Below are 56,284 nucleotides of genomic sequence, written 5' to 3'. Positions count from 1 at the left end.
CCTCGCCGGTGCTGAGCCCGACGACATCGGGAACGACCGACGCGGGCGTCGGCCGCGCACTCGCCTCCCGCCCCGTGCTGGGACGGATCGTGATGCGCGCACCTCGGACGGCGGAGACGGCGCTCTGCTCGGCGATCACGCCCGCGGCGCGGCTGGAATCGATCGACGATCCGATCACATATCCGTATCCGGCGCGCAGCAGGGCGTCGATCGCGTCGCCGGTGGTCATGCCGACGACGTTCGGAACGGATGCGTACCCGCCGTCGCCGTTGCTGGGGTGAAGCGTGATCACGGCACCGGGCCGCGCAGCGCGCGCGCTCTGCTGGGCAATGGCGCCCGCAGCCAGCCCGGAGCTGACCGCGAAGCCGATCTGCGCGTCGAATCCGGCATCCCGGAGCGTCTTCGTCGCGGCCGCCTGCGACATGCCCACGACGTTCGGAACGGGCTTCTGAGGCGTCTTGTCGTAGATGCTCGCGGGCACGTGGAACTTCCCGCCCTTGTACCACCCGTCGATCGCGCCCTGGATGTCGCGGGCGAGCGGGTAGCGGATGTTCCACAGCTGACGGCCCTTGTGCCAGGAGTTGACGAGGTCGCCGAACCCGATGGCATTGCCCACCCAGTTGGCCGTGGTGACCTTCGTGCTCGAGGTGATCAGCCACGTCTGGAGGTTGTCGTGCGTGCCGGTCTTGCCGATGAGTTCGGTGCCGTCGTTCGGGTTGCCGGTCACCGCCGTGCCGCCGGCGCCCATCGGGCCCTTGAGCGCATGGGCGGCCGCGGCGGCGACCTTCGGCTCGAGTACCTTCTCGCACGTCCGATCGGGGGTCGCGATCTGCTTCCCGTCGGCGCCGATGACCTTGTCGATGACCTTCGGCTGGCAGAAGATCCCGCCGTTCGCCACCGCGGCGTACGCCGCGGCCATGGCCAACGGCGAGACGTTGTCGGAGCCGAGGATCTCGTACGGGGCGGGATTGTTCGCCGGGTTCGAGCTGCCGCCCTTCGCGGCGAGCGGGATCGGTGTGCCGTCACCGCGCGTCACGCCGAGGGATGCGGCGGTCTTGCCGATGTCGCAGAGATCCAGCTGACTCGCCATGCCCCAGAAGCCCGAGTTCAGCGACACCTTGGTGAAGAACGCCGGGGTGCCGTAGACCGCCGCCTCGTTCTGGAAGTTGCGCGCATAGCTGCCATCCGTGTGGACGTATCCGCCCTCGACGCAGGAGTCCTTCCACTTCGTGATCCGCTGGTAGGTCCCGTTGACCTGGTCGTAGATCGAGTAGCCCTTCTTCAGCCAGGCGAGCAGGGTGAACAGCTTGAAGGTCGAGCCCGCGTTGAAGCCGCCGGAGGCGCCGTTCTTCGAATCGCCGGCGTAGATGATGCCGGTCTTGCCGTTCTTGTCGGTCGTGTCGCTGTACGTGGTGTTCTGCGCGATCGCGAGCACGCGCCCCGTGCCCACCTCGACGCTGACCGACGTGGAACCGAATCTGCCCGCGAACCCCGTGCCCGACATCGTCTTCGGGTTGTACGTGTTCTGGGCGGTCTGGGCTGCTTTCTGCACGCGCGGGTCGAGGGTGGTGTAGATCTTCAGCCCGCCCTTCTGCAGCATCCGGCCGCGGTCGGACGCGGTGGCGCCGAACGCCTTGTCGGTGAGGATCGTGTTGCGCACGTACGCGCAGTAGTACGGTGCGGTGGACTTCGCGCAGCCCACGGTGGGCTGGGTGATGTTCGGCACGATCGGGGCGGTCGCGGCCTGGTCGTACTGCTTCTGGGTGATCTTCCCGTTCTTCAGCATCCGGCCCAGCACGTACAGCTGCCGTTCCTTGGTGACCGAGTAGCCGGTGATCTTCACGGCATCCTTCGGGGCGGATGCCGGATCGACCATGTCGTAGTAGTCGCCGTTCTTGACCAGCGCGATCTTGTCCTTCGCGGTGTTCGCGGCCTTGCCCTTGATTCGCGTGGACCCGGCGGGCAGGTCGATGCGGTACAGGTTCGGGTCCTGCACCATGCCGGCCAGGGTCGCCGCCTGCGCGACACTGAGCTTGGAGGCGGGGATGCCGAAGTAGTACCGGGACGCGGCATCCACCCCGTAGTTCGTGCCGCCGAACAGGGCGATGTTCAAGTAGCCGAGCAGGATCTCGTTCTTCGAGTACTTCTGCTCCAGCGCGATCGCGTACCGCATCTCCTGGATCTTGCGCTTGATGCCGTCCGGGCCCTTGCTCCCCGCTGCCTGCCGCCAGCACTCCTCCGCTGCATCGACGCTGTTGCCCTTCGCGTTCCAGTCGCACTGCTGGATGAGCACGTTCTTCACGTACTGCTGGCTGATCGAGGAGCCGCCGCGCGAGGACTGGCCCTTCAGGTTGGACAGCACCGCGCTGGTCGTGCCGACCAGGTCGACCCCGCCGTGCTCGTAGTAGCGGGCATCCTCACTGGAGAGGATCGCGTCGTACATCACGGGCGCGATCTGCTTCCACGTCACCGGCGACCGGTTCTGGTCGTAGAACTTCGCCAGCACGGCGTCCTTCTTCGTCTTCGGGTCCTTGTAGTACAAGGTCGACGGAAGGCTGATCTTGTCGATCGTCAGCACGCTCGGCAGGTTGTCGAACATGGTGATCGCGTTCGTCGCCGCGGAGCTCGTCACAGCCACGGCCGGGGTGACCGCCGCCGCGACCAGAACACCGGCCAGCGCACTCAAACCGACAAGGCCCGCGAGGGCGCCGAACACGCCGCTGCGTTTGCTTTCAGACATAGGACGATCCAGATCGTGTGTGCAGGCGCGACCGCCGGCTCGATAGCCTCGGCCGGCTGCGAGCCCCGTCTGCGGGTGATCGAGCGCGAGCTCGAGGGACTGTCTCCGGGTCACCCCCTGTGGTCCCGGACGCACCGTGCGCAGAGGCGCACGAGCACCGAAACGCTAACCGGGCGCACATGGCCGAACCGGCGGTTGCGTGGAAATTGAGTGGTCCCAGCCCCGGATTGAGTGGTGATTCGGGGATATTGAGTAGTCCGCGCGCTTTTCTGTGCAACGCACCCCGTGACGGGGGCCTGGGGCTCAGCGTGGCGTCTGCGCGGTCCGGCTCTCCACTGCGCGCGAGCGCAGCCAGGCGAAGGTCGCGGCCGCCAGGACCCACGCCACCAGGGTGCAGAGCGCGACGACCGACGGGAGCTGTGCCGTCCCGGGCTCGTCGGCGAACACGACGTTCTTCGCGACCGCGAGCGGCAGAACGGCGGTGAGGTCGTAGATCCACTGCTGCCTGGCCGCCAGCAGGTACCCGAGGTCGACCGTCAGCGGCAGCACGAACAGGAGCCCCACGGTCGTGATGACGGCCGTGCGCCGTGACGGGAGGACGCTGCCGATCGCTCGTCCGAGGACGCCGAGGAGCGCGGTCGACAGCGCGGCCGCGAACACCGGAAGCCACGTCGCGCCGAAACTGCCCGCGTCGAGTCCGATGCCCTTGTCGGTGAGGATCGGCGAGACCACGAGAACGGAGCCCGCGTAGGTCGCCGCGGAAAGGACGAACACGGCGGTGCCGAACGCGGCGCCGGCGGCGACGTGGGCGCCCGGCCGCGAGGAGGGCGATCCGACCGCGAGAGCGCCCGGGGTGCGCCCGACCGAGATCGCCCCGCAGATCCCGGCACCGATCATCGCGGGCTTCACCAGCGCGAACACCACCTGCATCGCGGGAACCGCCGCCCCCGTGACGGCCTGCGCCACGACGACGGCGAGCCCGATCGTGATGGCGGCGATGATTCCTGCTGCCACCCAGGTGGAGCCGGCCCGTGCCGACCGCACCAGCTCGGCGCGGAAGACGACGGCGTCCTCCTGCATCGACCGCTGCGGACCGCGATCGTGGGATGCATCGTTCATGGGCGTCCTCCGGGATCGAATCGGCCGCACCGACCGAGGAGTCGAGCGTAGGCATCGGGGTGGCGCCCGGATCGGCGAATCCCGGTCGTTGAGTGCAGATCTTCGCGTTTTGAGTAGCACCCCTCTCCTTTTCGTGGTGCGTCCCCTCCTGCACAAGAAATCCGAACCAGCACTCAAAAAGCGGCCGAACGCACTCAAAGACCTGGATGCAGGAGGTTCCGCCTTTCCCTCCTGGGAGGGTGAGGGGGCGGCCGACGCTGCTCGCGTCCCGCTTCACCCTCATTCGGAGCAAAGAAATGCACATGACACTCGCGCTCGGCGTCACCGGCCTCGTCATCGGGCTCGGCGCGCTCGGCATCGTCCTCGCCGCGGTCGGCACCGCCGCCGCCATCGTCACCGTCCGCCGACGCCGGCGCGGCACGTCCTGGGCGTTCGTCATCCTCGCCACGTCCGCGGCGCTCGTCAGCGCCCCGCTCCCCCTGCAGATCTACTGGCCCGCCTGGACGGCGCTCGGCGTCGCCTGCGCGGTCGCGGCCGTCTTCGTGACGGGGCGTCCGCGCCGCGACGGGCTCCGTGCACCGCGCACGGCCTCGAGCGTCACGACCACCGTGCCGACCACCCGGACGACGCCCGTGCTGACGCTCCCGCTCACGACGGTGGGCGGCGCGGAATGAAGATCCTCCGAGACAAGGTGCTCATCCCGATCGACCCGCATCGACTCCTCGCGCCGCCCTCGACACGGCGCCCCGCGCGACCCGGGTACGCAACCGCGCTCGGGATCGGCGATGACGACCGGATGCCGGCCGACGTGGAGGCGCCCCGCTACAGGCCGAGGACCCGGCGCGTGTAGTCGTTGCGGAACGTTCCGTCAGGATCGAGCTCGCGCACCAGGGCCGCGGCATCCTCGAACCGCGGGTAGAGCCCGCCGAGCTCGCTCATCGCGAACCACTTGCCCCAGTGCGGCCGCGGCGCGAACGGCGCGAGCGCCGCTTCGATCTCGGGCAACAGGGCCTTCACCTCGGGCGCCTCGCGCCGGAACGTGAAGTGGATGCCGAGGGACGTGCGACCGGCCGCGGTGCTCAGCCACAGGTCGTCCGCCGCGACGGTGCGCAGCTCCGTGATCAGCAGCAGCGGGTCGATCCGGTCGGACAGTGCGCGCACGGCCGACAGGGCGGCCGTCGCGTCGGCGAAGTCCACGAAGTACTCGGACTGGATCTCCTCGCCCTGCGCCGACGGCTGCCGGTCGAACCGGAAGTGCGGCAGCCGGGCGTGCCACGGACCGGGCTCGCCCTGCACCGTCACGTTGTCGGTGTCGTCGCCGACGATCGGCATCTGCACGCGGGCACGATCACCGCCCCAGCGGGTGTCGGGCACCTCGTCGCCGGGGAGCCTGGTCTTCACCCAGACCTGGACGGCATCGGTCCCCCAGTGGCCGAACACGCTGACGCTGTAGCCTGCACCGAACACCGCGGCGGGATCATCGAGCACCGCCTGCCACGGAACGTCGAGGTAGACATCCTGACGCACCTCGTAGCCGGGCTGCACGGCGAGGGTCACGTGGGTCACGACGCCGAGCATCCCGAGGTGCACGACCGCACCGGCGAAGCGCGGGTCGGAGCGGTCGAGGTGAAGCAGGCCGCCGTCGGCGGTCACCAGGTCGAGGCCGGTCACCGAGGTCGACAGGTTGCCGTTGGCGAGGCCGGATCCGTGCGTGGCCGTGGCCGTCGCTCCCCCGACGGAGATGTGCGGCAGCGACCCCATGTTCGCGAGCGCCCACCCGCGCGCATCGATCGCGGCGGCGATCCGGGCGAACGGCAGCTGTGCGGGCACCCGGACGGTCGCGGCATCCTCGTCGAGCTCGATGTCGTCCGGCATGTCGGCCAGCGAGATCAGCGTGCGACCCTCAGCGAGGTCGTTGAACGAGTGGAACGTGCCCACTGCCCGGACACCGCCGCCGGATTCGGCGACCAGCCGCTGCACCTCGCCGACGCTGCGGGGATGGTCGGCCAAGGCCGCCGCGAACGTCCATGTCCCCGCCCAGTTGGTGAGTGTCACCTGTTCCTCCTCGAAATCTCGCGGGCGCCGGCACCGGCCCCGCCTCGAACTCTACGACGTGGCCGTCACGCCAGCGACAGCGCCGTCCAGGACACGGGCGGCAGCACCACGGTCACCACGCCGTCGGCGATCTCCGCCGACGCGTTCGGCGCGAGACCCACGCGGTTCTGGTCGGCGAGCGTGTTCTTGGCGTACGGGTCGGCGTCGGCCAGCGTCACCGCCTCGGCGATGCGGGATGCCCCGAGACTGCGGGCATCCACGGTGACCGTCTGCGACTCGGTCGTCGAGCGGTTCACGAGGAACACCGCCCCGGTGCCGGTCTCGTCGTCGAAGGTGCCGAGCGCGTCCAGCAGGGCCGCCTCGCCGTGCACGGCGGTCTCGTACGTCTCGGAGGTGACGCGGGTCTGCAGCGCCGCGCCCCGAGCGAGGCGGCTCGTGACGGAGAACGGGAAGAAGGTGGTCTGACGCCAGGCATCCCCACCCGGCTCCGTCATGATCGGCGCGATGACGTTCACGAGCTGAGCGAGGGATGCCGCGGTGACGCGGTCGCAGTTGCGCAGCAGGGTCATGAGCAGGTCGCCGAGCACCACGGCATCCGCGACCGAGTAGACGTCCTCCAGCTGACGCGGGGCGACGCGCCACTGGTCGCCTACCTCGTCCGAGGCCTGGTGCTCATCCAGGTACCAGATGTTCCACTCGTCGAACGAGAGCATGATGCGCTTCTTGGACTTGCGCCTGTCGCCGACGTGGTCGGCGGTGGCGACCACCGTGTCGATGAAGTACTGCATGTCCAGCGCGGAGGCCAGGAACGACCCCAGGTCGCCGCCGCGCTCCTGGTAATAGGCGTGGCACGACACGTAATCGACGTTGTCGTACGCGTGCTCGAGGACGACGCGCTCCCACTCGCCGAAGGTCGGCATCCCCGACCCGCTCGACCCGCACACGACCAGCTCGAGGTCCTTGTCGGCCATCTTCATGGCGGCCGCCGTGCGCGCGGCGAGCTTGCCGTAGTCGTCGGCCGTCATGTACCCGGTCTGCCAGGGGCCGTCCATCTCGTTGCCCAGGCACCACATGCGGATATCGTGCGGCTCGGGCGTCCCGTTCGCGATGCGCTCGTCGCTGAGCGCGGTGCCGGACGGGTGGTTGGCGTATTCGAGCAGGTCGAGGGCGGCCTCGATGCCGCGCGTGCCGAGGTTCACGGCGAGCATCAGCTCGGAGCCGGTGAGCTTCAGCCAGCGCGCGAACTCGTCGAGGCCCACCTGGTTGGTCTCGAGCGAGTGCCAGGCGAGGTCGCGGCGCACCGGGCGCTTGTCGCGCGGGCCGACGCTGTCCTCCCACCGGAACCCGGAGACGAAGTTGCCGCCGGGGTAGCGGATCGTGGTCGATCCCAGCTCTTTGACGAGGTCGACCACGTCGCGGCGGAAGCCGTCGGCATCCGCCGTGGGATGCCCCGGCTCGTAGATGCCGTCGTAGACGCAGCGACCCAGGTGCTCGACGAACGAGCCGAACAGGCGGCGGTTGATCGGGGCGATGACGGATCGGCGGTCGAGCTCGACGTGGGCGGTGGGCATGGTGTTCCTCGGAGGTGTGCGGATGGAATCGGGAGGCGGGATGCCCCGGGGGCGTCAGACCAGGCGGGTCCTGGGCGAGACGCCGTCGGTCAGCGAGCCGTCGCGCTCCGGGACGTCGCCGAGCGCCTCGTCGATCGCGGCCATCGTGTCGGCGTCGAGCTTCACTCCGGATGCCGCGACGTTCGATGCGATCTGCTCGGGGCGGGATGCCCCCACGAGCGCCGTCGCGACGTTCGGGTTCTGCAGCACCCACGCGACCGCCAGCTGCGGCATCGTGAGCCCCGCCTCGTCGGCGATCGGCTTGAGCCGCTGGACGGCAGTGAGCACGTCGTCACGCAGGAACGACTTGATGAACTCCGCGCCGCTCTTGTCGTCGGTGGCGCGGGATCCCGCAGGAACCGGCTGCCCGGGCAGGTACTTGCCCGACAGCACCCCCTGCGCCATCGGCGACCAGACCACCTGCGACAGGCCGAGCTCCTCGCTGGCCGGCACCACCCGCTCCTCGATCACGCGCCACAGCATCGAGTACTGCGGCTGGTTCGAGACGAACGGGACGTGCAGCTCCCGGGCGAGCTCGGCGCCGGCGCGCAGCTGGTCGGCCGTCCACTCCGAGACGCCGATGTACAGCGCCTTGCCCTGGCGGACGATGTCCGCGAAGGCCTGGAACGTCTCCTCCAGCGGGGTCTCGTAGTCGAACCGGTGCGCCTGGTAGAGGTCGACGTAGTCGAGGCCGAGCCGCGTCAGCGAGCCGTTGATCGACTCCAGGATGTGCTTGCGGCTCAGCCCGGTGTCGTTCGGCCCCTTCGGGCCGGTCGGGAAGTAGACCTTCGTGAAGATCTCCAGCGACTCGCGGCGCTGACCGGCCAGCGCCTTGCCGAGCACGACCTCTGCGGCCGTGTTCGCATACGTGTCGGCGGTGTCGAACGTCGTGATCCCGGCATCCAGCGCGGCGTGCACGGTCGCGATCGCGGCGCTGTCGTCGACCTGCGAGGCGTGGGTCACCCAGTTGCCGTAGGTGATCTCCGAGATCTTCAGTCCGCTGTTGCCGAGGTACCTGTATTCCATGAGTGGTTTCTCTCCGGGTCGGTGTGATGTCGGGATTCTGGTGTGTGGGTCAGTGGATCGCGAGGATGCGCCAGCCGGCCGATGAGGATGCCCCCGGCGCGATGTGCCGCAGGCCGGCGTCGTACGGGTACTCCCCCGCGTTGAAGGCGTCCGGCGCACATGTCATCGGCTCGACGGCGAGCCCGGCGCGATGACCGGGAGCGCCCGGCATCAGGTCGGCGGTGTGCACCTGCACCCACGGGCAGGCGGCATCCCACGTGATCGCCACACCGCGGCCGTCCGCGTCCGTGAGGCGCACGGTGGCGTTGCCGGCGGCATCCCGCTGCAGGCCGGTATAGGCGTGATCGATCTCGGCCGGGCCGATCCGCCGGGGCGAGAGGTAGTCGAAGCGGTCCGCGTCGACAGTGGCCGCGGGCGCGAGCGAGATCGGGACGAGCCGGTCGGGCGTCACCTGCAGGAGGTCGGCGGCGGGCAGCTCCAGCGTCCAGTCGTCCACGGTCCCGTCCCCGGCGACCAGGTACGGGTGCGGCCCGGTCCCGTACGGCGCGGGCGTGTCGGACTCGTTCACGGCGGTCACCGTCTGGGTGAGTCCCCCGTCGGCATCCAGTGTGAACTCCGTGCGCACGAGCAGCCGCCACGGGTACCCCGTCTGCGGCTGGACGACCGTCTCGAGCACGACGTGCGACGGGCCGGAAGCCACCGTCGCCCAGTCCAGCCAGACCCCGAGGCCGTGCAGCGCGTGGCCTCGTTCCGGTTCGGTGAGGGGCAGCTGGTACTGCGTGCCCGCGTCGGTGTACCGGCCGTCGACGACCCGGTTCGGCCACGGCACGAGGGTCACCCCGCGGTAGGCGGGGCGCACCTGGTCGGCCCGGAACGGGACCACCAGGTCGCGGCCGGCGTGGGTGAGCGAGCGCAGGGATGCCCCCACGCTCGCGACCACGGCCTCGTAATCGCCGGATCGCAGCGTGTGCTGCGTGCCGGATGCGGGAACGTCTGCCATCTCAGAACCCCTGTGCAAGTCGGTAGTACGCCTGGTTCCAGCGGAGTTCGCGCTGGAATCCGCGCACCGTGGTCTCGTCGTCGATGACGACCAGTTCGGTGCCGGCGATCTCGGCGAAGTCGCGGAACACCTCGATGCCCACATTATTGGTCATCACGGTGTGGTGGGCCGCGCCGGCGGCCAGCCAGCAGGCGGCGGAAGTCGGGAAGTCGGGTTGCGGCTTCCAGACCGCGCGGCCGACCGGGAGCTTCGGCAGATCGGGGGCCTCCACGTTGTCGACGAGGTTCGCCACGAGCCGGAACCGATCTCGCAGGTCGCTCATCGCCACGACGAGCGCCGGCCCGGGGTCGGCGGTGAAGACGAGGCGCACCGGGTCGTCCTTGCCGCCGATGCCGAGCGGGTGGATCTCCAGGCGCGGCTTCTGCGAGGTCAGCACCGGCGACACCTCGAGCATGTGCGCGCCGAGGATCTTCTCGTCGCCGGGCACCAAGTCGTACGTGTAGTCCTCCATGAGGGATGCCCCGCCCGGACGCCCGGCACCCATGACGTTCGCGATGCGCACCAGGATCGCGGTCTTCCAGTCGCCCTCGGCGCCGAAGCCGTATCCCTCGGCCATGAGCCGCTGCACCGCGAGGCCGGGCAGCTGCGTCAGGGCGCCGAGATCCTCGAACGACGTGGTGAACGCCCCGAACCCGCCCGCTTCGAGGAAGGAGCGCAGGCCCACCTCGATCGCCGCGCCGTCGCGCAGCGACCGGTGCCGGTCCCCGCCCCCGCGAAGCTCCGGCGCGACGTCGTAGCACTCCTCGTACTCGGCGACGAGGGCGTCGACCTGCGCGTCGGAGGCGGCCGCGACCGCCTCGGCGAGCTCGTTCACACCCCACGTGTTCACCTGCACGCCGAACCGCAGCTCGGCCTCGGTCTTGTCGCCCTCGGTCACCGCGACGTAGCGCATGTTGTCGCCGAAGCGGGCGAGCTTGAGGGCGCGGGATGCCGCCCAGCCGGCGGCCGCCCGCTGCCAGTCCTCGATCTGCGTCCGCACCGCGGGGTGCGACACGTGCCCGACGACTGTCTTGCGCGCGACGCCGAGCCGGGTCTGGATGTACCCGAACTCACGGTCGCCGTGCGCGGCCTGGTTGAGGTTCATGAAGTCGAAGTCGATCTCGGCCCAGGGCAGCTCGACGTTCGCCTGGGTGTGCAGGTGCAGCAGCGGCTTGCGCAGCGCGTCGAGTCCGGCGATCCACATCTTGGCCGGGCTGAACGTGTGCATCCACGCGATCACGCCGATCACGTCGTCCCGCGCGTTCGCCTCCAGTGCGAGGCGACGGATGCCGTCCGGCTCGATGAGCACGGGCTTCCAGACCACGCGCACGGGCAGCCCGGCGAGCCCGGCCGCGACCGCCTGCGACTGCTCCGCGACCTGGCGGAGAGTGTCGTCGCCGTACAGCGACTGGCTGCCGGTGACGAACCAGACCTCGGAGGAGTCGAGGGTCGTGGAGAGCGGCATGGCTGGGTCCTTTCAGGGATTCACCGGTCGTTGAGCGAGCCGTCAGGCGAGACGAAACGCGCTGAACTCGTGAGCACATCGCGTTTCGTCTCGGGCCGCTTCGCGGGCCTCGCTCAACGACCGGAGGGGAAGGCGGCGACGGCGGCGGCTTCGACGGCGAGGCCGGCGCGGTAGCGGTCGAGGTAGGCGGCGAAGCCGGCGACGTCGGGCGGATCGGGGTCGGCGACGACGATGTCCGCGCCCGCGAACACGCACCCGTCGAGATATTCTCCGAGCGGCATATGCGCGTGCGAGAGATAGTCGGCGAGCACGGCGATGCCCCATGCCCCGCCCTCGGACGCCGTCGTGCCGACGGCGACCGGGGCATCCAGCGCGGCCGCGAGCAGACGCTGCGCGACCCCGGTGGTGCGGAACATGCCCCCGTGCGCGAACATCCGATCCAGGCGCACCCCCTCGTCGGTCAGCACCCGCATGCCGAGCGCGAGCGTGCCGAACGCGCCGAAGAGCTGGGCGCGCATGAGGTTCGCGAGGGTGAACGTGCTGTCCGGGCGCCGCACCAGCAGCGGACGGCCGTCGGCGAGCCCGGCGATCGGCTCGCCGGCGAGGTGGTTGTACGCGACGAGGCCGCCGGCATCCGTATCCCCCGCGAGCGCCTCGCGGAGCAGCACGTCGTACACGGCGTCCGGGTCGGCGGCCGCTCCGGACGCGGTGGCGAACCGGGTGAACAGCCCGGCCCAGACCGCCAGCTCGCTGCCACCGTTGTTGCAGTGCACCATCGCGACCGGGGACCCGTCGGGGGTGGCGACGAGGTCCAGCTCCTCGTGCACCGCGGCGAGCGGATGCTCGAGCACGACCATCGCGAAGATGCTCGTGCCCGCACTGACGTTGCCGGTGCGCGGGGCCACGGCGTTCGTGGCGACCATGCCGGTGCCGGCATCCCCCTCCGGCGGGCAGAAGGGGATGCCCGGCTGCAGCACACCGGTCGGGTCCAGCAGCAGCGCTCCGGCCTCGGTCAGCTCGCCGGCGGGCGTGCCGGCCGGAAGGGATGCAGGCAGCAGGGTGCGCAGCGGCGGGATCCGGCCCGCGGCCACCCGGTCGTAGCGCTCCAGCATCCCGGCGTCGTAGTCGCGGGTGCCTGCGTCGACGGGGAACATCCCGGAGGCCTCCCCGAAGCCGACGACCCGGCGACCGGTGAGCCGCCAGTGCACGTACCCGGCGAGGGTCGTCACGAAGGCGACGTCGGCGACGTGCGGCTCGGCATCCCGGACCGCCTGATGCAGGTGCGCGACCGACCACCGCAGCGGGATGTTGACGCGCAGCAGCTCGGTGAGCTCGGCCGCCGCCGCGCCCGTGCTCGTGTTGCGCCAGGTGCGGAACGGCACCAGCAGCTCCTCCGCCGCATCGAAGGCGAGGTAGCCGTGCATCATGCCCGACACTCCCGCAGCGCGGAGCGTCTGCAGGGGGATGCCGTAGCGGGCGCGCACGTCGGCGGCCAGCCGGGCGTAGGCGTCCTGCACGCCCGCCCACACGTCCTCGAGCGCATACGTCCAGCGCCCGTCGACCAGGCGGTTCTCCCATTCGTGGGCTCCGACCGCGAGGATGTCGGCTGGGGTGTCGCCGATCAGGCACGCCTTGATGCGCGTCGATCCGAGCTCGATGCCGAGCACTGCGCGACCGGCGGCGATCGCCTCGGCGGCCGCAGACGCGGCCATCATGCGTCCCGCCGCGCGTCGGCGGCCTGGCCGTACACGTTCTGGTAGCGGTGGTAGAGGGCGTCGACCGCTTCGCTCGGAATCGGCACGAGCGGACCCGCCTCGCGCGACAGGTGCACGGTGCGCGCGACGTCTTCGAGCATGACGGCGGCCTTCACGGCATCCCTCGCGTCCGTGCCGACGGTGAACGGGCCGTGGTTCTGCATCAGCACGGCGCGGCTGCGGTGCCCCCGCAGGGTCTGCACGATGCCGCGGCCGATCGAGTCGTCGCCGATGATCGCGAACGGCCCCACCGGGATCGGACCGCCGAACTCGTCGGCCATCGCGGTGATCACGCACGGGATCTCCTCGCCGCGCGCCGCCCACGCGACCGCGTAGGTCGAATGGGTGTGCACGACACCGCCGACCTCGGGCATGTGCCGGTACACGTACGCGTGTGCGGCGGTGTCGCTCGAGGGGGCCCGGTCGCTGCCCGGGGTTCCCGGGACGACGTTGCCGTCGAGGTCGCACAGGATCATGTTCGAGGCATCGAGGGCGTCGTACGAGACACCGGACGGCTTGATCACGAAAAGGTCGGCCCCGGGCACACGCCCGGACACGTTGCCGCCGGTCCACACCACCAGGCCGTATCGGACCAGCTCGCCGTGCAGCCGGGCGACGTCCTCTCGCACGCGGGCGATCGTCGCCTGCAGATCCTCGTCGGTCACAGACGGGATGTTACCGGTAACATTTCGGCGTTGGCAAGTCCAGGCGCGCTGAGCCTGTCGAAGCGCAATCGCCCGGGGTCGTGCCCTTCGACAAGCTCAGGGCGCGGGGGCGGGGGCTCAGGGCGCAGGGAGCGGCGGGGCGGTGGAGGCGCGGACGACGAGTTCCGGGCGGGCGGGCGGCGGAGGCGCGGAAAGACCCAGCACCTCGGCGACGCAGCGGCGCGCCTCCCCGGCCAGATCGAGCCGGATCGTCGTCAGCGCCGGGCGGTAGAACGCGGCATCCGGCGTGTCGTCGAACCCGACGATGCTCACCTCCCCCGGCAGGTCGAGTCCGGCGGATGCCAGACCCGCCATCAGCCCGAGCGCCATCTGGTCGTTGGCGACCACGACCGCCGTCGGCCCGGCGGATCCGCGCACCGCGGCGGCGACCCCGGCGGCGACCGCCGATCCGGAGGCGGCCGACCAGTCGCCCGACCAGCCCGGCCCGGCCCGGAGCCCCCGCACCGCCAGCGCATTTGCGAACCCGGCGGCGCGGGCACCCTCCTCGAGCCAGTCCGCCGGCCCGGCGATGCGCACGATGCGCCGGTGACCGAGGGCCGCGAGGTGCTCCACGGCGAGGGCGGCGCCCGCGGCCTGCTGCTCGGCGCCCGGCCCGGTGTGCAGCGCCGCGACCGGCACCCCCGGCGTGCGGGCGGCCAGGGCGGCGACCGTGCGTTCGTGCGCGGCGATCAGGATGACGCCGTCCACGCCCTGGGCCAGCAGATGCTCCAGCGCCGCGTCGACGGATGCCTCGTCGGCGGCATCCGCATAGGCTGTCGCCACCCACCGGCCCTCGCGACGAGCGGCCGTCTCGAGGGCGGCGATCCCCATCGAGGGCCCGTAGAGGGTGGCATCCGACGCGATCACCCCGAGGGTGCGGCTGCGGCTCGTGCCGAGCGCCCGGGCGGCGTTGTTCACGCGGTAGCCGAGCGCATCCATCGCCTCGCGAACGCGCTCGCGGGTCTCTGCGCGGATGCTCGGGTGATCGTTGATGACCCGCGACACGGTCTGCGTGGAGACGCCGGCGAGCGCCGCGACCTCCCGCACTCCGACGCGTCCGCTCGATCGCCCCGACGTCGTCTGTTCCATCAAACCCACGCTAGGCGAGGGGGATGCCGCTACTCGGTCTCGCGGACCGGGGCGACGGGGTCGCTGTCGGACGGGTCGAAGTGGTACTCCACCCGGGTCTCGCCGTCGAGCTCGCGGCGCTCCCCGGCCAGGTACCAGAACGTGGACTCCAGGCCCTGGACCGCCGCGAACGCCGCGATCCGGGGTTCGATCTCGCCGTCCACCAGGATCCGGCGGTCGTCGGTGCCCGCGAGGGGCCCGTCGACGTACTCGACGATGTACTCCGGCTCGTTCGGTGTCGTGTCAGTCACGCCGACTCCTTCGTTCGCGAAGCGGTGCTCCGCACGGTTGGGGGACTACGAGGCATTCTGGCACGGGCATCCACCCCCGGGCGGCGAGTCATGAACTGAAACATCGCGAAAGGCCCCGACACATCCCGGCGACGCGTCGCCGGGACCCCGTAGCGTCGCCCCATGATCACCACGCAGCGACCGGAATCCGCCCGCACCGAGCCGGCCTGGGAGTCGGCGTCGCTTCCGGCCGAGGACTTCAAGCTCCTCTTCCGCGGGCACCCGGGCGGGGTCGCGGTGATCACCGCCGAAGGGCCTGACGGCCCGGTCGCGCTGACGGCGACGTCCGTGTCGTCGGTGAGCGTGGACCCGCCGCTGCTGATCTTCTCGCTGTCGACGTTCTCGTCGGCCGCGCCCGCGATCGCCACCGCGCAGACCGTGGTCGTGCACCTGCTGGATGCCGACGACCTCGAGATCGCCCGGCTCGCCTCCACCAGCGGCGCCGACCGGTTCGCCGACCCGCTGCTGTGGACGCGGCTGATCAGCGGCGAACCCGTCTACCACGGGGTGCGCGCCTGGGTGCGCTGCGCCGTCACCGAGCGGATGAGCGCCGGAAGTTCCACCGTGATCGCGGCGCACGCGCTGCAGTCGAACATCGCCCGCAGCGCCGGATCGGAGGATGCCGGCGCCCCCCTCGTCTACCACGACCGCGGCTGGCACCGGCTCGGGGAGCACTCCCGCATCCGGTGAGGTCGCGCCGGGTGTTCCGCTGTCCTGCACGGCAGGATCGCCCGTCATTCAGGACAGTCGAACACCGCACCGGGCCGAGACGAGGGAGTTCCGCTGTCCTGGATGGCAGCGTTCGCTGCAATCCAGGACAGCGGAACAGGCTGCGAAGAGCCCGGGGCGCGCGGCGGACCGGCCGCCACCCGGGGGGGTCAGACCGAGGCCCGGGCGGATCAGACCGAGTAGCTCCAGCGGGGGCGGCTGAGCAGGTCGTAGACGAACTCGGGCGGCAGCGGCACCTCGCCGGGGCGGCCGCCGCGGGCCGCATGCGCGCCGAGGGCCCGCGCGACGGCGGCGTTCAACGGCGCGGTCAGACCGTGCTCGCGGGCGATCAGCACCACCTCGCCGCTGAGGAAGTCGACCTCGTTGGTGGTGCCGCGCGCGAAGCTCTGCCACGTCGACAGATGCCCGGGCACGTGACCGGCGACGTTCCCGATCTGCAGCGGCACGACACCCACCGGCGGCGGGGCGATCGGCAGCTTCGCCCGGGCGAACACGAACCGGGCCTCCTCGACGAGGGCGGCCTCGGCATCCTCCGCCTGCTCCAGCTCGGCGGCGAACACGTCGACCATGTTGTGCATGCTGGCCAGGAGCTTGCGGCGCTTGGCGGCGGCGATGTCGGGCTCGATCGCGGCGGCGAAACCGGCCGCGGCGAACGCGACCCGGTGCCGCTCCTCCTCACCCGGGAGGGACTTGGGGTATCCGCCCAGCCATGCCGCGCCGACCGTGGGATACGCCGGCGACACGACGACACCGGGCTCCAGATGACTGGAGGGGATGCCGACCGACACGCCGATCACCGTCGCGAACCGCCGCAGCGCGACGGCCTCGGTCGCGAGCCCGTTCTGCACTGTGAGGATCGGCAGGTCGGCGACGAGCCCCTCCCCGTCGGCCAGAGGCTGCCAGGCGATCGCGGCGATCGCGGACTCGGCATCCTGCGACTTCACCGCCAGCACGAGCGCGTCCGAGGAGGTCGGCAGCGCCTCGCCGATCGAATCGACGACGTGCACCCGCACGACCTCGTCGCCGTGCGGACGCCGGATGCGGATGCCGTCGCGGGCGATCGCGTCGTACTGCGCCCCGCGCGCCACCAGCGTCACCGGCACGTCGGCCAGGATCCACTGCGCCGCGAGGAGGCCGCCGAGCGCTCCCGCTCCGATGACGATGTACCGACTCATGATCCGCTCTCCCCGGTTCTCCGACGTTCTCCGCCCAGGATGACGCTCCTCTCAATGCAGCGGCGATCCCGATGTCAGCGAATTGCGAAATGCGACGGAATATGTCGCCGGAAACGTGATCCGGGGCCATTCGGTTACCGCATGTTTCCGGGCCGGATCCCGCGGCGGCCGAATAGCGGTGGAGTGGACCGCATGTCCCATTACCTCGACAGCGACGACAAGGCCTACAACCGCGTCTACAAGCAGGAGACCCCCGACATCCTGCGCGCCTTCAACGACTTCAACACGGCCGTGTTCGCCGCCGAAGGCCGGGAGCTGCCCCTCAAGTACCGGGAATTGATCGCCGTGGCCGTCGCGTTCACCACACAGTGCGTGTACTGCATCGACGGGCACAGCAAGAACGCGGTCGCCGCCGGCGCCACCGACGCGGAGCTCGCCGAGACGGCGTGGGTCGCCGCGGCCCTGCGCGCCGGAGCGTCGTACACGCACGGACGACTCGCGTTCAAGTTCACCGAGCACGAACGCCGGCACGAGCACACCTACGCCTGAAAGGATCAGCGGATGCCCTCCCTCGACACCCCCGACGCACTCCCGCTCACGTTCGTCCACGTCTCGCCGACCGACGAGCGCGCGGCCGTGCTGCTGGCCGACCTGGAGCGCGAATACGACGAGCGCTACAGCGACCTGCGCGTCGACGACGAGACCGCCGAAGCCGAGATCAACCGGTATCCGGCATCCCGGTTCCTGCCGCCGGACGGCGCGTTCCTGCTACTGCTCGAGGGCGACGAGGTCATCGCGGGCGGAGCGTTCATGCGGTTCGTCGCCGACGAGGAGACCCACGCCTTCCCGAGCGCGGACCCCGAGGCGGATGCCTCGACCGTGGAGTTCAAGCGCATCTGGACGCACCGCGACCACCGCCGGCGCGGACTCAGCCGCCGCGTGCTGCGCGAACTCGAAGCGGAGGCATCCCGGCGTGGCTACACGCGCGTGTTCCTCACCACCGGGCCCCGCCAGCCCGAGGCGCAGAACCTCTACCGGGTCGAGGGCTACACCGCGCTGCCGCTCGCCGAGGTGTACGAGGGCTTCGTCGTGCACCCGTTCGAGAAGCGCCTCCCGGCCGCTGAATAGCGGCGCCTACCGCCCTCCGAAAGGCCTCCGGAATCGTCATTCCGGAGGCCTTTTCGCGCGCATCCGGCATTCCGCGCGAATTGTGTTTCGCAATATGGCGTTCCGGTGACGCAGCGTGTCGGAATTCCTTTGACCGGCATCCGGCCCGGCCCGTAACTTCGCCCCATGACAAGCGTGCTGAACCGAGTCCGGGAGACCCCCGTCGGCTCCGCGCGTCCCACCGCGGACGCGCTCACCGCGTCGGAGCTGCAGGCGCTCGCTTCGCGCGGCGTCCGCGGGCTCCGGCATCCCTGGCAGTGGATCGCCACCGCCCTCGTCCTCGTGCTCGGCCTCAACTTCGCCCAGACGCTGTTCTCGAACCCGGCGTGGGCGTGGGACCGCGTCGCGCACTGGCTGTTCGCGCCGGCCATCCTCGACGGCCTCGTGCTGACGCTGCAGGCGACGGCTCTCGCCGCCGTGGTGAGCTTCGCGGGCGGCATCGTGCTCGCCCTGATGAGGCTGTCGCACAGCCCCGTACTGAAGGGCGCGGCGTGGTTCTACATCTGGGTGTTCCGCTCCGTGCCGCTGATCCTCATCCTGATCTTCCTGTACAACCTGGGCAACCTGTACCCGTCCATCGGGGTCGGCATCCCGTTCGGGCCGCAGCTGCAGGTCCCGACGACGGTGGCCCTCAGCGACCTCGCGCTCGGCGTCATCGGGCTGAGCCTGGCGGAGACCGCCTATGCCGCCGAGATCGTCCGCTCGGGGCTGCTCTCGGTCGACCGCGGACAGCACGAGGCCGCGAAGGCCCTCGGCATCCCGCGCGGTCGGCAGTTCACCCGCATCGTGCTCCCCCAGGCGCTGCGGTCGATCGTGCCGTCCTACGTGAACCAGATCGTCGGTCTGCTGAAGGCCAGCTCGCTGCTGTTCTACGTGTCGCTGCTCGACCTGTTCGGGGTCGTGCAGAACCTGCAGTCGACCTACCCGAGCGACATCATCCCGCTGCTGGTGGTCGCCTCGATCTGGTACCTCGTGCTGACGAGCGCGATCTCGGTCGTGCAGTACTTCGTCGAGCGCTACTACGGGCGCGGACTGCGGGGTGCGCGATGAGCACGACGATTCCCGGACTCGTCGACGGGCAGGATGCCGCGGCCTCCCAGACCGCGGTCGAGATCCGCAACGCGCACAAGTCGTTCGGCGGCAAGACCGTGCTGCACGGCATCGACCTGACCATCCCGCGCGGCAGCGTCACCGTGATCCTCGGCCCGTCCGGCTCGGGCAAGTCCACGCTGCTGCGCGCGATCAACCACCTCGAGAAGCTCGACGAGGGCTACGTGCGAATCGACGGCGAGCTGATCGGCGTGCGCGTCGACGGCGACCGGCTGCGCGAACTCCCCGAGAAGCAGATCCTGCGGCAGCGGCTGCGGATCGGGTTCGTGTTCCAGAACTTCAACCTGTTCCCGCACCTCACCGTCACCGAGAACGTCGTCGAAGCACCCGTCTCGGCGGGCGTCCTCGGCAAGGCGGACGCCCGGCAGCGCGCCGCGGACCTCCTCGCCAAGGTGGGGCTCGCCGACAAGGCGGACGCCTACCCGCGCCAGCTCTCCGGCGGGCAGCAGCAGCGGGTCGCGATCGCCCGGGCCCTCGCCCTCGACCCCGACATCGTGCTGTTCGACGAACCCACCTCGGCCCTCGACCCCGAACTGGTCGGCGAGGTGCTGAACACCATCCGCACCCTCGCCGGCGGCGGTCGCACCCTGATCGTCGTGACCCACGAGATCGCCTTCGCCCGCGAGATCGCCGACCACGTCGTGTTCCTGTCCGACGGCGTGCTCGTCGAGCAGGGACCACCCAGCCGCGTCCTCGACGACCCGCAGCACCAGCGCACGCGGGACTTCCTGAGCCGAGTGCTCTGACACCCCCGACCCCCACCCTCACCACAGCACCCAAGGAGAAACCATGGCAACCCTCACCCGCACCCGACTCCGACGTCTCGGCGCCGCCACCCTCGCTGCGGCATCCCTCGCCGCCCTGCTGACCGCGTGCTCGGCCGCCGACGCGGCCACCGACAGCCCGGCATCCGGCAAGGTCACCGTCGGCGCGCACGCGAACGGCGCCGCCAAGGAGGTCACCCTCAGCGTCCCGGTCGACTCGAAGATCCGCGCCGAGCTGCCGGCATCCGTCCGCGACTCCGGACAGCTGCGCATCGGCGTCGGCGCGCTCCCCGCCGGCTACCCGCCCCTGGCGTTCACCGGCGACGACGCGAAGACCCTCACCGGCTCCGAGCCCGACCTCGGCCGGCTCGTCGCGGCCGTGCTCGGCCTGTCGCCGGTCGTCTCGAACGCCACGTGGGACAACCTGTTCGTCGGCATCGACACCGGCAAGACCGACATCGGGTTCTCGAACATCACCGACACCGAGCAGCGCAAGCAGAAGTACGACTTCGCGTCGTACCGCGACGACAACCTCGCCTTCGAGGTGCTGAAGTCCAACAACTGGGAGTTCGGCGGCGACTACAAGAACCTCGCCGGACTCACCGTCGCCGTCGGCGCCGGCACCAACCAGGAGAAGATCCTCCTGGAGTGGCAGAAGAAGCTGAAGGACGAGGGCAAGACGCTCACCGTCAAGTACTACCCCGACCAGAACTCGGTCAACCTGGCGCTGAACTCCGGCAAGATCGACGCCTACTTCGGCCCCAACCCGGGCATCGCCTACCACGAGAAGCAGACGGCCGGCACGGCGAACCCGACGCGCACCGCCGGCACCGTCTCGGGTGCGGGCGAGACCCTGCAGGGCCTCATCGCGGCGACCGTGAAGAAGGACAGCGGGCTGGCCAAGCCCGTCGCGGACGCCATCAACAAGCTCATCGCCGACGGCACCTACGCCAAGTGGCTGGCGGCGTACAACCTGTCCAACGAGGCCGTGGACAAGTCCCTGGTCAACCCCCCGGGCCTGCCCCTGGACAACCAGTAATACAGGTCGAAACGGCCGCCGCCCCCCGGGCTGCGGCCGTTTCGTCGTGCCCCGGCATCCGGACCACGTGCCTCGAGACCAGCAATCGCCGCCGAGACAAGTGGTTCAGCCACGGTCTCGGCGGCGAAACTTGTTTCGGCGACGGGACGCCGGAGCAGGGGGGTCCGGGGCGGGATGCCACCGGCATCCAGACCCGCGTACGGGTGGCCGCACGGCCGCACACCGGGCACACGAAAGAGGTCCGGATGCCGTGCGGCATCCGGACCTCTGGGGGGGGTCAGACCAGGTCGAACGACCTCGACACCGCGTCCGGGGCGAGCGCGCGGCGGGTGAGCGGCGCCCGCAGGCCGAGGTGCTCGCGCAGGGTGCGGCCGCGGTACTCCGTCGGGTAGACGCCGCGTTCCTGCAGCTCGGGCACGAGGTGATTCACGATGTCGTCGATGCCCGACGGGATGAGCCACGGCACGATGTTGAAGCCGTCGACCACGCGCTCCTGCGCATAGCGCACCAGGAGGTCGGCGACGGTCTGGTACCCGCCGACGATTCCGCCCTGGCGCCTGCTCGCCTCGATCACGAACTCGCGGATCGACAGCCCCTTCTCGGATGCCTGCGCCCGCCACGCGGCCGCGGTGTCGCGCGCCTTCTGGCCGGCGAAGGCGGTGCCGCGCGTGGAACCCGTGACCTCCACGACGGGATCGATGTCCGGCAGGGGTCCGTCCGGGTCGTAGTCCTGCAGCGAGGTGCCCCACACGTTCTCCAAGAACGCGAGGGCGGTCGCGGGAGTCACCTGGTGCTCGGCCACCCAGCGGGCCTTCTCGGCGGCTTCGGCATCCGTCTCGGCGAGCACGAACTGCTGCCCGGGGAAGATCTTCACGTCGTCGTCGGGGCGTCCGGCGGCCACGACGCGGCGCCGGATGTCGGCTGCGAAGGCACGGGCATCCTCGAATCCGCCGTGGGCGCTGAAGATCACGTCCGCCGACCGTGCCGCGAAGTCGCGGCCTTCGTCGCTGTCGCCGGCCTGGAAGAGCACCGGATGCTCCTGCGGACCGCGCGGCAGGCGAGCGGAGCCGCGCACCGAGTAGTGGCCGAGGTCGCGCTCCACCGGGCGGATTCCCTCCTCGACGTCCCACGAGTCCCACACCGCCCGCGCGGTGTCGACGACCCGCTGCGCGTGCACGTACCGGTCGGCGTGGTCGAGGTAGCCGCCGCGGCGGAAGTTCTCGCCGGTCCATGCGTTGTCGGTCGTCACCACGTTCCAGGCGGCCCGGCCGCCGGAGAGCACGTCCAGGCTCTGCAGGCGGTGCGCGAGGTCGACCGGGTCGTTGTACGTCGTGTTCTGCGTCGCGACCAGCCCGATCCGGTCCGTGACGGCGGCGAGCGCGGCCAGCTGCGTGAGCGCATCGGGTCGCCCGACGACGTCCAGGTCGTGGAGCCGCCCGAGGTGCTCGCGCAGACGCAGTCCCTCGCCGAGGAAGAACGCGGCGAACAGCCCGCGCTCGGCGGTCTGCGCGAGGCGCCTGAACGACTCGAAGTCGGTCTGCGAACCCGATTCGGGCTCGGTCCAGATCGTCGAGAAGTTGACGCCCTGGAAGAAGACGCCGAACTGGATCTGACCGGACGGGTTCTCATCGGGCCGGCTCATGCGGGCACCGCCTCTCGCGTGTTTCTGTTCACGGCCACGGGGAGTCCGAGGCTCGTGCGAAGGGTGTCGCCGGCGGTCGGCGACCGGAAGACGCCGGCCCGGCGCAGGGCGGGGATGACGGCACGGCCGAGCTCGTCGGCATCCACGTCGATCTCGGCGGGCCGCACCCGCACTCCGTCCACCACGCCGGTGAGGCGGGTGAGCAGGGCGACGAGGCCCTCGGCGTCGCCGACGTAGCGTTCCGCGCGCGGAACCCACAGTTCGTGCGCGTCGAGGGTCGCCAGGCGGTCGGATGCCGCGCGGCCGGCCCGGTCGAGCACCACCTCCAGCTCCAGCCACACCCGCTGGGCGCCGGCATCCCGCACGGCGTCGACGGTGCGGGTGCGCTGCACGAGGGTGATGTCGGTGCCGGCCGGGCTCGCCTCGGACGCGTCGGCGGCGATCGGCAGCTGTCCCTGCGGAGGGCGGGGCACGATGCTCGGGCCCTTGACCGACCAGTCCCGGCCGGTGAAGTCGGCGTAGTGCACGCGGTCGCGATCGAGGTACCGCCAGGTGTCGGTGTCGCGCACGACGGCGTCGTCCTCCCACGTGTCCCAGAGCACCCGGCTCGCCTCGACCGTGTCGGCGGCATCCCGCCGGGCGACGGTGGCGGTGACCGGTTCGCGTCCGTACCGGGCGGCGATCGCGACATCCGGATCCGCGCCGACGATCCAGCCGGCGCGCCCGCCCGAGGCGAGGTCGAGGGATGCCAGCTGCGTGGCGAGGTGGAACGGCTCCGCGTACACGCTCTGCACCACGGGGATGAGTCCGATGGCGGAGGTCAGGGGCGCGGCGAACGCCGCCCGCTGGACCGCATCGATGCTCCCCGGCGCCCCGACCGGAACGGGCGGGTCGTCGAAGGTCACGGCGGTGAACCCGGCGCGCTCGGCCGCGACCGCCCGGCGGCCGAGTGCGGCCGCGATCCGGCGCACGCGCTCGGCGGCGCTCGCGGAGTGGGATGCCGCGACCGAGGCGGCGGGATGCGCGCCGTCGCCGTCGAGGTCGACGACGATCGCGAATGGATGGCTGGTCACGGTTCCTCCACGGGGGTCGGTGTGGTTCGACGGTAGAAGGCCGGACGGGGCGGCAGCCGCGCGTGTGAAGAAGTGCGTCGGGCGATGACGAACGGAGTCGCACGGGGGTCCGGATGCCGTGTGACGGTGCGTGACGGGACGATTACCCCGCATGAAGGACCCGCCCGATCCGGCGCCCGCGGCATCCCTACGATCGGCGCATGACCCACCGCGCACCGCTCTCCGTCCTCGACCTCTCCCCGTTCGGATCCGGCCAGACCCCGGCGGACGGCCTGCGCGCGAGCATCGACCTGGCGCGCCGCGCCGAACAGCTCGGCTACCGGCGCTACTGGCTCGCCGAGCACCACCTCAACCCGGGCATCTCCGGGGCCGCGCCGCACGTGCTGCTGGCGGCGATCGCCGCCGCCACCGAGCGCATCCGCATCGGCACGGCGGCGACCATCATCGGCAACTCGACCCCGCTGCAGGTGGTCGAGGCCGCGGGTGTCGTGAGCGCTCTGCATCCGGGGCGCTTCGACCTCGGCATCGGGCGATCGGGCGGACGCAGCTCCGCAGAGAAGAGCCCGGCGGGCGCTGCGGCACCCGACCGGGTGGTGGACGGGCTCGTCATCCCGTCGCCGGTGCCGTTCCCGATCGACGCCCCCCGATTCGCCGCGCAGGCCCGGCTGCTGGGACGGAGCCTCGACGAACCCGACACGTTCGAGCAGGACGTCCACGACATCCTCGCCCTCATCGCGGGGACCTACGTGCCGCCCGAGGGCGTGCCGATCCATGCCACCCCGGCCGAGGGCGAAGACATCGACGTCTGGATCCACGGGTCCAGCGCGGGACCGAGCGCCCGGCTCGCCGGCTCCCTCGGACTGCCCTTCGGCGCGAACTACCACGTCGCCCCGTTCTTCGTGCTCGAGGCGGTCGAGGCGTACCGCGCCGCCTTCGTGCCCGGCCGCCTGGCCGCCCCGCACGTGATCGTGTCGGTCGACGTCGTGGTCGCCCCGACGGATGCCGAAGCCCGCGAGCTGGCCGCCGGCTATCCGCAGTGGGTGCACTCGATCCGGGCCGGACAGGGGGCGATCCCCTATCCGACGGCGGCGCAGGCCCGCGCGAATCCGCTGGATCCGGATGCCGCTGCGGCGGTGCACGACCGCGTCGTCACGCAGTTCGTCGGGTCGCCGGAGCGCGTCGCCGAGCAGCTGGACACACTGCAGCGCGTCACCGGCGCCGACGAGCTGCTCGTCACGACGATCACCCACGACCCCGCCGACCGAGTGCGCTCGTACGAGCTGCTCGCCGCGGAGTGGGATGCCGGGGCCCGGGCCTCGCGCGCAGAGCCCGTCGAAGCGCACCTCGGCGACAGCCCTTCGACAGGCTCAGGGCACGAGACCGTGAGCTCAGGGCACGAGACAGTGAGCGCAGGGCACGAGACCGTGATCGGGGCCCTCGCATGACCGCAGTCGTCCCCGAGGCGGGCTTCATCCTCGCCGGCAACTACGCCGAGTCCGACCCGGCCGCGGGCCTCGAGTCGGTGCTGCGGCTCATTGTGCTCGGCGAAGAACTCGGGTACCAGGTCGCCGGCATCCGCCAGCGCCACCTGGAGCGCGGGGTGTCGTCGGCGCTCCCGTTCCTCGCCGCGGCGTCGCAGCGCACCTCCGACATCCGCCTGGAGACCGACGTCGTGCCGCTCGGCTACGAGACCCCGTTCCGGCTCGCCGAGGACTTCGCGACGGTCGACGCCCTGTCCGGCGGTCGCGTGAACGTCGGCGTCTCGACCTCTTCCCCGCACAACGAGCTGCTGCGGGAGCTGGCGCGTCCGGATGCCCCCGCCGACACGGACGGCTACGCGCTGGTCGAGCGGTTCCTGGAGGCCCTCGCCGGCCGGGACCTCGCCGCCGAGCCGCTGCCGACCCCGTACGGACCGCAGATCCCGCGCATCCAGCCGCACGTGCCGGGTCTGCGCGACCGCGTGCAGCTGGGCGGCGGGTCCGAGCGCTCTGTGCGGTGGGCGGCGAACCACGGTCTCGGCCTGCTGCTGGGCAACATCACCACGGGCGACGGATCGCTGTCCTTCGAGGCCGCCCAGCGCGCGCAGATCGACGACTACGACGCCCACTTCACCGGACGATCGGCATCCGTCGGCGTGGAACGCGTGATCGTGCCGCTCGACGGCGCCACCCGCAGCCAGCGGGACCACTACCGCGCCTACGCCGCCGCCCGCGAGGAGCGCACGCGGCAGCCGGCCCGGCACGGCGATCGCTCGATCATCTTCCAGCGGGATCTCGTCGGTTCGTCGGACGAGATCATCGAACGCCTGCGCGCCGATCCGACCTTCGACGGTCGCACCCGCCTGCGGGTCTCACTGCCGTACGGGTTCACCGATGACGAGTACGCGCAGATCCTCACCGCGATCCGCTCCCACGTGCTGCCCGAGCTCGGCTGGATCGCGCGGACGGGCACTGTCTCCGCCGCCGCGTAGACCGATAGATTGAGCTCACTTCTTCGAAAGGACGGCCCGTGTTCTTCTGGTGGATTCTGTGGACCTTCTACCTGGTCGCGTACCTGTACATCATCTTCTTCGTCATCCAGGACCTGTTCCGTGACGAGAAGCTCAGCGGCTGGTGGAAGGCGCTGTGGATCATCCTGCTGATCTTCGTGCCGTTCCTCACCGGACTCGTCTACGTGATCGCCCGCGGCAAGGGCATCGCGCAGCGGCAGTCCGAGGCCCGGGGTCGTGTGGTGCGCGAGGCCGACGACTACACGCCGGCGGCATCCGCCAGCCCCGCCGCGGACATCGCCCGCGCCAAGGAGCTGCTGGATGCCGGCACCATCTCCCAGGGCGAGTTCGACGCCCTGAAGAGCAAGGCCCTGGGCAACCAGTACTTCGGCGCCTGATCCGGGCCCCCGGTCGTTGAGCGAGGACGCCGCAGGCGACCGAGACGAAACGCATCCTGCCCTTCGCTCCCCACGCCCACTCCACGCATCGCTTCGCGCTGCGCGGAGCCTCGGGGCGCGTGGCCCCAGGCTCGGGGCGCGTGGCCCCAGGCTCGGGGCGCGTGGCCCCAGGCTCAGGGCGCGAGAGCATGCGCGCTGAGCCTGTCGAAGCGCAAAAACCCGCAACTCAGCCGTGCTGGAACCACGTGGTCTTCCAGTCGGTGTAGTTGTCGAGGGCGTGACGTGACAGGTCGCGGCCGAAACCCGACTGGCGGAACCCGCCGAACGGCGTCGTGAGGCCGAGGGCATCGACCGTGTTCACCGACACCGTTCCGGCGACGAGCGCCTCCGACACGCGGTGGGCCCGGCCGAGGTCGTTGGTCCACAGGGATGCCGCCAGTCCGTAGTCGGTGGCGTTCGCGAGGCGCACGGCATCCTCCTCGGCGTCGAACGGCAGCACGGCCACGAGCGGGCCGAACACCTCGACCCGGTGCAGGTCGTGGCCGGCATCCAGCCCCGTCACGATCGCCGGGCGCAGGTACGCGTCGGATCCCGTGATCGTGACCCGCTCGCCGCCCGCGACGAGGTCTCCGTCGCGGGCGGCCTGAACGATCGCGGCGCCCACCTCGTCGGCGTGCGCCCGGCTGATCAGCGACCCGTTGCCGGGGTCTCCGGCGAGCGGGTCGCTCGGCTCGTAGGCGCGGGATGCCGCGGCCAGCAGCGCCACGAACTCGTCGTGCGCGGCGCGCTCCACGAGGATGCGGGAGTTCGCCGAGCACACCTGGCCCTGGTTGTAGAACGCGCCGAACGCGGCCTTCTCGGCGGCGAGAGGCAGGTCGGCGTCGGCGAAGACGACGTTGGAGCTCTTGCCGCCGGCCTCGAGCGCGACGCGCTTCAGGTTCGAGCTGCCGGCGTCCACCATGAGCTGCCCCGCGACCGCGGTCGACCCGGTGAAGGCGAGCACGTCGATGCCGGGATGCCGGGCGATGCGGTTGCCGACGGTGGAGCCGCGTCCGGGCACCACGTTCAGCGCGCCCGCGGGGATGCCGGCCTCGAGCGCCAGGTCGGCCAGGCGCAGGGCGCTCAGCGACGTCTCGGTCGCGGGCTTGTGCACCACGCTGTTGCCCGACGCCAGCGCCGGGGCGAGCTTCCACGCGGCGATCTCGAGCGGGTAGTTCCACGGGGTGATCGCCCCGACGACGCCGAGCGGCACCCGGCGCACGAGCGCGGTGGACCCGGGCGGGGTCGCCGGGATCTCGTCGTACCGCTTGTCGGCGAGCTCGCCGTACCAGCGGAACGTCTCGGCCGCGCCGGGCACGTCGACGGTGAGGGTCTGCGCGATCGGCTTGCCCGAGTCGAGGGTCTCCAGCAGGGCGAGCTCGTCGAGGTTCGCCATCATGAGGTCGGCGAGGCGGATCAGCGCCTTGCCGCGTTCGGCGGCCCCGATCCGGCTCCACACGCCCGATTCGAACGTGCGGCGCGCGTGCGCGACCGCGGTGTCCACGTCGGCCGCGGTGCCGGCGGCGAGGTCGGCGAGGAAGGCCTGCGAGCCGGGGCTCGTCACCGCGAGGGTGGCGCCGCCTTCGGCATCCACCCGGCGTCCGTCGATGACGGCCCGGCCGTCGATCGTGAGGTCGCGGGCGCGGGCGGCCCAGTCGGTGGTGGTCATGCTCGTTCTCCTTCAGGGGATGCCGCAGCCCGGCTGCGGGCCACGTCCAGCGCGGTCCAGGCCAGAGCGACGGCGCCGTCGCGCAGGGTCTGTTCGGCGGCCTCGCCGACGCACGCCTGCGCGAATTCGAGTTGATGGTTGCTCGCGTCGCCGCCGACGCCGATGTACGGATGGATGGCGTTCACGACCTGCGACACGTTGCCCATGTCGGTCGAGGCGCGGTTCATGGTCGCCGCGATCGGGTCGACGTCGAAGTCGCGGCCCAGGGCGACGGCGTTGGCGCGGTAGAGGTCGAGGGCCTCCGCATCGGTTCGCATCTCGGAGTAGCGGCCGCCCTCGGGGGTCACCGTCAGCGCGGCACCGGTCGCGAGCGCACCCGCCTCGAAGCAGTTCAGCACGCGCTTCTCGATCTCGAGCAGCTTCGCCGTGCTGTCCGCGCGCACGTACCAGCGCCCCTCGGTGCGCTCGGGGATCGCGTTGGGCGCCTCGCCGCCGCGGGTCTGCACGCCGTGCACGCGCACGCCCGGCGGCAGCTGCTGGCGCAGCAGGGCGATGGCGGTCTGCGCGAGGAGGAAGGCGTCGTTCGCGTTGACGCCGCGTTCCGGATAGGCCGCCGCATGCGCCGCCTTGCCGTCGTAGCGGACGTGCCAGTGCGCCACCGCGAACGGCTCGGCCTCGGCGACGTCGACCGGCGCGGGGTGCGCCATCAGCGCGAAGTCGAGCTCGGTGAACGCGCCGCGCTCGAGCAGCTCGATCTTGCCGCCGTAGCCCTCCTCGGCCGGGGTGCCGATCACCTCGACGGTGATGCCGAGCTCGTCGGCGACCCCGGCGAGCGCGATCGCGCCGCCGACGCTCATGGCCGAGATGAGGTTGTGCCCGCACGCGTGCCCGAGTCCGGGGAGCGCGTCGTATTCCGCGAGGAAGCCGACGGTGAAGCCGTCGCCCGATCCGCGGACCGCGCGGAACGCGGTCGCAAGTCCCAGGTAGGGCTGCTCGATCGTGAACCCGTGCCGTTCCAGGACGGCGGCGACCCGCGCCGACGACCGCACCTCCTGCCAGCCGAGCTCCGGGTCGGCGTGGAGCTCGTTCGAGAGCGTCACCAGCTCGTCGGCGACCTCGGCGAGCCGCTCGGCGACGCGATCCTTGAGCCGCTCACTCATCGCCGGGCACTCCGTATGACGGCGCGAGCGACGGGTCGAGGCCCCGCGTGACGTAGTCGTCGCGCTGCGGCATCCACAGCGCCAGCAGATCGCCGAGCTCGGCGATCGGGTCGCCCTCGGTCCAGTCCACGCGCAGGTCGGTGACGCGCCAGCCGGCATCCCGCACGACCGAGAGCCCCGCCGAGTGCACCGGACCCGCCTCGCCTCCGGCATCCCGCGCCGCGTTCATCGCCGCGAGCAGGCGCACCTCGAGGTCGCCGGAGGCGGCGGCGTAGGCGTCCACCATGAGCTGCGGGATCTCGGCCGCGGCCAGCATGTTGCCGCCCGCGACGACCCCGGAACCCGCGGCGTCGCCGAACACGCCGAGCGCCCGCGGACCGGAGTGGGCGGCGGTGCGGCCCGCGGCATCCACCACCAGGATCTGCCGGAACTCGATGTGCTTGGCGGTGTCGACGACGGCCTGCAGCGCCTGGCTCGCGGACATCCGCGAGTGCAGCCGGTGCAGCACCGCCGGCCCGAGCCTCGGGTCGGTGATGTTCTGCGAGTTCACCGCTCCGATGCCGTCTTCGAGGTGCACGCAGCGCGCCGCGACCGCGGGCGACGAGGAGCAGATGGCCGACCCGAACGCGCCGGTCTCGTCGCGCGCGACGATCGAGAACGTCACCGCTCGCCGCCCTTCGGCAGGCTCGCGGCGCTGTCGGAGATGACGGCGGTGGCGTCGATCTCGACGAGCCACTCGGGGCGGGCCAGGGCGCTCACGACGATGCCGGTCGAGACCGGGAACACGCCCTTCAGCCACCGGCCCATGACCTGATAGACGGTCTCGCGGTAGCGCGGGTCGATGATGTACACGACGACCTTGACGATGTCCTCGAGCGACGACCCGGCCTCGTCGAGCAGCATCGCGATGTTCGCCATCGCCTTCTCGGCCTGCGCCTCGACGTCGCCGATGCCGACCGACTCGCGGGTCTCGAGGTCCTGCCCGATCTGACCGCGCAGGTACACGACGCCGCCCGCGACGACGGCCTGGCACAGGTCGTTGTCGAGGTTCTGCTCGGGGTAGGTCTCCTTGGTGTTGAACGGGCGGATGCGGGTGTGGTGGGTCATCGGGATGCTCCGGTGGTGGCGAGGACGGGCTCGGATGCCGTCGGGTGGGCGTCGTCGTAGGCGCGGTAGCCGCGCTGGATCGCGATCTGGTCGGCGAGGTACTTGGCGTCGTGCCACACGCCCCAGATGAAGCTCGACCCGCGGCGGGACTGCCACGGCAGCCCCAGGAAGTACACGCCCGGCTCGGCTGACACTCCGCGCTGGTGGCGGGGGCGGCCGCGCTCGTCGAACGTGTCGACCTCCAGCCAGCCGTAGTCGGCGCCGAATCCGGTCGCCCAGACGATGCTCGTGATGCCGGCCCGCTCCAGATCGAGCTGCAGGATCGGGTCCGTGACGCAGAGCGGATCGGGGCCGAGCACGTGCGCCGCGGGCTCCTCGGGAAGGTCGAGGCCGTTGCGGGCGATGAAGGCGTCGGCCTCCTGCAACAGGCCCAGGTAGTTCGCGTCGCCGGCGGCGATGTTCTTCGCCAGGTCGGGTGCGAACGCCAGGACGCCGTCGGCGTAGGCGCCCGCGCGTCCGAGCAGGGTGATTCCGGATGCCGCGAGCCGGCGGAAGTCGACGGTGCGGCCGCCGTTCGCGCCGGACACCGCGATCGTGACGTGCTCCGCCCCGGCCGCGGGCGTCGCGGCATCCCACTTGCCGAGCACGCCCAGCCAGTAGCAGAAGTCGCGGCCGCGGTAGCTGCGCGGGGGCCGGTCGTGCGGGCCGACGGCGAGGAAGACCTCGCGGCCGGAGGCGCGCAGCTCGTCGGCGATCTGCACGCCCGACGATCCGGCCCCGACCACGAGCACGCCGCCCTCGGGCAGCTGGCCCGGACGGTGGTACGCGCTGGAGTGGATCTGGTGGATGCCGGCCGACGCCGGCACGACCTGCGGGACGATCGGGGTCTGGAACGGCCCGGTCGCTGCGACGACGTACCGCGCTGCGATGGTGCCCTGGGACGTCACGGCGCGGAATCCCGGCGCGCCCGCGTTCTTGCGGACGGAGGTGACCTCCACGCCGGTGCGGATCGGCGCCCCGAAGTTCGCGGCGTACGCGGTCAGGTATTCGGCGACCTCGTCCTTGCCGGCGAACGCGTCGGGGTCGAGGTCGAACTCCATGCCGGGAAAGCGGTCGTGCCAGGCGGGGCCGTTCGCGACCAGCGAGTCCCAGCGCCACGAGCGCCACCGCTCGGCGACGCGATCGCGCTCCACGACGATGTGGGGCACGCCCCCGCGGGTCAGATGCTCACTCATCGCGATGCCGGCCTGGCCCCCGCCGACGACGAGTACTTCGGTCTCTTCCATGCTTCGATCGTCCCGGCCGCGATTGCATCTGTACACTTCACAAACTCGACGTGCTGCATCAATTCTGTTGATACTGTGGCGGCATGGCACGTCTCGGCCGCCCCGACATGACCCTCGTCCAGCTGCGCTACTTCGTCGCCGCGGCGACGAGACGCTCGATGACCGAGGCATCCCTCGATCTGCACGTCGCCCAGTCGGCGGTCTCCACCGCGATCGCCCAGCTGGAGCGCTCGCTGGGCGTGCAGCTGTTCGTCCGCCAGCGCAGCAAAGGGCTGGCCCTCACGGATGCCGGCGAGCAGCTGCTGCGCGACACGCAGTCCCTGCTCGCGCAGGTCGACGAGATGACCGACGCGGTGCGCGGACAGCACCACGACGTGCGCGGCACGCTGCGGCTCGCGTGCTTCACGACGATCGCGCCGTTCGTGCTGCCCCGGCTCATCTCGCGCGTCGAGCAGGAGCATCCCGACCTGCGCGTCGAGATCATCGAGGCGGATGCCGACGGCACCATCGAGCTGCTGCTGTCGGGGGCGGTCGAGGGCGCGATCGCGTACGACTTCGGCGACGTGCACGACCTCGCCTTCGACCACCTGTACGACGCCCCGCCGCACGTGATCGTGTCGGCCGAGCACCGCTTCGCGCATCGCAAGCGCCTGAAGCTCGCGGAACTCGCCGGCGAAGACCTGGTGCTGCTGGACCTCGCGCACTCGCGCGACTACTTCCTCGGGATGCTGCGGGATGCCGGCCTCGACCCGCACATCCGGTACAGCTCGCGCAGCTACGAGACGGTCCGCTCCCTCGTCGCGCGCGGGCACGGGTACTCCGTGCTGAACCACATCCCGCAGTCGCCGCGTACCTACGACGGCGGCGAGCTGCGCGCGATCCCGATCCAGAACGCCGTGGCATCCCTCGAGGTCGGCTTCGTCCGGGTCAAGGACGTCCGCCCGACCGCCCGGGCTCGGGTGATCGCCTCCCTCGCCCGCGAGCTGTTCGGCACGCCTCCGGTCGCCCCCGGTCGTTGAGCGAGGACGCGCCAGCGCGACCGAGAAGAAACGCGTCGGGCTCGGCACGCCCGCATCAGCGCCCTGAGCCTGTCGAAGGGCAGTCGCACCGGGGGTCTTGCGCTTCGACAGGCTCAGCGCGCACGCTCCCGGTCGTTGAGCGAGGACGCGCGCAGCGCGACCGAGACGAAACGCGTCGGCGTCAGCAGTGGCACTCCTCCTCGGCGCAGTGGCCGCGCGCGGGGGTCGGAGCGGGCACGTCCAGCGCCGGGTTCTGGTCGAAGAAGCCGGTCGGCTTCAGCGTGAAGCCGGTGTAGTCGACGGGCATGATCGGCCAGTCCTCGGTGCGGGGGAAGTGCGTGAGCCCGAAGCTGTGCCACAGCACGATGTTCTGCCCGTCGATGTCGCGGTCCTGTGCGACGTACTCCGGAAGCCCCGCGCTGCCGACGCTCTGGTTGACGAAGTCCCCGGCGGGGTAGCGCTCCTCCTCGTCGAAGCGGGTGACCCAGAGGTGCTCGGTCGCGAAGGCGGCACGCCGGGCGATGGACGAGTCGTCTGCCATCGCGAGCGTCGGCTGCCCCTCGGGGAAGAGGGTGTACGCGGTCGGCTCGCCGACGACGTTCGTCTTCTCGGTGTTGACGATCTCCCAGACGCGCCCGACCGATCCGTCGGCCTTGCGGCGTCCGTCCGCCTCGGTCCCCAGCACCGTGCGCTGCCGCGTGAACGCGTTGCCGTGTGGGTTGCCCACACCCTTCGGCACGCGCTTGAGGTCGAGCTCGTGCACGGCGTTGGCGCCGCCGTCCACGGCCATGTCCAGGCGCGCGCAGAAGATGTGCTGGTGGTACGGAGCGGCGAGCCCGGGCGCGATCCGCGAGGCGTACGGGTAGTCGCCCTCGGGGTAGCGGGCGGTGAACACGATGCCGGTGGCCTTCGCCTCGAACTGGATGGTGCCGTCCAGGTACAGGTACCAGTAGAACCCGTAGTCGTAGTTTCCGACCGTGGTGAAGAAGCTCACCACGAGCCGGCGCTGGCGGCGGGTGGAGGCGTGGTTCGCCCACTCGTCGGTGTGCTTCCAGAGCAGGCCGTAGTCCTCCTCGTGGATGCAGATCGCCTGCGGGATCTCACGCGGGTTGCCGAAGTCGTCGGCGACCACCGGCGTCAGGTAGGTGATCTCGCCGAGGCAGTCGCAGCCGAGTTCGAGCGAGTTCGCGTCGCGGCCGACGAGGTACTCGCCGGTGTCGAAGTAGTTCTGCCACGACCGGTACGGTGCCGGGTCGCCGTAGGGGACGACCATCTCCGCGATGGATGCCCGGTCGATGACCGACCGGCGCGTGCCGTGGTCGTCGAAGCCGATCTGGCTGAGCACGAGCCCTTCGCGGGCGTCGAACCCGACGTGGAGCTCCCACTTCTGCCAGCGCAGCACGTTGCCCTCGAGGGTGAAGCTCGGCCCCTCCGGCTGGGTGATGACGATGGGCTTGAGGTCGGTGCGCAGTGGGCCGGTGAGCTCGGGGTCCTCGAAGTTGCCGTTGGTGAGCGGGATCGGAACCGGCCCGTCGTCGATGATGCGCACCACGCGGCGCTCGATCATGTCGACGAAGGCGACCAGCTGGTCGACCGGGTGTCCCCACGCGTAGTCGGCGGCATCCCGCTGCAGGAACGCGAGCCCGCGCAGCAGGCGCTTGCCCTCTTCGCCCTCGTAGTCGAAGATGCCCGCCGACAGCGGTGCGACGCGCACATCGCCGGGCTCCAGCCCGCGGGATGCCAGGGCTTCGATCCAGCCGGCATCCTGAGCGAGGATGTCCTCGATCGCGGCGAACTCCTCCAGCAGCACCGGGGCCTGGCCGACGAGCGCGGGATCCACGGCGGTGGCGCGGATCGTCTCGCCCGCCGTGAGGTCGACGACGAGGTCGGTGGTGTCGCCGGTGGCGGTGTCGAGCAGGATGACGCGGGCGCGGCGGTTCGGGCGGCTGCCGGCATCGCGCAGTTCGGCCTTGGCCGGGTCCTTCAGGCCCAGGTAGGCGACGCGGACGGTGTCGCCCAGGCGTCCCTCCGCGACGAGGTGGTCGCGGACCGCGGTGATCTCGGCGGCATCCAGCGGGTCGAGGGGGTGCGTGCGACGCACGGTCGGCGTGGCGAGAAGCTCAGTCACGATGGTGTCTCCTTGTATCGAAAAGCTCGGTAACGAAAGCGCGGGGCGTCAGTCGCCGACCATGACGGCGAGTTCTTCGTCGCTGATCTCGGTGCCGGCATCCCGGCCGCGACGGCGCTCCCAGAGGTAGCCGACGACGGCGAGCGCGGCGATCACCAGCAGGGTCGCGATGGTGAACACCTCGAACGTGACCTGGTCGACGCCCCAGATCTCGTGGAAGTCGTACTTCACTCCGAGAAGCTTCTCCAGGGTGCCGGGGAACACCGCCACCCACGAGCCGAGCACGACCCAGGCGTAGATCACGACCGTGCAGATCCACAGTCCGGCGGTGCCGCCGGGGATGCGGAACGGCCGCTTCACGTCGGGGTAGGCGCGGCGCAGCTTGATGACCGTCGGGAAGATGACGAGGTACGACAGCAGCAGCGTCGAGATCGCGATGATGAGCACCACGTTGAAGATGTTCGCCGTGGCGGTGCTGCCGCTGAACAGCATGGTGGCGGCGATGCAGAACACGGTCGCGACGATGCCCGACAGCAGGTTCATGCGCACCGGGGTGCCCAGGCGCGGGGAGAACTTCCCGAAGTAGCGGAAGAACGCGCCGTCGGCGGCGGCCGCGGCCTGCACCCGGTCGGAGGCGATCATCCAGGCCGACGCCTGGGTCAGCACTACGAAGATGAACAGCACGGCCGCGATCCACATCAGCGGGCCGGCCGCGGGCCCGTAGACCTTGAAGACCTCTTTGAACGAATCCAGCAGGCCGGATGCGCCCTGCACCTTGCTGGCCGGCAGCACCGCGAGGATCGCGAAGATCGGGATCAGGTAGCAGAGGATCGAGATGAGACCCGAGGATGCCACGGCCTTCGGCACGTCCTTCTGCGGGTCGCGCATCTCCTCGGCCGCGCCGTTCGGGGCCTCGAAGCCGACGACCGCGAACAGGATCACCGGCACGACCGCGAGGAACCCGCCGACGGTCGGCGAGAAGTCGCCCACCGCGTAGCCGTGCACCCCGTACTTCACGGCATAGATGCCCACCGTGACGACGAAGATCACCAGCAGGGCGACCTTGACGATGCCGCCGGCTGCCACGATGTGCTTGCCGTACTGCAGGCCGATGATCGCGGTTGCGATCGCCACCCAGATGAAGACCATCTTGAAGACGTAGTCGCCGGCGCTGCCCGACGGCAGCGGTGAGATGTAGGTGTCCCAGGTCAGCGCGGCGACGAACACGAGCGATCCGCCCATCCACAGCGGGTTGGTGATCCAGTAGAACATGGTCGAGATCGCGGATGCCAGCTTGCCGTAGGCGAGCCGCACCCACACGAACGGCCCGCCCTCGCCGTGGAACGTGCTGCCCAGCTCGGCGACGACGAGCGCATAGGGGAACAGGAAGAAGACGCCGATCACGAGCGTCCACGTGAACGCCTCGGCCCCGCCGCCGGCGGCGATCGCGGCGATCGTGTCGATCGCGATGATCGCGCTGATCGAGAGCAGGATGATGTCGATCCGCCCCAGCGTCTTGCGGAAGTGCTGGGTGCGGATGTCGGAGGTCTCGAGGTCGGGGGCGCTCATGTCGGGTGCGCTCATGGGGGACTCCTCTGTCCGGGTACGGCGTCGAGTCAACCGCACCCGACCGCATCGCGCCAATACATGTCCCCGACCCACTGGATCAACGGAACTGATGCTGCCCGACCCGTTTCGTCTCGTCGCTGCGCTCCTCGCAGCGAGACGAAACGCGTCCACCGGCCTGAGGCGAGACAGGCCAACGCCGACGAAACACACCCGGCGCCGACACGGCTCGTCGGAGAAGCCCTGTTTCGCCGGACCTGGCCAGGCCCGGACTTCACTCCCCCAGGGATGCCGCGGGCAGGTCGAACCAGCGCAGGTGCTCGAAGTCGGCATCCAGCTGCGCGCCCTCGTCGGGCCCCGGCTCGGGCAGCCCCTCCAGCAGGGTGCGGGCCTCGGCGAGGTAGCCGGCGAGGGCGTCCTCTCCGGCGGTGTGCTCGTCGTGCGGATGCACGAGGTTGCCGTTCGGGCCCCAGCGCACGTCGGCGAGGCGCAGGGGCGGTTCGACGAGTCCGTGCTCGTGGTGCCAGAGCCCGCTCATCGGGTCGAACCGGTAGTGCGGCACCAGCCGGTAGCCGAGGTCGGCGACGAGGGCCACGGCATCCACCACGTAGCGGAACACGACGTCGCTCAGGAAGTAGTTGAAGCTCACCCGCACCCAGCCGGGCTTGATGCCCTCGCAGCCGAGCACGATCTCCCTCTCGAACTCGTGCGAGCGGGCCAGGTCGATCCCGAGCAGGCGATGCCCGTAGGGGCCGGCGCACGAGCATCCTCCCCGGGCCTGGATGCCGAACAGGTCGTTGAGCATGGCGACGACGACGTTGTGGTGCAGATACCGCCCGCTCGGCGCGGTGACCACGAACGACAGGATCGACAGGCGCTCCGCCGACGCGTTGCCGAGCACCTGGATCGCGGGATGCTCGCTCCATACCGCACGGGCCCGGGCCAGGAAGAACGCCTCCCGCTCGCGGATGACGTCGACGCCCACGTGGTCTTTGAGGGCGAAGACCAGCCCGGCGCGGATCGATTCGATGATCGCCGGGGTTCCGGCCTCCTCGCGGCGCACCGGGTCGTCGAGGTAGCGGTGCTCGTTCGTGTTCACGTAGGCGACCGTGCCACCGCCCACCTGCTCCGGGACCCCGTTCACCAGCAGACGCCGGTGCACCGCGAGCACGCCCGGTGTTCCGGGCCCGCCGATGAACTTGTGCGGCGAGAGGAAGACGGCATCCATCCCGGTCGCCGCGATGTCGATGTCGATGTACGGCCCGGCGGCGGCGTAGTCCCAGAATGCGAGGGCGTCGTGCTCGTGCAGCAGCGCGGTGATCTGCGCGGTGTCCGAGAGGATGCCGGTCACGTTGCTGGCCGCGCTGAAAGATCCGATCTTCAGGGGCCGGTCGGCGAACCGTTCGAGCTCGGCGGTGAGGGTGTCCTGCGAGATGTGGCCGGCGGCATCCTCCGGGATGGTCACGACGTCGGCGATCGACTCCCGCCAGGGCAGTTCGTTGCTGTGATGCTCGTAGGGCCCCACGAACACCACCGGACGCTGCGCCGACGGGATCTGCTGCGACAGGCCGAACCGGCGGTCGAGCTCGGCGGGGATCCGCAGCCCGAGGATGCCGACGAGCTTGTTGATCGCCCCCGTCGCCCCGTTCCCGGCGAAGAGCACGACCGTGTCGTCGGTGCCGTGCACCGAGCGGTGGATGATCGCGCGGGCATCCTCGCGCAGACGGGTGGTCTGCAGGCCGGTGCCGCTGGATTCGGAGTGGGTGTTCGCGTAGCGGGGCAGCACCTCGTCGCGCACGAAGTCCTCGATGAACGTCAGCGCGCGCCCGGATGCCGTGTAGTCCGCGTAGGTCACCCGCCGGGCGCCGAACGGTCCGTGCATGACCTGGTCGTCGCCGATGACGGATGCCCGGATCTTCGTGAGGATCGGAGCCTCGGTGCCCATCCCTCGACGGTAGACCCGGATGCGCCCCGGTGGAAGGGGCCGGATGCGGGATGCGGCGGCGCCGAGACAAGTGGATGCCGCCGACACAAGTGCACGGCGGCTCGGTCTCGGCGGCGAAGGCCTATCTCGGCGATGGGGCGGGATGCCGGTCAGGCGAGCGCGGGGTGGTCGACGAAGACGGCATCCACACCCGTCGCGCGGATCGCGGACCACTCGGCGCGGTAGTCGCCGAAGGCGGCGGCATCCGGCCCGCGACGGAACCGGGGATCCAGAAAGGCGTTCTCGGGCCGGAGGGTCCACGTGAACACGCGCAGGCCGCGGGCGTGCGCGCGGGCGACGAGCGCCGGGCCCGCGGCATCCAGCAAGGTCGCCTTGTCGACGCTGATCGCCGCGATGCCGGATGCCGCAAGGTCGTCGAGGCCGGCATCCGTCGTCGTCTGCGCATACGGGATGCCGGTGTCGGGCGCCGATCCGGATGCCTCCAGCAGGACGACGTGCTCGGCGACGATGCCGAGCGACTGCAGCTCGTGCAGCACGGTGCGCTCGAACGACTCGACGATCACGGGGCGTGACCCGTCGGCCCAGCCCGTCTCGCGCAGCTCGGCGGCCAGCAGCGCCGCCATGTCGAACCCGGCCGCGGCGAGGAACGTCGGATGCTTCACCTCGATCACCGGCACGACGACCCGGTCCACCGCGGCCAGCAGCTCCAGCAGGTCGCGCAGGCGAAGGATCGGCTCGCTCCCGTCGAACGCCGCCGAGGCCGGCCGCAGGTCCGGAATGCGCTCCCGGGCGGTCAGGGTCGACAGCTCGTCCCACGTGAAGTCCTCGCAGAACCAGCCGGAGAGCGTCTCGCCGTCGACGACCTTCGACGTGCGGCGGTCCGCGAATTCGGGTCGGGATGCCACATCCGTCGTACCGCTCAACTCGACGTCGTGCCGCACCACCAGCACGCCGTCGGCGCTCACGACCACGTCGGGCTCGACGGCATCCGCCCCCTGCGCGATGGCCAGCTGATAGGCCGAACGCGTGTGCTCGGGTCGGTATCCGGGCGCGCCGCGGTGGCCGATGATAAACGGTCTGGATGTGGACACGCCGACAGGGTACCTGCCGAGACATGCAGGAATCTTTCAGACTGAGGTGGCGGCGGCGTCGCCGATCGGTCATGATGAGAGGAGAACTCCTGCCTCCGGCCGGCGATGAACGCCCTGGATTTGCGGGGGTTCTCTTTGCGTGCCCCGGCATATGTGGGGCACGTCCACTTATCCCGTAACCTTCCCGGCCCCGGGACCAAGAACTGAGGAACACAGCTCATGACTGGCCTTGCTCGCACCGCGCTCGCTGAAGCGCTGGGCACTTTCCTGTTCGTCTTCGCTATCATCGCCGCCGTCGACAGCGGCAGCCCCCTGACCCCGATCGCCATCGGCTTCGCGCTGATGGTGCTCGTCTACGCCACCGGCCACATCTCGGGTGCGCACCTGAACCCGGCCGTGTCGCTCGGCGTCTGGATCCGCGGCGCCATCGACGGCAAGACCTTCGTCGGCTACATCATCGCGCAGTTCGTCGGCGCCGCCCTGGCCGCCGCGGTCAGCTTCGCGCTGTGGCCCGCCGCCCAGCCCCCGCGCGTCCACATCGTGCCGGCGTTCCTCGTCGAGGCGATCTGGACGCTCGTCCTGGTCTACGTCGTCCTGAACGTCGCCACCTCGAAGGACCACCCGAACAACCACTTCTACGGCCTCGCCATCGGCTCCACCGTGCTCGTGGGCGCGGTCGCCGTCGGCAGCATCTCGGGCGGCGGGTTCAACCCGGCCGTCGCGCTCGGCCTGTCGATCACCGGCCACTTCGCCTGGCCGGCCATCTGGCTGTACGTCCTCGCCCCGGCCGTGGGCGCCGCGATCGCCGCGATCCTGTTCCGCGTGCTGAACCCGGACGACAAGGTGGAGACCCCCACCGTCGACACGAAGGCCGAAGCCGTCGCCTGAGCGTCCTCGTTCCGAACGGGTCCGGTGCACTGCGCACCGGGCCCGTTCGCATCTTCGGGATACCATCCGGGGGTATCGGCCGGCACGCATATCCGTCTCACAGATCCTCCCCGGCACCGGGCGCTTTGCAGCGGGTATCGTGGAGTAACAGCAAGCGCTGTCAGACACGACCTACGGAGAGTGATCGCAATGGCGGCCAACCCCGCCTTCAACAACCCCGCCTTCCAGGAGCAGCCTGCGGGCCGCTACCAGGGCGCGCCCCAGACCGGGTTCGCGCAGCCCGGTCAGACGCCGCAGTACGGGCAGCAGGTGCCGCCCACCGCGCAGCAGCAGGCGGCCGTCAACGCCCAGTTCGAAGGCGCCTACGCCGCGCCCGAAGCGGGCGCGCTGCAGCACGGCCGGATGACGGTCGAAGACACCGTCTACAAGACCATCGGCCTGTTCGCGGTGCTGCTGGTGACCGCGGTCGTCGGCTGGGTGTGGTCGTCGTCCACGATCCGCGAGACGGCGAGCGGCCCGACCGCCAGCATGCTGCCGTGGCTCATCGGCGCGATCGGCGGGTTCGTGCTCGCGATGGTCGTCATCTTCACGTCGGCCAAGAAGGTGCGCCCGGCGCTCATCTTCGGCTACGCCGCGTTCGAGGGCCTGTTCGTCGGGGCCATCTCGCTCTACTTCGAGCTGATCTTCCCCGGCATCGTGCTGCAGGCATCCCTCGCCACCCTCGCGGTCGTCGGCGTGACGCTCGCCCTCTTCGCCTCCGGCAAGGTGCGCGCCTCCAAGCGGGCCACCAAGATCTGGATGATCGCGATGATCGGCTACATGGTGTTCGCACTGCTGAACGTCGTGCTGATGCTGTTCAACGCCCCGGTCGCGGGCGGCATGTTCGGCCTCTACAGCATGAAGATCGGCCCGTTCCCGCTGGGCCTCATCATCGGCGTGCTGGTGGTCATCATGGCCGCGTACTCGCTGGTGCAGGACTTCGACTTCATCCAGCAGGGCGTGCGCAACCGCGCTCCGCGCGAGCTCGGCTGGCTCGGCGGCTTCGGCATCATGGTCACCGTCGTCTGGCTGTACCTCGAGATCCTGCGGATCATCGGCATCGCCCGATCCAACTGATCTGACACACGCAACGGCCGCCCGGACACTCGTCCGGGCGGCCGTTCGGTCTGTTCGGGGGTCAGGCGGCGAGGAGCACCGCTCCGGATGCCGGCCGCGCGAGGCGCTCGGCGACCGCGAGGGTGAGGTCGTGCAGCGACAGGTCGTGGGCTCCCGCGATCGCGGCGATCATCTCGCTCGACGGCTCCTTGCGGCCGCGCTCCACTTCCGAGAGGTACTGCACCGAGACACCGGCGCGTTCGGCGACGTCGGCGAGCCGCTCGCCGCGCTCCTGACGGATGCCGCGGAACACGTCGCCCATCGTCTCGCGCCACAGCGGTTCGACTCCGGATGCCGGCGCGCGCCCGGCCTCCCGTTCGACGCCGGCGGTCTCCGGCTCGAGGCCGGCGGCATCCGGCATCCGTCGCGGGAATGCGATGATCTCGCCCATGCCCTCACCCTAGGCACGCGCCGCACACTCGCGCACCCCGTTCCGCCGTGAGCAGAACCCCGCCCGCCGTCCTCAGCCCGCTCCGGCCCGCCGAGACAGGGCTTGCCGACCGAGACAGGCCTGCGCCGACTCGATTTCGTCGGCGTGGCCCTGTCTCGCGCACCGGGGCAGCCGACCCGGGCGTAGCCTGGGGCCGTGGCGGGGGCATCGGAGACGCATATCGACGTGGACGGGCACGAGGTGCGCGTGTCGCATCCGGACAAGGTGGTCTTCCCGGGGCCGGGGCTGACCAAGCTCGACATCGTGCAGTACTACGTGTCGGTGGCCGACGGCGCTCTGCGGGGTGCGGGCGGGCGGCCGATGGTGCTCAAGCGCTTCGTGAAGGGGATCGACGCCGAGCCGTTCTTCCAGAAGCGGGTGCCCGAGAACCATCCGGACTTCATCGACACCGCCACGCTGCTGTACGCGCGGGGCACCTCCGCCGAGGAGGCCGTGGTGCGGGATGCCGCGGGCCTCGCCTGGATCGCGAACCTCGGCTGCCTCGACCTCAACCCGCATCCGGTCCGCGCCGAAGACCTCGACCACCCCGACGAGCTGCGCGTCGACCTCGACCCGATGCCCGGGGTCGATTGGTCTCAGATCGTCGACACCGCGTTCGTCGCCCGCGAGGTGCTCGACGACCACGGCCTGGTCGGCTGGCCCAAGACCAGCGGGTCGCGCGGCATCCACATCCTCGTGCGGATCGCGCCGGAGTGGGATTTCCGCGCCGTGCGCCTCGCCGCCGAGACCCTCGCCCGCGAGGTCGCCGACCGGGCCCCGGGCCTGGCGACCGCCCAGTGGTGGAAAGAGGAACGCGGCGAGAGCGTGTTCGTCGACTTCAACCAGAACGCCAAGGACCGCACCGTCGCGTCGGCGTACTCCATCCGCGCGCTTCCGGATGCCCGCGTCTCGATGCCGCTCTCGTGGGACGACCTGCGCACTGCGAGCCCGGAGCAATTCACCGCCGTCACCGTCCCGGCGCTGTTCGCCGAGCGCGGCGACGCCCACGCCGGCATCGACGATGCGGTGGGCCGGCTCGACGCCCTGCTGCACCTGGCCGAGAAGATGGGTCCGGCGGAGAAGCCGCCGCGCGGTGCGTCCGCCGACGGCCGCCGGGCCTCCACGATGCCGCTCATCGAGGTCGCCCGCACCAAGACGAAGCCCGAGGCGATGGATGCCCTCGACGTGTGGCGGAGGAAGCATCCGGATGCCGCGGCGGCGCTGCATCCGGCCGACGTGCTCGTCGACGGGATGCGCGGATCCAGCTCGCTCTGGTACCGAGTGCGCGTGAACCTGCAGCACGTGCCCGAGCCCGAACGTCCGCCGCAGGAGGACCTGATCGCGGACTACGATCCCTGGGCCGGCAAGACCTGGCCCGCCGGTCGTTGAGCGAGGGAGCGCAGCGACCGAGACGAAACGCAGCAACCCGGCCTCAACGCCCGGAGTCGATGCCCGCCGTCAGCCGTTTCAGTCCGTACTCGAACGCGGCGTCGATGTCCCCGCCCATGCGGAACGCACCGGCGAGCTCCATGCTGATGAACCCGGTGGCCCACGCGGTCAGCAGGCGGGCGGCATCCAGCGCGTGCTCGTCGCCGACGGTCTCGCGCGCGGCGCGCAGCACGGGTTCGACCGCTCGGCCCATGCGCTCGGCGGCCGCATCGTTGGCGAACATCAGCCGGAAACCCTCCGGATGCTCGTGCGCGAAGGTGCGGTAGGCGCGTCCGAGGTCGCTGAGCGACGAGCCGGATGCCGCGAATCTCGTCGCGACGTCGTCGGCCGTCGCCTCCGCGACCATCACCAGCAGGGCGTCGCGGTCGCGCACCCGCTTGTAGAGCGAGGGCGCGCGCACCCCGACGCGGGACGCGACCGCCTGCATGGTGAGCGCCGCAGGGCCCCCCGCTTCGAGCAGCTCCCGCGCGGCCGCCACGATCTCGGCCACGCTCGTGCGATCGGGTGTCGGCATCCTGATCCCCCTTCATGATGACTATTGACATTAGCCATCATAGCTAATTATCGTAGCCAACATGGAACTCGGACCCCACCTTCGCCGGATCGGCAACGACATCGTCGCCGCCTACCTCATCGTCACCGACGACGGCATCACCGTCGTCGACGCCGGGCTCGCCGGGCAGTGGAAAGACCTGCTCGCCGAGCTCGAGACCATCGGACGCCCGCTGTCCGACATCCGCGGGCTCATCGTCACGCACGGCGACTCCGACCACGTCGGTTTCGCCGAGCGCCTCCGCCGCGAGGCCGGCATCCCCGTCTACGTGCACCAGGCGGATGCCGAGCGCGCTCGCGGCCACGTCAAGTCCAAGGCGGGCGGCGGCAAGATGAAGGTCGGCGCCACCCTGGGCTTCTTCGCCTACGCTCTCCGCAAGGGCGGCATGCGCACCACGTGGCTCACCGACCTCGTCGAGATGCACGACGGAGACGTCCTCGATCTGCCCGGCGCTCCGCGCATCATCAGCATGCCCGGGCACTCCCCCGGCAGCGTCGCGGTGTACTCCCAGGTCGCCGACGCCGTGTTCGTCGGCGATGCCCTCACCACCCGCAACGTGCTGACCGGCGTCGGCGGGGCGGCTCCCGCTCCGTTCACCGACGACCCCGCCGCAGCCCTGGAGTCCCTCGACCACATCGCCGCGCTGGATGCCGGGTGGGTGCTGCCCGGACACGGCACGCCCTGGCACGGCTCCCCGGCGAGCGCTGTCGAGGCCGTGCGCGCCGCCGCAGCATCCTGAGCCCCTCGGTCGTTGAACAAAGGCGCGCAGCGACCTCGGCCCCCGGTCGTCGAGCGAAGGAGCGCAGCGACTGAGACGAAACGCAACCACCCCGGGCGGCTCGCTGCGTTTCGTCTCGCTGCGCTCGCTCAACGACCGGAACCCCACACCCCGGGCGGCTCGCTGCGTTTCGTCTCGCTGCGCTCGCTCAACGACCGGACCCCGCACCCCGGTCGTTGAGCGAGGGAGCGCAGCGACGGAGACGAAACGCAACGATCGGGGGCTCACTCCGCCGGGACGCGCTCCAGCACCCGGTCGACGAGCCCGTAGGCGACGGCGTCCGCGGCGGTGAACACCCGGTCACGGTCGGTGTCCGCGCGCAGGCGCGCGGCATCCTGCCCCGTGTGCCGGGCCAGGAGCTGCTCGACCTCGCCGCGCACGCGCACCAGTTCGTCGGCCTGCAGGATGAGGTCGGGCACGGCGCCGCGGCCCTGACCCGCCGGCTGGTGCAGCACGACGCGGGCGTGCGGCAGCACGGCGCGCTTGCCCGGCGCTCCGGCCGCGAGCATCACCGCCCCGACGCCGACGGCCTGCCCGATGCAGGTCGTCGCGACATCCGGCCGCACGTGCTGCATGGTGTCGTAGACCGCCAGCATCGCCGCCTCGTCGCCGCCCTCGCAGTTGATGTAGAGCTGGATGTCGCGGTCCGGGCTGTCGGCGTCGAGGTGCAGCAGCTGGGCGATGAGGGCGTTCGCCACCCCGGCGTCGATACCGGTGCCGAGGTACACCACGCGTTCGGCGAGCAGGTGCGAGTAGACGTCCATGATGCGATCGCCGCGCGGATCGCGGCTGATCACGTTGGGGATCGTGTAGGAGCTCATGCGGCATCCCTCCTCGGGGTCTCGACCGGCACGCCGAGCCCGGCGGGGCGCCGGCGGTGCGGGGTGATCTGGGCGAAGTCGGAGACGATCTGGTCGATGAATCCGTAGTCGAGGGCCTCGCCGGCGGTGTACCAGCGGTCGTGCAGCGAGTCCTCGAAGATGCGCTCGAGGGGTTGCCCGCTGTCCTCCGCGATGATGCCCAGCACGGTGTCGCGCATGTGTCGCAGGTCGCCGGCCTGCACCTCCACGTCGACGGCGGATCCGCCGATGCCGGAGGATCCCTGGTGCATCAGGATGCGGGCGTGCGGCAGCGCGCGGCGCTTTCCCGGCGTCCCGGCCGACAGCAGGAACTGCCCGGCGCTGCAGGCGAGCCCGAGCGCCAGCGTCGCGACGTCGTTGGGGATGAGCCGCATCGTGTCGCGGATCGCGAGCATGGACGGCACCGAGCCGCCGGGCGAATGGATCCACAGGGCGATGTCGGCCGCGGCATCCTCCGCGGCCAGCGACATGAGCTGCGTCATCAGGAGGGGGCCGTTGTCGTCGTCCAGCACCCCGTCGAGCACCAGCACGCGCTGCTGGTACAGCTCGCGGCGTGCCTCCGGTCCGAACACCGGGATCTTGTTTTCCTCTGCCATGCCCCCACCTTCGCGCGCCCGCCGCGACCCCGGGGCGGTTTCGTCCGGTGGTGGATCCGCCCTCGGCGGATCCTCCCTGGGCGGATCGACGTCGGCGTACGATCGCCATCGGAGGCGAACATGAGCGAAGAGTCGGGCCCGGCGGCGGGATGGCTGCCGCACTACCTGCTGCTGTACTTCTCCGAGCCGGGCGCGCGGGCGCGCGTCGGCGAGCTGTTCCCGGCGCACAACGCGTACGCCCGGGCATTCGCGCAGGAGCATCCTGGTGAGCCGCTCCTCATCGGCCCCTTCCCCGAACCCGAGGACGGGCAGCCGGGCGCGCTGTCGGTGTTCCACGACCGCGATGTCGCCGCCGAGTTCGCGGCGGGAGACCCGTTCGTCGTGCAGGGCGCGGTCAGCGAATGGCGCATCCGGGAGTGGTGGGTCTCGCCCACCAGCGCCGCCGTGCAGGCGGACTGACCCGCGGCGTCACGCCCGACGGCTGGGGCTGCCCAGCACGTCGGTGACTGCAGACGCCAGCGACTCCATCACCCGCGCCGGATCCACCAGGCGGGATGCCTCCACCGCTTCGCGCGACAGCCGCAGCCGCAGCTCCACGTCGGTGAGCACCTCGATGAGGGCGGTCGCGATCGCGTCGATGTCGCCGTCGGGGACGAGGATGCCGCCGCCGTTTCGCAGCGAGTCCCGCGGACCGTAGCGCACGTCGTAGCTGACGACGGGGCATCCGTGCGCGAGCGCTTCGATGATCGCCAGGCCCTGCCCCTCGAACGCCGACGTGAAAAGCAGCACGGAGGCGTCGTCGAGCACGGCGCCCGGGTCGGTCGTCGCTCCGCGCAGGGTGACGTGCGCGCCCAGCCCGAGTTCGTCGATCAGCTGCTGCAGGGCGCCCCGGCCGGTGCCGTCGCCGTACACGTCGAGCACCGCGTTCGGCACGATCGGCACGACCTGCGCCATCGCCCGGATCGCATGGTCGATGCGCTTGCCCGGCGCGAGGCGGTTGAGCATCGCGACCCGGCCCTGCGTGCGCTGCGCCGGAGGCCGCACGGATGCCGCGGCGGGAACCCCGTGCGGCACCACGATGTGCACGCCGTCCAGCTCGAAGCGCTCCCGCACGTCGTGGCGCTGCTCGTCGGTGAGCCACAGCACCGCGTCGAAGCGCTCGGCCAGGTCGAACCAGCGGCCCCACAGCGCATTGACCGGGGCGTCGATCGTGTAGGGCGGTTCGAGATGGATGGTGTGGGTCGCCTGGATGAGCCGCACACCCGGGTCATCCCACCCGGCGAGGAGCTCGCCGAGCTGGCGGGATTCGCACAGCACCACGACCGGCCGGTTCGGATCGTCCTGCCGCAGCTGCCGGGCGACCTCGTCGAGCCACGCCCGGTACAGGGCGCCGAAGCCGTCGAGCACGCCGTGCACCGAGCCGTCGCGCCGGTGCACGAGCACCGGCGCCGTGCTGATGTGCCAGTCGGGATCCCCGACGATGACCGGGAGTCCCACGGTCGGCCGGCCGTGCTCGTCGAGCACGGTGCGGTAGTCGAGCGCCGGATCCGCCTCGCCCGGGTGCGCGGCCTCGCGCAGCCAGGATGCCGCTCCCCCGTCGGGATCGGCGGCCTCGTCGAACAGGTTGCGCAGGCGGGCGGGGTCGACGACGAGCTCCCGCTCGTCGAACGTGCGGCGGTGCCGGGCGTGCTCGGCCGGAGTCCCCGGGTCGACCGTGAGGATCAGCGGCCCGCGGCCGTCGTGCACCCCGGCGGCGGCCATCTGCCGGGCCCGGGCGAGGGTCGCCAGCGTGTACCCCCCGTCGAGATCGGGGATGAGTCGGCTCGAGAGCACCAGGTATTCGGCATCCGGAAACGTGGTCACGCCTCCATCATCCCCCGCCGCGCCGCGCATGCCGGGCACCGCGGCGGGCAGAGCACGAGGCCCGGAACCGCTGGTGCGATTCCGGGCCTCGTCGGGGTTCACTCCCACTCGATGGTCCCCGGGGGCTTGCTCGTCACGTCGAGCACCACCCGGTTGATGTCGCGCACCTCGTTGGTGATGCGGTTGGAGATCTTCGAGAGCACGTCGTAGGGCAGGCGGGTCCAGTCGGCCGTCATGGCGTCTTCGCTGGACACGGGGCGCAGCACGACCGGGTGGCCGTAGGTGCGGCCGTCGCCCTGCACACCGACCGAGCGGACGTCGGCCAGCAGCACCACCGGGCACTGCCAGATCTCGCCGTCGAGGCCCGCCGCGGTGAGCTCTTCGCGCGCGATCGCGTCCGCTTCGCGGAGGATGTCGAGCCGCTCGCGGGTCACCTCGCCGATGATGCGGATGCCGAGGCCGGGGCCGGGGAACGGCTGGCGGCCGACGATCGCCTCGGGGATGCCGAGCTCGCGGCCGATCGCGCGCACTTCGTCCTTGAACAGGGTGCGCAGCGGCTCGATGAGCGCGAAGTCCAGGTCGTCGGGGAGTCCGCCGACGTTGTGGTGGGACTTGATGTTCGCGGTGCCGGTGCCGCCGCCGGACTCGACGACGTCGGGGTACAGCGTGCCCTGCACGAGGAACTTGATCGGCGCACCCTCGGCCTTGGCCTCGTCGACGAGCTCGCGCTGCACCTTCTCGAACGCGCGGATGAACTCGCGGCCGATGATCTTGCGCTTCTCTTCGGGGTCGGTGACGCCCGCGAGATGCCCGAGGAAGGTGTCCGCGGCATCCACCGTGATGAGGCGCACGCCCGTGGATGCCACGTAGTCCTTCTCGACCTGCTCGCGCTCGCCCTGGCGCAGCAGGCCGTGGTCGACGAAGACCGCGGTGAGCTGGTCGCCGATCGCCTTGTGCACGAGGGCCGTCGACACGGCCGAGTCGACACCGCCGGACAGCGCCGAGATGACGCGCGCGTCCCCGACCTGCTCGCGGATGCGCTCGACCTGCTCGGCGATGACGTTCCCGCTGTTCCAGTCGGCCGGGAGCCCGGCCGCCTTGTGCAGGAAGTTCTCGATGACGGCCTGGCCGTGGGTCGAGTGCTTCACCTCGGGATGCCACTGCACCCCGTACAGGCGCCGCTCGTCGTCGCTGAACGCGGCGACAGCGGTGGACGGGGTCTTCGCCAGCACCGTGAAACCGTCGGGCGCCTTGGCGACCTGGTCGCCGTGGCTCATCCACACGTTCTGCTCGGCGGGCAGGTCGCCCAGCAGCACGCCGCCGTCGCCGGTGAGCATCGCGTTGGTCGCGCCGTACTCGCGCAGTCCGGTGTTCGCGACCTCGCCGCCGAGCGTCTGCGCCATGATCTGGAACCCGTAGCAGATGCCGAGCGTCGGCACGCCGAGCTCGAACACGGCCGGGTCGAGGCGCGGCGCGCCGTCCTCGTAGACCGACGACGGACCGCCGGTGAGGATGATGCCCACCGGGTTCTTCGCGGCGATGTCGGATGCCGTGGCGTCGTGCGGCACGATCTCGCTGTACACGCCGGCCTCGCGCACGCGGCGCGCGATCAGCTGCGCGTACTGCGCGCCGAAATCAACGACCAGGACGGGTCGCTGGGTGGTTTCGTCGGTCACCGGACTCCTTCGGTGGTAGTGGTCTGGGGGGACGCTGAGCCTGTCGAAGCGTCGGCCGACTCGCGCTCGGCGAGGTAGCGCTTGATGTCGCGGGCGACGCGGCCCTCCATGATGAACGACAGGAACGGCACGACACCGCCCAGCGCCAGCATGATGAACCGGCCGAGCTGCCACCGCATGAGGCTCCAGATGCGGAAGCAGGAGAACAGGTACACGACGTAGAACCAGCCGTGCACGATGAGGATCGTCATCGACAGGTTGAGGCCGTTGCCGGTCGACTCCATGCCCTTGGGGCCCTCGATCACCGGCGAGAAGTAGAGGAAGCCGCCCGATCCGCCGAGGAAGAGCTCGTAGTGCAGACCGTATTTGACGATCATCTCGGCCACCAGCAGCAGCAGGAAGGTACCGGTGATGATCGAGCACACCTGGTAGAACTTCAGGGCGCTGCGAATCTTGGGGAAAGTCGCAGTCTTGGGGGCGAGAGCCATGGGTTCGATTCTACGCGGGGGCGCCTGAGAGCTCGTCCCGCGCCCGTCCGCAGGTCACGCTCGGAGAGCAGGCGAGCATCCGACGGTTCCCCGATACCCCTCCCGGGTATACTGCTGGGCATGGTGGCCGTGACGAGAACCCGGGCGATGGGCGGCCGCCTGCTGCTCGTCGTGCTGCTGCTCGCCGGGCTGCTCGGGATGCACGTGCTCACGGCTGCTCCCCTCGACAGCGCCGGTGGGATGCCGGCCGGACACCACTCACAGACGTCGACGATCGCCGCGGACGCCACGATGAACGGCGGTGTCCACGGCGGTTGCCGCACCGCCATGGACCACACCGGCTCCGCCATGTGCGTGCCGGGGCCGGTCGAGAACGGTGCGGCGGTCATCCCCGTCCCGCACGGCGCAGTGCCGGCATCCATCGCAGCGGTGACCGATCCCGCTCCGCCGCGTGACGCGCCGCGCCACCTCGCGCTCTCGCACGGCGACCTGTCCATCTATCGGACGTGAGCGATCGGGGATGCGCCCGGCATCCCTCGCTTCCTCGGCACACCCCGCCCGGGGTGCCCGACCGCCGACGACTCCGTCTCGCCGCCACGCCGGCGCGTCTCGGTGGTCCGCTCACCAACGACTCAGAAGGACTTCCACCATGCCCACTCCTCTCAACCGCCGCCAGTTTCTGGCGGCCGGAGCGTTCGCCCTCGCCGCCGTCGGGCTCACCGGCTGCACCGCCACGAGCAGGACGACCACCTTCGTCAGCCCCGGAAGCGCCGCAGTCGCCGCGGCCGAAGCGAAGCGGCGCCGCACCGGAACCGTGCTCCGGCGCGCGCTGTCCGCCGAACCGGTGACCCTCGACCTCGGCGGGAAGACCGCGAAGACGTGGGCCTACCGCGGCGCGTCCGCCGGCACGCCGCTGCGCGGCAACGTCGGCGACACGCTGAAGGTCGCGTTCACCAACGACCTCCCCGACCCCAGCAGCGTGCACTGGCACGGCCTCGCCCTGCGCAACGACATGGACGGCGTGCCGCACCTCACCCAGCAGGCCATCCAGCCCGGCGGCACCTTCGACTACGAGTTCACCCTCCCCGCTCCCGGCACCTACTGGTTCCACCCGCACGTCGGAACGCAGCTCGACCGCGGCCTGCATGCGCCGCTGATCATCGACGACCCGCAGGAGAGGGCCGACTACGACCGGGAGTGGATCATCGTCCTGGACGACTGGCTCGACGGCATCACGGCGACGCCGGACGAGGTGCTCGGTGAACTGCGCCGCGGGATGATGGACCACGGCGGCTCGGACATGGGAGCGATGCGGATGGGGAACACCCTGATGGGCGCGACCTCACCGCTCCTGGGCGGCGACGCGGGCGACGTGTACTACCCCCGGTATCTGATCAACGGCAGACCCGCGAACGACCCGGAGACGTTCACCGCCAAGCCGGGCGAGCGGATCCGGCTCCGCGTCATCAACGTCGGAGGCGACACCGCCTTCCGGTTCGGCGTCGTCGGACACCGCCTCACGATCACGCACACCGACGGCTTCCCCGTGCAGCCCGCCCAGGCCGAGAGCGTCGTGCTCGGGATGGGCGAGCGTTACGACGCGATCCTCACAGCCGGCGACGGGGCGTTCGCGGTGATCGCCGAAGCTCTCGGAAAGCAGGATCAGGCTTTCGCCGTCCTGCGCACCGGGTCCGGAAGCGTCCCAACACGGAACACGAAGCTGCCGCAGACGATGCCGCCGGCCACCGCCGGCGATCTCCGCGCGGCATCCACGGCTGCCCTGCCCACACGCACCGTGGACCGCACCCTCGTGCCGAAGATGACCGGGAGCATGGGCAGGTACGACTGGGCGATCAACGGCACGCGCATGGACATGAGCGCCCCGCTCGAGAACGCCCTGAGCATCGAGCAGGGCGAGCGGGTCGCCCTCGAATTCATCAACTCCACGAACATGTGGCACCCCATGCATCTGCACGGGCACACGTACCAGCATCCCGCCGGCGGCCCCCGCAAGGACACCTCGATCGTGCTGCCCGGCAAGACGCTCCGCGTCGAGTTCGACGCCGACAACCCCGGGCGCTGGCTCAGCCACTGCCACAACGTCTACCACGCAGAGGCAGGGATGATGGCGACGATCGCCTACCGGGCGAAGTGAGCGGCCGCCGCGGGGAACCTACCGGCCGTCGAGCGGCGCGGCATCCTCCGCGGGATCAGGATCGCTGCCGAAGCCGAGCTCCTCGCACTCCTTCTCCCAGGCATCCTTCGCGAGGCGGTACCACATGTAGAACGCGAACCCGGCGAAGACCGCCCACTCGACCGCGTAGAACAGGTTCAGCCAGTTGAGGCCGCTCTGCGTGGGCGGCGGTGCCGAGATCGTCGTGAGACCCGCATCCGCCTGGTCGCTCAGCAGGTACGGACGGTAGACCGCGAGGCCGGTGATGTCGTGCCACCTGCTGAGCAGGGCTGCCGGCGACATGACGCTGAGCTCGAACGGGTGCGCCTTCGGCGGCGCCACCGGGCCCTCGTCATTGACCAGCCGGCCCCGCAGGGTCACCGTGGTCGAGGTCGTCGCGCCGGCGTTCAGCTGCGCGACGGCCTTGGCCGCGGCCTCGGACGTCGGCGCCCAGCCGATCGCGACGGCCACCGAGGTGGGCTTCGCCTCCCCGGCGACGCGCAGCTGCCCCGTCACCCAGTACCCCTCGGTGCCGTCGTTGAGGCGCTGCGTCAGCACGATGAAATCGCCCGGCACGTACGAGCCGCTCACCGAGACCCGCTGCCCGACCAGCGCGCCGTCGAGATACTCCCCCGGCTTCACGACCTGGTCGATGGGCACGACCTTCTCGAGCTGGGTCGGCTCGGTGGCGCCGGATGCCAGGGCTCGTCCGAGCTGCCACTGACCGAGCCAGGCGAACACACCCGCGACGACGACGAACAGGGCCAGCATCCCGATCCACTTCGGGCGCAGCATCACCTCGCGAAGGGTCGGCGGGAAGACCTCGGGGATCTCGCCGGTGGCCGGGTCGTCCGGGTCGCCGGTGCCGCTCATTTTCCGGTGTACGGGGCGAGCACGACCTCGACCCGCTGGAACTCCTTCAGGTCGGAGTAGCCGGTCGTGGCCATCGACTTCTTCAGCGCGCCGATGAGGTTGGCCGTGCCGTCGGCGACCTGCGCCGGGCCGTAGAGCACCTCTTCGAGGGTGCCGACCTGGTCCACCTTCACGCGGCGCCCGCGCGGCAGCTTGGCGTGGTGCGCTTCGTCGCCCCAGTGGTACCCGCGGCCGGGGGCATCCGTCGCCCGCGACAGCGCGACGCCGAGCATGACGGCATCCGCCCCCATCGCGATCGCCTTCACGATGTCGCCCGCGGTGCCCACGCCGCCGTCGGCAATGACGTGCACGTAGCGGCCGCCCGACTCGTCGAGGTAGTCGCGGCGGGCGCCGGCAACGTCGGCCACCGCGGTCGCCATCGGCGCGTGGATGCCGAGCGTGGCGCGCGTGGTGGATGCCGCCCCGCCGCCGAACCCGACGAGCACACCGGCCGCGCCGGTGCGCATCAGGTGCAGGGCCGCGGTGTACGTGCTGGCGCCGCCCACGATCACCGGGACGTCGAGGTCGTAGATGAACTTCTTGAGGTTGAGCGGCTCCGCGACCGTCGACACGTGCTCGGCCGACACGGTGGTGCCGCGGATGACGAACAGGTCGACCCCGGCCGCGACGACGGTCTCGTAGAGCTCCTGCGTGCGCTGCGGGGTGAGGGCGCCGGCCACGGTGACGCCGGCCGCGCGGATCTCGGCGAGGCGGTCGCGCACCAGTTCGGGCTTGATCGGCTCGGAGTAGAGCTCCTGCAGGCGGCTGATCGCGCTGCGACCCGGCAGATCGCCGATGTCGGCCAGCAGCGGCTCCGGGTCGTCGTACCGCGTCCACAGGCCCTCGAGGTCGAGCACGCCGAGGCCGCCGAGTTCGCCGAGGCGCACGGCGCTGGACGGGCTCATCACCGAGTCCATCGGGGCGCCGATGATCGGGGTGTCGAAGTGGAACGCGTCGATCGACCAGGCAGTGGAGACATCCGCCGGGTTTCGCGTGCGCCGCGACGGCACGACCGCGATGTCGTCGAACGAGTATGCCCGCCGGGCGCGCTTGGCGCGGCCGAGTTCGATGTCCATGCTCACGGGCCCAGCCTACCCGGCAGGCCTGTGAGACCCGGGCCCGCAGCTTCGGTTCGCCCCGCGTCCCCCGGCATCGCGCGTCCTTGACCGCCGAGACAGGTGTTCGCCGCCGAAACAAGTGGTCGTGTCACTTGTCTCAGCGCGAACCACTTGCCTCGGCGCGATGCGGGATGCCGGTGGGGCGGGCGGCCCGGCGACGTCAGGCCGCCGCGTACCGGCCCGAGCGCACGGCGCGGGCGCGGGCCTTCGCCGCCTCTTCTTCGCGGTTCTTCGGCGGCGCGGTGGTCACCAGGTCGTCGAGCAGGTGCTGCGTGAGGTGCGCGATCTCGGCGACGGCGTGGTTGAAGGCCTCTTCATTTGCCTTCGACGGCTTCGTCGTCCCGGCGATCTTGCGCACGTACTGCAGAGCGGCCGCGTGCACCTCCTCGGAGGTCGCAGCCGGCTCGAAGTTGTGGAGCGTGTGGATGTTGCGGCACATGCCCCCGACCTTACGCCGGTCCCCTCCCGCCGAGACAGGGTTCTCGCGACGAGACGAGCGCGGGTTAGCCCCGTTTCGGCGGCGGAGGCCTGTCTCGACGACCGACGGCGCGGGGGTTCGTCCCGAGCGTGCGAAGCATCGCCCATTGCCGCGGACGCACGGGCATGAGGCCGGCGGCGCGAAGGGCTGCGTCGAGGGGTTCGAAGCGGAGCGTGTCGCCCCAATCCCAGCGTGCGAATCCGTCGATGTCGGGTCGCCGCCGCAGGCGGTCCTCGCGCTTCTTCTCCTTCACGAAGTGCGCTTTCATGGCCCGGGGGCTGGATGCGTCGTACTTCCCGTACCCGTCGGATTCGCCCAAGACCCGCTGCCGGGGCCAGTGGAAGTCCACTCGGTCGAGGTACCCGTCGGTTCGGAACTCGGCCTGGAGCCGCGGTTGCTCGTACCCCAGCCAGTCGATGACGGCGCGACTGAACGACTCTCCGACCGACTCGGCCTCGGCTCGCGCGTGCTCCTGCACCCATCGCAGCTGACGGATGCCCCGACCGTTCGCCTGACTCTCGCCCCGCGCGGCGAAGTCGATGGGACCTCCTCGCATCCGCAGGGTCGCATCTGCGACCGCGAGAGCCTGCGCCGGCTGCAGCATTCGCCCGAGGTCGACTGCGGTCGTGATCAGATCGGTCGTGTGGATGCCGCCGAGGTCGATGATCGGACGGGCATCCGCGGATCCGTGCACCCGCACATCGCCGACGTGCCAGCTCGTGCGGCCGAGCAGGTGGATGTCGCGCGGCTCGTCGAACACGGGCTGGCCCTGCAGCGCCGCCGCCGACTCGAGACAGAACGTCGGATGATCCCAGACGAGGGCGACGGCATGGACGCGTGCCAGGTAGCGGCCCCAGGGTGTCAGCGCGCCCCAGTCGGCGCGCTCTGCGTAGACCCCGCGCCGCACGACCCTGAGCGCCGGGTCTCGCGCCATCCGATCGCGATTCGGGTGGTCGCGGGCACGCAGCAGGGGAATCGGCGAGGGATGCAGCATCCCACCACGGTGCTTTACCAGCCCCGCTCGTCGCTCCCCGCAGCCCTCTGCTGTGGATGGACGCGCCGACGCGCCCGCCTGTGGACGCGAGACAGGCTCGCCGCGACGAGGAATGGCCCCGCCACACCTTCCTCGGCGCCGCGACCCTGTCTCGACGAACGCGGGACGGGGCGGGACGGGACGGGACGGGACGGGGCGGGGCGGGACGGGGCGGGACGGGACGGGGCGGGGCGGGGCCGGATGCCGCCTCAGCGCGCCCGGGCGACGCGGGACTCGTCCCACACCGGCGCGTCGGACTCGTACACCCGGCCGTCGGCGCCGAACACCAGGAACCGATCGAACGAGCGG

The 56,284-nt window shown here is 70.9% G+C and carries 53 protein-coding genes (2 of these 53 running past the window's edge); 18 read left to right on the top strand and 35 right to left on the bottom strand.

What is annotated here, in order from left to right:
• Positions 1–2,740, bottom strand: the 5' portion of a protein-coding gene (locus LK09_RS00805; protein ID WP_082007960.1) for a transglycosylase domain-containing protein. Its footprint begins 167 nt before the window's first position; only the first 2,740 of its 2,907 coding nucleotides appear in the window; it begins with the start codon at positions 2,738–2,740; its stop codon lies beyond the left edge, outside the window.
• A gap of 303 nt (positions 2,741–3,043) precedes the next feature.
• Positions 3,044–3,859 (bottom strand): hypothetical protein, encoded by an 816-nt coding sequence (locus tag LK09_RS00800; RefSeq protein ID WP_039394332.1) that lies wholly within the window; start codon positions 3,857–3,859, stop codon positions 3,044–3,046.
• 302 nt (positions 3,860–4,161) lie between these two features.
• Here LK09_RS00800 and LK09_RS00795 point away from each other — a divergent pair, with 302 nt between their 5' ends.
• On the top strand, positions 4,162–4,533 hold the full coding sequence (locus LK09_RS00795; protein WP_039394329.1) for a hypothetical protein: 372 nt from the start codon (positions 4,162–4,164) through the stop codon (positions 4,531–4,533).
• Between the two features lie 148 nt (positions 4,534–4,681).
• On the opposite strand, the gene LK09_RS00785 is transcribed toward LK09_RS00795, so the two are convergent.
• From LK09_RS00785 to LK09_RS00745, 9 genes are all read right to left on the bottom strand, one after another.
• On the bottom strand, positions 4,682–5,914 hold the full coding sequence (locus LK09_RS00785; RefSeq protein WP_039394323.1) for a D-arabinono-1,4-lactone oxidase: 1,233 nt from the start codon (positions 5,912–5,914) through the stop codon (positions 4,682–4,684).
• Positions 5,915–5,979: 65 nt separating this feature from the next.
• Positions 5,980–7,485 carry an arabinosylfuranosidase ArfA gene (arfA, locus tag LK09_RS00780; protein ID WP_039394320.1) on the bottom strand — a complete coding sequence of 502 codons (1,506 nt, stop codon included), beginning with the start codon at positions 7,483–7,485 and terminating at the stop codon, positions 5,980–5,982.
• Positions 7,486–7,539: 54 nt separating this feature from the next.
• On the bottom strand, positions 7,540–8,550 hold the full coding sequence (locus tag LK09_RS00775) for an aldo/keto reductase family protein (RefSeq protein ID WP_039394318.1): 1,011 nt from the start codon (positions 8,548–8,550) through the stop codon (positions 7,540–7,542).
• A gap of 49 nt (positions 8,551–8,599) precedes the next feature.
• Positions 8,600–9,550, bottom strand: coding sequence for an aldose 1-epimerase family protein (locus LK09_RS00770; RefSeq protein WP_039394315.1), 951 nt, complete (start codon positions 9,548–9,550; stop codon positions 8,600–8,602).
• A 1-nt stretch (position 9,551) separates the two neighbouring features.
• The gene (araA, locus tag LK09_RS00765) at positions 9,552–11,054 is read right to left on the bottom strand and encodes an L-arabinose isomerase (RefSeq protein ID WP_039394312.1); all 1,503 of its coding nucleotides are present in this window, start codon (positions 11,052–11,054) and stop codon (positions 9,552–9,554) included.
• Between the two features lie 113 nt (positions 11,055–11,167).
• Entirely contained in the window at positions 11,168–12,769 is a 1,602-nt protein-coding gene (locus LK09_RS00760) for a xylulokinase (RefSeq protein ID WP_039394309.1), read from the bottom strand.
• Complete coding sequence (locus LK09_RS00755) at positions 12,766–13,473, bottom strand: L-ribulose-5-phosphate 4-epimerase (RefSeq protein WP_197060937.1); 708 nt, start codon at positions 13,471–13,473, stop codon at positions 12,766–12,768. Before LK09_RS00755 ends, LK09_RS00760 begins: the two co-directional genes overlap by 4 nt.
• Before the next feature lie 117 nt (positions 13,474–13,590).
• Complete coding sequence (locus LK09_RS00750) at positions 13,591–14,601, bottom strand: LacI family DNA-binding transcriptional regulator (protein ID WP_039394303.1); 1,011 nt, start codon at positions 14,599–14,601, stop codon at positions 13,591–13,593.
• 29 nt (positions 14,602–14,630) lie between these two features.
• Entirely contained in the window at positions 14,631–14,891 is a 261-nt protein-coding gene (locus LK09_RS00745) for a hypothetical protein (protein ID WP_039394301.1), read from the bottom strand.
• Positions 14,892–15,053: 162 nt separating this feature from the next.
• On the opposite strand from LK09_RS00745, the gene LK09_RS00740 reads away from it, so the two are divergent.
• On the top strand, positions 15,054–15,620 hold the full coding sequence (locus LK09_RS00740) for a flavin reductase family protein (protein WP_039394298.1): 567 nt from the start codon (positions 15,054–15,056) through the stop codon (positions 15,618–15,620).
• Between the two features lie 209 nt (positions 15,621–15,829).
• On the opposite strand, the gene LK09_RS00735 is transcribed toward LK09_RS00740, so the two are convergent.
• Positions 15,830–16,834 (bottom strand): ketopantoate reductase family protein, encoded by a 1,005-nt coding sequence (locus LK09_RS00735; RefSeq protein ID WP_039394295.1) that lies wholly within the window; start codon positions 16,832–16,834, stop codon positions 15,830–15,832.
• 192 nt (positions 16,835–17,026) lie between these two features.
• Here LK09_RS00735 and LK09_RS00730 point away from each other — a divergent pair, with 192 nt between their 5' ends.
• The 5 genes from LK09_RS00730 (at position 17,027) to LK09_RS00710 (ending at position 20,914) form a co-directional block, all read left to right on the top strand.
• Complete coding sequence (locus LK09_RS00730) at positions 17,027–17,383, top strand: carboxymuconolactone decarboxylase family protein (protein WP_039394890.1); 357 nt, start codon at positions 17,027–17,029, stop codon at positions 17,381–17,383.
• Positions 17,384–17,395: 12 nt separating this feature from the next.
• The gene (locus LK09_RS00725) at positions 17,396–17,962 is read left to right on the top strand and encodes a GNAT family N-acetyltransferase (RefSeq protein WP_052226243.1); all 567 of its coding nucleotides are present in this window, start codon (positions 17,396–17,398) and stop codon (positions 17,960–17,962) included.
• 165 nt (positions 17,963–18,127) lie between these two features.
• Positions 18,128–19,051, top strand: a complete 924-nt coding sequence (locus LK09_RS00720; protein ID WP_156138590.1) for an amino acid ABC transporter permease — start codon at positions 18,128–18,130, stop codon at positions 19,049–19,051.
• The gene (locus tag LK09_RS00715) at positions 19,048–19,857 is read left to right on the top strand and encodes an amino acid ABC transporter ATP-binding protein (RefSeq protein ID WP_052226242.1); all 810 of its coding nucleotides are present in this window, start codon (positions 19,048–19,050) and stop codon (positions 19,855–19,857) included. Before LK09_RS00720 ends, LK09_RS00715 begins: the two co-directional genes overlap by 4 nt.
• A gap of 43 nt (positions 19,858–19,900) precedes the next feature.
• Positions 19,901–20,914 carry an ABC transporter substrate-binding protein gene (locus LK09_RS00710; protein ID WP_039394292.1) on the top strand — a complete coding sequence of 338 codons (1,014 nt, stop codon included), beginning with the start codon at positions 19,901–19,903 and terminating at the stop codon, positions 20,912–20,914.
• 277 nt (positions 20,915–21,191) lie between these two features.
• On the opposite strand, the gene LK09_RS00705 is transcribed toward LK09_RS00710, so the two are convergent.
• Positions 21,192–22,556, bottom strand: a complete 1,365-nt coding sequence (locus LK09_RS00705) for an NtaA/DmoA family FMN-dependent monooxygenase (RefSeq protein ID WP_039394288.1) — start codon at positions 22,554–22,556, stop codon at positions 21,192–21,194.
• Positions 22,553–23,629, bottom strand: a complete 1,077-nt coding sequence (locus tag LK09_RS00700; protein WP_039394285.1) for an LLM class flavin-dependent oxidoreductase — start codon at positions 23,627–23,629, stop codon at positions 22,553–22,555. Before LK09_RS00700 ends, LK09_RS00705 begins: the two co-directional genes overlap by 4 nt.
• A 200-nt stretch (positions 23,630–23,829) precedes the next feature.
• Between LK09_RS00700 and LK09_RS00695 the strand changes: the two genes are divergently transcribed.
• From LK09_RS00695 to LK09_RS00685, 3 genes are read left to right on the top strand one after another with little or no spacing between them, the layout of a single operon-like run.
• Positions 23,830–25,074 carry an LLM class flavin-dependent oxidoreductase gene (locus LK09_RS00695; RefSeq protein WP_082007958.1) on the top strand — a complete coding sequence of 415 codons (1,245 nt, stop codon included), beginning with the start codon at positions 23,830–23,832 and terminating at the stop codon, positions 25,072–25,074.
• Complete coding sequence (locus LK09_RS00690) at positions 25,071–26,099, top strand: LLM class flavin-dependent oxidoreductase (RefSeq protein ID WP_039394282.1); 1,029 nt, start codon at positions 25,071–25,073, stop codon at positions 26,097–26,099. Before LK09_RS00695 ends, LK09_RS00690 begins: the two co-directional genes overlap by 4 nt.
• A gap of 38 nt (positions 26,100–26,137) precedes the next feature.
• Entirely contained in the window at positions 26,138–26,515 is a 378-nt protein-coding gene (locus LK09_RS00685; protein WP_039394279.1) for an SHOCT domain-containing protein, read from the top strand.
• A 226-nt stretch (positions 26,516–26,741) separates the two neighbouring features.
• On the opposite strand, the gene LK09_RS00680 is transcribed toward LK09_RS00685, so the two are convergent.
• From LK09_RS00680 to LK09_RS00660, 5 genes are read right to left on the bottom strand one after another with little or no spacing between them, the layout of a single operon-like run.
• Positions 26,742–28,223, bottom strand: a complete 1,482-nt coding sequence (locus LK09_RS00680; RefSeq protein ID WP_039394276.1) for an aldehyde dehydrogenase family protein — start codon at positions 28,221–28,223, stop codon at positions 26,742–26,744.
• Entirely contained in the window at positions 28,220–29,383 is a 1,164-nt protein-coding gene (locus LK09_RS00675; protein ID WP_039394274.1) for a M20 family metallopeptidase, read from the bottom strand. Before LK09_RS00675 ends, LK09_RS00680 begins: the two co-directional genes overlap by 4 nt.
• On the bottom strand, positions 29,376–30,047 hold the full coding sequence (locus tag LK09_RS00670; protein WP_039394272.1) for a DUF1028 domain-containing protein: 672 nt from the start codon (positions 30,045–30,047) through the stop codon (positions 29,376–29,378). Before LK09_RS00670 ends, LK09_RS00675 begins: the two co-directional genes overlap by 8 nt.
• The gene (locus LK09_RS00665) at positions 30,044–30,490 is read right to left on the bottom strand and encodes a RidA family protein (protein WP_039394269.1); all 447 of its coding nucleotides are present in this window, start codon (positions 30,488–30,490) and stop codon (positions 30,044–30,046) included. The genes LK09_RS00670 and LK09_RS00665 overlap by 4 nt, the downstream gene beginning before the upstream one ends.
• Positions 30,487–31,776: a flavin-containing monooxygenase gene (locus LK09_RS00660; RefSeq protein WP_039394266.1), complete on the bottom strand. Its 1,290-nt coding sequence runs from the start codon at positions 31,774–31,776 to the stop codon at positions 30,487–30,489. Before LK09_RS00660 ends, LK09_RS00665 begins: the two co-directional genes overlap by 4 nt.
• Before the next feature lie 83 nt (positions 31,777–31,859).
• Between LK09_RS00660 and LK09_RS00655 the strand changes: the two genes are divergently transcribed.
• Entirely contained in the window at positions 31,860–32,795 is a 936-nt protein-coding gene (locus LK09_RS00655) for a LysR substrate-binding domain-containing protein (protein ID WP_039394264.1), read from the top strand.
• A 181-nt stretch (positions 32,796–32,976) separates the two neighbouring features.
• Here the strand turns inward: LK09_RS00655 and LK09_RS00650 are convergent, their stop codons facing one another.
• From LK09_RS00650 to LK09_RS00635, 4 genes are all read right to left on the bottom strand, one after another.
• Positions 32,977–34,923: a primary-amine oxidase gene (locus tag LK09_RS00650; RefSeq protein WP_197060936.1), complete on the bottom strand. Its 1,947-nt coding sequence runs from the start codon at positions 34,921–34,923 to the stop codon at positions 32,977–32,979.
• 48 nt (positions 34,924–34,971) lie between these two features.
• Entirely contained in the window at positions 34,972–36,507 is a 1,536-nt protein-coding gene (locus LK09_RS00645) for an APC family permease (RefSeq protein WP_052226240.1), read from the bottom strand.
• 256 nt (positions 36,508–36,763) lie between these two features.
• Positions 36,764–38,434 carry an aminotransferase class V-fold PLP-dependent enzyme gene (locus LK09_RS00640; protein WP_039394261.1) on the bottom strand — a complete coding sequence of 557 codons (1,671 nt, stop codon included), beginning with the start codon at positions 38,432–38,434 and terminating at the stop codon, positions 36,764–36,766.
• A 149-nt stretch (positions 38,435–38,583) separates the two neighbouring features.
• Positions 38,584–39,525 carry a glycerophosphodiester phosphodiesterase family protein gene (locus LK09_RS00635; RefSeq protein ID WP_039394258.1) on the bottom strand — a complete coding sequence of 314 codons (942 nt, stop codon included), beginning with the start codon at positions 39,523–39,525 and terminating at the stop codon, positions 38,584–38,586.
• A 219-nt stretch (positions 39,526–39,744) separates the two neighbouring features.
• Here LK09_RS00635 and LK09_RS00630 point away from each other — a divergent pair, with 219 nt between their 5' ends.
• Both LK09_RS00630 and LK09_RS00625 read left to right on the top strand, forming a co-directional pair.
• Entirely contained in the window at positions 39,745–40,413 is a 669-nt protein-coding gene (locus LK09_RS00630) for an MIP/aquaporin family protein (protein WP_039394256.1), read from the top strand.
• A 189-nt stretch (positions 40,414–40,602) separates the two neighbouring features.
• Positions 40,603–41,529 (top strand): Bax inhibitor-1/YccA family protein, encoded by a 927-nt coding sequence (locus LK09_RS00625; RefSeq protein WP_082007957.1) that lies wholly within the window; start codon positions 40,603–40,605, stop codon positions 41,527–41,529.
• A 61-nt stretch (positions 41,530–41,590) separates the two neighbouring features.
• On the opposite strand, the gene LK09_RS00620 is transcribed toward LK09_RS00625, so the two are convergent.
• A complete protein-coding gene (locus LK09_RS00620; RefSeq protein WP_039394253.1) occupies positions 41,591–41,959 on the bottom strand; it encodes a helix-turn-helix domain-containing protein in 369 nt (122 codons plus the stop codon).
• Between the two features lie 195 nt (positions 41,960–42,154).
• On the opposite strand from LK09_RS00620, the gene LK09_RS00615 reads away from it, so the two are divergent.
• The gene (locus LK09_RS00615; protein ID WP_039394251.1) at positions 42,155–43,387 is read left to right on the top strand and encodes a DNA polymerase domain-containing protein; all 1,233 of its coding nucleotides are present in this window, start codon (positions 42,155–42,157) and stop codon (positions 43,385–43,387) included.
• Positions 43,388–43,430: 43 nt separating this feature from the next.
• On the opposite strand, the gene LK09_RS00610 is transcribed toward LK09_RS00615, so the two are convergent.
• Complete coding sequence (locus LK09_RS00610; RefSeq protein ID WP_039394248.1) at positions 43,431–43,961, bottom strand: TetR/AcrR family transcriptional regulator; 531 nt, start codon at positions 43,959–43,961, stop codon at positions 43,431–43,433.
• A 61-nt stretch (positions 43,962–44,022) separates the two neighbouring features.
• Here LK09_RS00610 and LK09_RS00605 point away from each other — a divergent pair, with 61 nt between their 5' ends.
• On the top strand, positions 44,023–44,739 hold the full coding sequence (locus tag LK09_RS00605; RefSeq protein WP_039394245.1) for an MBL fold metallo-hydrolase: 717 nt from the start codon (positions 44,023–44,025) through the stop codon (positions 44,737–44,739).
• Positions 44,740–45,002: 263 nt separating this feature from the next.
• Here LK09_RS00605 and LK09_RS00600 read toward each other — a convergent pair whose 3' ends face one another.
• Together LK09_RS00600 and LK09_RS00595 are read right to left on the bottom strand one after the other, a co-directional pair.
• On the bottom strand, positions 45,003–45,599 hold the full coding sequence (locus tag LK09_RS00600; RefSeq protein WP_039394242.1) for a ClpP family protease: 597 nt from the start codon (positions 45,597–45,599) through the stop codon (positions 45,003–45,005).
• Positions 45,596–46,234 carry a ClpP family protease gene (locus LK09_RS00595; RefSeq protein WP_039394240.1) on the bottom strand — a complete coding sequence of 213 codons (639 nt, stop codon included), beginning with the start codon at positions 46,232–46,234 and terminating at the stop codon, positions 45,596–45,598. The genes LK09_RS00600 and LK09_RS00595 overlap by 4 nt, the downstream gene beginning before the upstream one ends.
• A 120-nt stretch (positions 46,235–46,354) precedes the next feature.
• Here LK09_RS00595 and LK09_RS00590 point away from each other — a divergent pair, with 120 nt between their 5' ends.
• Complete coding sequence (locus LK09_RS00590; RefSeq protein WP_052226239.1) at positions 46,355–46,693, top strand: YciI family protein; 339 nt, start codon at positions 46,355–46,357, stop codon at positions 46,691–46,693.
• Between the two features lie 9 nt (positions 46,694–46,702).
• Here LK09_RS00590 and LK09_RS00585 read toward each other — a convergent pair whose 3' ends face one another.
• The 3 genes from LK09_RS00585 to LK09_RS00575 form a co-directional block, all read right to left on the bottom strand.
• Positions 46,703–48,097, bottom strand: a complete 1,395-nt coding sequence (locus LK09_RS00585; RefSeq protein WP_039394236.1) for a glycosyltransferase — start codon at positions 48,095–48,097, stop codon at positions 46,703–46,705.
• 98 nt (positions 48,098–48,195) lie between these two features.
• Positions 48,196–49,773, bottom strand: a complete 1,578-nt coding sequence (guaA, locus tag LK09_RS00580; protein WP_039394232.1) for a glutamine-hydrolyzing GMP synthase — start codon at positions 49,771–49,773, stop codon at positions 48,196–48,198.
• A complete protein-coding gene (locus LK09_RS00575; RefSeq protein WP_039394229.1) occupies positions 49,770–50,261 on the bottom strand; it encodes a DUF3817 domain-containing protein in 492 nt (163 codons plus the stop codon). Before LK09_RS00575 ends, guaA begins: the two co-directional genes overlap by 4 nt.
• A gap of 120 nt (positions 50,262–50,381) precedes the next feature.
• On the opposite strand from LK09_RS00575, the gene LK09_RS00570 reads away from it, so the two are divergent.
• Positions 50,382–50,771 (top strand): DUF6153 family protein, encoded by a 390-nt coding sequence (locus LK09_RS00570; RefSeq protein ID WP_156138589.1) that lies wholly within the window; start codon positions 50,382–50,384, stop codon positions 50,769–50,771.
• A gap of 139 nt (positions 50,772–50,910) precedes the next feature.
• The gene (locus LK09_RS00565; RefSeq protein ID WP_039394224.1) at positions 50,911–52,416 is read left to right on the top strand and encodes a multicopper oxidase family protein; all 1,506 of its coding nucleotides are present in this window, start codon (positions 50,911–50,913) and stop codon (positions 52,414–52,416) included.
• Positions 52,417–52,434: 18 nt separating this feature from the next.
• Here the strand turns inward: LK09_RS00565 and LK09_RS00560 are convergent, their stop codons facing one another.
• The 5 genes from LK09_RS00560 to LK09_RS00540 form a co-directional block, all read right to left on the bottom strand.
• Positions 52,435–53,307 (bottom strand): SURF1 family protein, encoded by an 873-nt coding sequence (locus LK09_RS00560; protein WP_039394221.1) that lies wholly within the window; start codon positions 53,305–53,307, stop codon positions 52,435–52,437.
• Positions 53,304–54,422 (bottom strand): GuaB3 family IMP dehydrogenase-related protein, encoded by a 1,119-nt coding sequence (locus LK09_RS00555; RefSeq protein WP_039394219.1) that lies wholly within the window; start codon positions 54,420–54,422, stop codon positions 53,304–53,306. The genes LK09_RS00560 and LK09_RS00555 overlap by 4 nt, the downstream gene beginning before the upstream one ends.
• A gap of 202 nt (positions 54,423–54,624) precedes the next feature.
• The gene (locus tag LK09_RS00550; RefSeq protein ID WP_039394217.1) at positions 54,625–54,903 is read right to left on the bottom strand and encodes a DUF2277 domain-containing protein; all 279 of its coding nucleotides are present in this window, start codon (positions 54,901–54,903) and stop codon (positions 54,625–54,627) included.
• 64 nt (positions 54,904–54,967) lie between these two features.
• Positions 54,968–55,936, bottom strand: coding sequence for a hypothetical protein (locus LK09_RS00545; RefSeq protein ID WP_052226238.1), 969 nt, complete (start codon positions 55,934–55,936; stop codon positions 54,968–54,970).
• A 248-nt stretch (positions 55,937–56,184) separates the two neighbouring features.
• A protein-coding gene (locus LK09_RS00540; protein WP_039394214.1) for an ABC-F family ATP-binding cassette domain-containing protein crosses the window boundary here: on the bottom strand, positions 56,185–56,284 show its 3' portion. The gene runs 1,589 nt beyond the window's last position; the window shows 100 of its 1,689 coding nt (coding positions 1,590–1,689); its start codon lies beyond the right edge, outside the window; it ends in the stop codon at positions 56,185–56,187.

It is taken from the genome of Microbacterium mangrovi, assembly GCF_000802305.1.
In the GTDB taxonomy this organism is placed as follows: Bacteria; Actinomycetota; Actinomycetes; order Actinomycetales; family Microbacteriaceae; genus Microbacterium; species Microbacterium mangrovi.
This window is presented reverse-complemented; position numbering and strand designations above follow the sequence as displayed.

What these genes read in the sequence shown, in the direction of transcription:
- LK09_RS00800 (WP_039394332.1), bottom strand. Translation starts at nt 3,859, where the DNA reads ATGAACGATGCATCCCACGATCGCGGTCCGCAGCGGTCGATGCAGGAG.
- LK09_RS00795 (WP_039394329.1), top strand. Translation starts at nt 4,162, where the DNA reads ATGACACTCGCGCTCGGCGTCACCGGCCTCGTCATCGGGCTCGGCGCG.
- arfA (WP_039394320.1), bottom strand. Translation starts at nt 7,485, where the DNA reads ATGCCCACCGCCCACGTCGAGCTCGACCGCCGATCCGTCATCGCCCCG.
- LK09_RS00775 (WP_039394318.1), bottom strand. Translation starts at nt 8,550, where the DNA reads ATGGAATACAGGTACCTCGGCAACAGCGGACTGAAGATCTCGGAGATC.
- LK09_RS00770 (WP_039394315.1), bottom strand. Translation starts at nt 9,550, where the DNA reads ATGGCAGACGTTCCCGCATCCGGCACGCAGCACACGCTGCGATCCGGC.
- araA (WP_039394312.1), bottom strand. Translation starts at nt 11,054, where the DNA reads ATGCCGCTCTCCACGACCCTCGACTCCTCCGAGGTCTGGTTCGTCACC.
- LK09_RS00760 (WP_039394309.1), bottom strand. Translation starts at nt 12,769, where the DNA reads ATGATGGCCGCGTCTGCGGCCGCCGAGGCGATCGCCGCCGGTCGCGCA.
- LK09_RS00750 (WP_039394303.1), bottom strand. Translation starts at nt 14,601, where the DNA reads ATGGAACAGACGACGTCGGGGCGATCGAGCGGACGCGTCGGAGTGCGG.
- LK09_RS00740 (WP_039394298.1), top strand. Translation starts at nt 15,054, where the DNA reads ATGATCACCACGCAGCGACCGGAATCCGCCCGCACCGAGCCGGCCTGG.
- LK09_RS00735 (WP_039394295.1), bottom strand. Translation starts at nt 16,834, where the DNA reads ATGAGTCGGTACATCGTCATCGGAGCGGGAGCGCTCGGCGGCCTCCTC.
- LK09_RS00730 (WP_039394890.1), top strand. Translation starts at nt 17,027, where the DNA reads ATGTCCCATTACCTCGACAGCGACGACAAGGCCTACAACCGCGTCTAC.
- LK09_RS00725 (WP_052226243.1), top strand. Translation starts at nt 17,396, where the DNA reads ATGCCCTCCCTCGACACCCCCGACGCACTCCCGCTCACGTTCGTCCAC.
- LK09_RS00720 (WP_156138590.1), top strand. Translation starts at nt 18,128, where the DNA reads ATGACAAGCGTGCTGAACCGAGTCCGGGAGACCCCCGTCGGCTCCGCG.
- LK09_RS00715 (WP_052226242.1), top strand. Translation starts at nt 19,048, where the DNA reads ATGAGCACGACGATTCCCGGACTCGTCGACGGGCAGGATGCCGCGGCC.
- LK09_RS00710 (WP_039394292.1), top strand. Translation starts at nt 19,901, where the DNA reads ATGGCAACCCTCACCCGCACCCGACTCCGACGTCTCGGCGCCGCCACC.
- LK09_RS00705 (WP_039394288.1), bottom strand. Translation starts at nt 22,556, where the DNA reads ATGAGCCGGCCCGATGAGAACCCGTCCGGTCAGATCCAGTTCGGCGTC.
- LK09_RS00695 (WP_082007958.1), top strand. Translation starts at nt 23,830, where the DNA reads ATGACCCACCGCGCACCGCTCTCCGTCCTCGACCTCTCCCCGTTCGGA.
- LK09_RS00690 (WP_039394282.1), top strand. Translation starts at nt 25,071, where the DNA reads ATGACCGCAGTCGTCCCCGAGGCGGGCTTCATCCTCGCCGGCAACTAC.
- LK09_RS00680 (WP_039394276.1), bottom strand. Translation starts at nt 28,223, where the DNA reads ATGACCACCACCGACTGGGCCGCCCGCGCCCGCGACCTCACGATCGAC.
- LK09_RS00675 (WP_039394274.1), bottom strand. Translation starts at nt 29,383, where the DNA reads ATGAGTGAGCGGCTCAAGGATCGCGTCGCCGAGCGGCTCGCCGAGGTC.
- LK09_RS00665 (WP_039394269.1), bottom strand. Translation starts at nt 30,490, where the DNA reads ATGACCCACCACACCCGCATCCGCCCGTTCAACACCAAGGAGACCTAC.
- LK09_RS00660 (WP_039394266.1), bottom strand. Translation starts at nt 31,776, where the DNA reads ATGGAAGAGACCGAAGTACTCGTCGTCGGCGGGGGCCAGGCCGGCATC.
- LK09_RS00655 (WP_039394264.1), top strand. Translation starts at nt 31,860, where the DNA reads ATGGCACGTCTCGGCCGCCCCGACATGACCCTCGTCCAGCTGCGCTAC.
- LK09_RS00645 (WP_052226240.1), bottom strand. Translation starts at nt 36,507, where the DNA reads ATGAGCGCACCCGACATGAGCGCCCCCGACCTCGAGACCTCCGACATC.
- LK09_RS00640 (WP_039394261.1), bottom strand. Translation starts at nt 38,434, where the DNA reads ATGGGCACCGAGGCTCCGATCCTCACGAAGATCCGGGCATCCGTCATC.
- LK09_RS00630 (WP_039394256.1), top strand. Translation starts at nt 39,745, where the DNA reads ATGACTGGCCTTGCTCGCACCGCGCTCGCTGAAGCGCTGGGCACTTTC.
- LK09_RS00625 (WP_082007957.1), top strand. Translation starts at nt 40,603, where the DNA reads ATGGCGGCCAACCCCGCCTTCAACAACCCCGCCTTCCAGGAGCAGCCT.
- LK09_RS00620 (WP_039394253.1), bottom strand. Translation starts at nt 41,959, where the DNA reads ATGGGCGAGATCATCGCATTCCCGCGACGGATGCCGGATGCCGCCGGC.
- LK09_RS00610 (WP_039394248.1), bottom strand. Translation starts at nt 43,961, where the DNA reads ATGCCGACACCCGATCGCACGAGCGTGGCCGAGATCGTGGCGGCCGCG.
- LK09_RS00605 (WP_039394245.1), top strand. Translation starts at nt 44,023, where the DNA reads ATGGAACTCGGACCCCACCTTCGCCGGATCGGCAACGACATCGTCGCC.
- LK09_RS00600 (WP_039394242.1), bottom strand. Translation starts at nt 45,599, where the DNA reads ATGAGCTCCTACACGATCCCCAACGTGATCAGCCGCGATCCGCGCGGC.
- LK09_RS00595 (WP_039394240.1), bottom strand. Translation starts at nt 46,234, where the DNA reads ATGGCAGAGGAAAACAAGATCCCGGTGTTCGGACCGGAGGCACGCCGC.
- LK09_RS00590 (WP_052226239.1), top strand. Translation starts at nt 46,355, where the DNA reads ATGAGCGAAGAGTCGGGCCCGGCGGCGGGATGGCTGCCGCACTACCTG.
- LK09_RS00575 (WP_039394229.1), bottom strand. Translation starts at nt 50,261, where the DNA reads ATGGCTCTCGCCCCCAAGACTGCGACTTTCCCCAAGATTCGCAGCGCC.
- LK09_RS00570 (WP_156138589.1), top strand. Translation starts at nt 50,382, where the DNA reads ATGGTGGCCGTGACGAGAACCCGGGCGATGGGCGGCCGCCTGCTGCTC.
- LK09_RS00565 (WP_039394224.1), top strand. Translation starts at nt 50,911, where the DNA reads ATGCCCACTCCTCTCAACCGCCGCCAGTTTCTGGCGGCCGGAGCGTTC.
- LK09_RS00560 (WP_039394221.1), bottom strand. Translation starts at nt 53,307, where the DNA reads ATGAGCGGCACCGGCGACCCGGACGACCCGGCCACCGGCGAGATCCCC.
- LK09_RS00555 (WP_039394219.1), bottom strand. Translation starts at nt 54,422, where the DNA reads ATGGACATCGAACTCGGCCGCGCCAAGCGCGCCCGGCGGGCATACTCG.
- LK09_RS00550 (WP_039394217.1), bottom strand. Translation starts at nt 54,903, where the DNA reads ATGTGCCGCAACATCCACACGCTCCACAACTTCGAGCCGGCTGCGACC.
- LK09_RS00545 (WP_052226238.1), bottom strand. Translation starts at nt 55,936, where the DNA reads ATGCTGCATCCCTCGCCGATTCCCCTGCTGCGTGCCCGCGACCACCCG.